This is a genomic window from Pseudomonas sp. BAY1663 (assembly GCF_000582595.1).
Lineage (GTDB): Bacteria > Pseudomonadota > Gammaproteobacteria > Pseudomonadales > Pseudomonadaceae > Stutzerimonas > Stutzerimonas stutzeri_AF.
Genome location: NZ_AZSV01000015.1, coordinates 1 through 57,671 on the forward strand (window position 1 = coordinate 1; position 57,671 = coordinate 57,671).

At 64.5% G+C, this 57,671-nt stretch carries 39 protein-coding genes, 2 tRNA genes and 11 pseudogenes (1 of these 52 running past the window's edge); 30 read left to right on the forward strand and 22 right to left on the reverse strand.

The annotated features are described in order from the left end of the window. Positions 1 to 248 precede the first annotated feature (248 nt). The 4 genes from BAY1663_RS06705 (at position 249) to BAY1663_RS06720 (ending at position 7,205) form a co-directional block, all read left to right on the forward strand. The gene (locus BAY1663_RS06705) at positions 249 to 3,473 is read left to right on the forward strand and encodes a TonB-dependent receptor domain-containing protein (RefSeq protein ID WP_037038847.1); all 3,225 of its coding nucleotides are present in this window, start codon (positions 249 to 251) and stop codon (positions 3,471 to 3,473) included. A 27-nt stretch (positions 3,474 to 3,500) separates the two neighbouring features. Next, positions 3,501 to 4,553, forward strand: a complete 1,053-nt coding sequence (locus tag BAY1663_RS06710) for a Slam-dependent surface lipoprotein (RefSeq protein ID WP_128576122.1) — start codon at positions 3,501 to 3,503, stop codon at positions 4,551 to 4,553. 491 nt (positions 4,554 to 5,044) lie between these two features. Beyond that, on the forward strand, positions 5,045 to 6,187 hold the full coding sequence (locus tag BAY1663_RS06715) for a porin family protein (protein WP_371257590.1): 1,143 nt from the start codon (positions 5,045 to 5,047) through the stop codon (positions 6,185 to 6,187). A gap of 232 nt (positions 6,188 to 6,419) precedes the next feature. Beyond that, on the forward strand, positions 6,420 to 7,205 hold the full coding sequence (locus tag BAY1663_RS06720; RefSeq protein ID WP_051497087.1) for a Crp/Fnr family transcriptional regulator: 786 nt from the start codon (positions 6,420 to 6,422) through the stop codon (positions 7,203 to 7,205). Here BAY1663_RS06720 and BAY1663_RS06725 read toward each other — a convergent pair. Genes BAY1663_RS06725 through BAY1663_RS06740 form a run of 4 tightly spaced genes read right to left on the reverse strand, consistent with a single transcriptional unit; the run spans position 7,172 to position 11,009 of the window. Then, entirely contained in the window at positions 7,172 to 8,488 is a 1,317-nt protein-coding gene (locus BAY1663_RS06725; protein ID WP_051497088.1) for an NnrS family protein, read from the reverse strand. The two genes, BAY1663_RS06720 and BAY1663_RS06725, sit on opposite strands and share 34 nt — an antisense overlap. Further along, entirely contained in the window at positions 8,485 to 9,273 is a 789-nt protein-coding gene (locus BAY1663_RS06730) for an ABC transporter ATP-binding protein (RefSeq protein WP_037038851.1), read from the reverse strand. Before BAY1663_RS06730 ends, BAY1663_RS06725 begins: the two co-directional genes overlap by 4 nt. After that, positions 9,270 to 10,064 carry an ABC transporter permease gene (locus tag BAY1663_RS06735; protein WP_256206577.1) on the reverse strand — a complete coding sequence of 265 codons (795 nt, stop codon included), beginning with the start codon at positions 10,062 to 10,064 and terminating at the stop codon, positions 9,270 to 9,272. Before BAY1663_RS06735 ends, BAY1663_RS06730 begins: the two co-directional genes overlap by 4 nt. Positions 10,065 to 10,076: 12 nt before the next feature. Next, complete coding sequence (locus BAY1663_RS06740) at positions 10,077 to 11,009, reverse strand: ABC transporter substrate-binding protein (protein ID WP_256206578.1); 933 nt, start codon at positions 11,007 to 11,009, stop codon at positions 10,077 to 10,079. A gap of 412 nt (positions 11,010 to 11,421) precedes the next feature. Between BAY1663_RS06740 and carA the strand changes: the two genes are divergently transcribed. From carA to BAY1663_RS06765, 5 genes and pseudogenes are all read left to right on the forward strand, one after another. Continuing rightward, a complete protein-coding gene (gene carA / locus BAY1663_RS06745; protein ID WP_037038856.1) occupies positions 11,422 to 12,570 on the forward strand; it encodes a glutamine-hydrolyzing carbamoyl-phosphate synthase small subunit in 1,149 nt (382 codons plus the stop codon). A 10-nt stretch (positions 12,571 to 12,580) separates the two neighbouring features. Continuing rightward, a complete protein-coding gene (leuE, locus tag BAY1663_RS06750) occupies positions 12,581 to 13,234 on the forward strand; it encodes a leucine efflux protein LeuE (protein WP_102895422.1) in 654 nt (217 codons plus the stop codon). Between the two features lie 22 nt (positions 13,235 to 13,256). Beyond that, positions 13,257 to 16,477, forward strand: a pseudogene (gene carB / locus BAY1663_RS06755) (carbamoyl-phosphate synthase large subunit). Continuing rightward, positions 16,474 to 16,949 (forward strand): annotated as a pseudogene (gene greA / locus BAY1663_RS06760) (transcription elongation factor GreA). Before carB ends, greA begins: the two co-directional pseudogenes overlap by 4 nt. After that, a pseudogene (locus BAY1663_RS06765) lies at positions 16,927 to 17,354 on the forward strand (DUF4149 domain-containing protein). The pseudogenes greA and BAY1663_RS06765 overlap by 23 nt, the downstream one beginning before the upstream one ends. Positions 17,355 to 17,527: 173 nt before the next feature. Here the strand turns inward: BAY1663_RS06765 and yhbY are convergent. Next, positions 17,528 to 17,839 (reverse strand): ribosome assembly RNA-binding protein YhbY, encoded by a 312-nt coding sequence (gene yhbY, locus BAY1663_RS06770; protein ID WP_037038862.1) that lies wholly within the window; start codon positions 17,837 to 17,839, stop codon positions 17,528 to 17,530. 146 nt (positions 17,840 to 17,985) lie between these two features. Between yhbY and BAY1663_RS06775 the strand changes: the two are divergent. The 16 genes and pseudogenes from BAY1663_RS06775 to BAY1663_RS06850 all read left to right on the forward strand — a co-directional run bounded on the left by BAY1663_RS06775 (position 17,986) and on the right by BAY1663_RS06850 (position 33,900). Next, positions 17,986 to 18,554 (forward strand): annotated as a pseudogene (locus tag BAY1663_RS06775) (RlmE family RNA methyltransferase). Between the two features lie 200 nt (positions 18,555 to 18,754). Next, a complete protein-coding gene (ftsH, locus tag BAY1663_RS06780) occupies positions 18,755 to 20,665 on the forward strand; it encodes an ATP-dependent zinc metalloprotease FtsH (RefSeq protein WP_037038864.1) in 1,911 nt (636 codons plus the stop codon). Positions 20,666 to 20,833: 168 nt separating this feature from the next. Further along, positions 20,834 to 21,685, forward strand: coding sequence for a dihydropteroate synthase (gene folP / locus BAY1663_RS06785; RefSeq protein WP_037038867.1), 852 nt, complete (start codon positions 20,834 to 20,836; stop codon positions 21,683 to 21,685). Positions 21,686 to 21,696: 11 nt separating this feature from the next. Beyond that, positions 21,697 to 23,033, forward strand: a pseudogene (gene glmM, locus BAY1663_RS06790) (phosphoglucosamine mutase). 65 nt (positions 23,034 to 23,098) lie between these two features. Continuing rightward, positions 23,099 to 23,853 (forward strand): annotated as a pseudogene (gene tpiA, locus BAY1663_RS06795) (triose-phosphate isomerase). A 4-nt stretch (positions 23,854 to 23,857) separates the two neighbouring features. Next, a complete protein-coding gene (secG, locus tag BAY1663_RS06800; protein WP_037038870.1) occupies positions 23,858 to 24,241 on the forward strand; it encodes a preprotein translocase subunit SecG in 384 nt (127 codons plus the stop codon). Positions 24,242 to 24,249: 8 nt separating this feature from the next. Then, positions 24,250 to 24,335: transfer RNA gene (locus BAY1663_RS06805), tRNA-Leu, on the forward strand. 95 nt (positions 24,336 to 24,430) lie between these two features. Next, positions 24,431 to 24,507 (forward strand) — tRNA-Met (locus BAY1663_RS06810). A 128-nt stretch (positions 24,508 to 24,635) separates the two neighbouring features. Then, the gene (gene rimP, locus BAY1663_RS06815; RefSeq protein WP_037038874.1) at positions 24,636 to 25,094 is read left to right on the forward strand and encodes a ribosome maturation factor RimP; all 459 of its coding nucleotides are present in this window, start codon (positions 24,636 to 24,638) and stop codon (positions 25,092 to 25,094) included. Between the two features lie 46 nt (positions 25,095 to 25,140). Beyond that, entirely contained in the window at positions 25,141 to 26,622 is a 1,482-nt protein-coding gene (nusA, locus tag BAY1663_RS06820; protein ID WP_037038876.1) for a transcription termination factor NusA, read from the forward strand. Positions 26,623 to 26,650: 28 nt separating this feature from the next. Continuing rightward, entirely contained in the window at positions 26,651 to 29,161 is a 2,511-nt protein-coding gene (gene infB / locus BAY1663_RS06825) for a translation initiation factor IF-2 (RefSeq protein ID WP_037038878.1), read from the forward strand. A 127-nt stretch (positions 29,162 to 29,288) separates the two neighbouring features. Next, positions 29,289 to 29,675, forward strand: coding sequence for a 30S ribosome-binding factor RbfA (gene rbfA, locus BAY1663_RS06830; RefSeq protein WP_037038880.1), 387 nt, complete (start codon positions 29,289 to 29,291; stop codon positions 29,673 to 29,675). Between the two features lie 2 nt (positions 29,676 to 29,677). Next, positions 29,678 to 30,595 (forward strand): tRNA pseudouridine(55) synthase TruB, encoded by a 918-nt coding sequence (truB, locus tag BAY1663_RS06835; protein WP_037038882.1) that lies wholly within the window; start codon positions 29,678 to 29,680, stop codon positions 30,593 to 30,595. A 113-nt stretch (positions 30,596 to 30,708) separates the two neighbouring features. Then, on the forward strand, positions 30,709 to 30,978 hold the full coding sequence (gene rpsO, locus BAY1663_RS06840) for a 30S ribosomal protein S15 (RefSeq protein WP_003240577.1): 270 nt from the start codon (positions 30,709 to 30,711) through the stop codon (positions 30,976 to 30,978). Positions 30,979 to 31,150: 172 nt separating this feature from the next. After that, positions 31,151 to 33,256 (forward strand): polyribonucleotide nucleotidyltransferase, encoded by a 2,106-nt coding sequence (gene pnp / locus BAY1663_RS06845; protein WP_037038884.1) that lies wholly within the window; start codon positions 31,151 to 31,153, stop codon positions 33,254 to 33,256. A 272-nt stretch (positions 33,257 to 33,528) separates the two neighbouring features. After that, a complete protein-coding gene (locus tag BAY1663_RS06850) occupies positions 33,529 to 33,900 on the forward strand; it encodes a BON domain-containing protein (RefSeq protein ID WP_037038886.1) in 372 nt (123 codons plus the stop codon). A gap of 112 nt (positions 33,901 to 34,012) precedes the next feature. Here BAY1663_RS06850 and BAY1663_RS06855 read toward each other — a convergent pair whose 3' ends face one another. The 15 genes and pseudogenes from BAY1663_RS06855 to dksA all read right to left on the reverse strand — a co-directional run bounded on the left by BAY1663_RS06855 (position 34,013) and on the right by dksA (position 51,955). After that, complete coding sequence (locus BAY1663_RS06855; RefSeq protein ID WP_037038889.1) at positions 34,013 to 34,321, reverse strand: DUF2845 domain-containing protein; 309 nt, start codon at positions 34,319 to 34,321, stop codon at positions 34,013 to 34,015. A gap of 11 nt (positions 34,322 to 34,332) precedes the next feature. Then, positions 34,333 to 34,629: a DUF2845 domain-containing protein gene (locus BAY1663_RS06860; protein ID WP_037038891.1), complete on the reverse strand. Its 297-nt coding sequence runs from the start codon at positions 34,627 to 34,629 to the stop codon at positions 34,333 to 34,335. Between the two features lie 2 nt (positions 34,630 to 34,631). Continuing rightward, positions 34,632 to 37,517 carry a DUF748 domain-containing protein gene (locus BAY1663_RS06865; RefSeq protein ID WP_037038893.1) on the reverse strand — a complete coding sequence of 962 codons (2,886 nt, stop codon included), beginning with the start codon at positions 37,515 to 37,517 and terminating at the stop codon, positions 34,632 to 34,634. Between the two features lie 124 nt (positions 37,518 to 37,641). Then, positions 37,642 to 38,517 carry an oxygenase MpaB family protein gene (locus BAY1663_RS06870; RefSeq protein WP_037038895.1) on the reverse strand — a complete coding sequence of 292 codons (876 nt, stop codon included), beginning with the start codon at positions 38,515 to 38,517 and terminating at the stop codon, positions 37,642 to 37,644. A gap of 138 nt (positions 38,518 to 38,655) precedes the next feature. Beyond that, a pseudogene (gene pgi, locus BAY1663_RS06875) lies at positions 38,656 to 40,322 on the reverse strand (glucose-6-phosphate isomerase). Positions 40,323 to 40,666: 344 nt separating this feature from the next. Further along, entirely contained in the window at positions 40,667 to 41,047 is a 381-nt protein-coding gene (panD, locus tag BAY1663_RS06880; RefSeq protein ID WP_037038897.1) for an aspartate 1-decarboxylase, read from the reverse strand. 84 nt (positions 41,048 to 41,131) lie between these two features. Next, positions 41,132 to 41,992, reverse strand: coding sequence for a pantoate--beta-alanine ligase (gene panC, locus BAY1663_RS06885; RefSeq protein WP_037038900.1), 861 nt, complete (start codon positions 41,990 to 41,992; stop codon positions 41,132 to 41,134). Next, positions 41,989 to 42,789: a 3-methyl-2-oxobutanoate hydroxymethyltransferase gene (panB, locus tag BAY1663_RS06890; protein WP_037038902.1), complete on the reverse strand. Its 801-nt coding sequence runs from the start codon at positions 42,787 to 42,789 to the stop codon at positions 41,989 to 41,991. Before panB ends, panC begins: the two co-directional genes overlap by 4 nt. Positions 42,790 to 42,930: 141 nt before the next feature. After that, the gene (folK, locus tag BAY1663_RS06895; protein ID WP_037038904.1) at positions 42,931 to 43,458 is read right to left on the reverse strand and encodes a 2-amino-4-hydroxy-6-hydroxymethyldihydropteridine diphosphokinase; all 528 of its coding nucleotides are present in this window, start codon (positions 43,456 to 43,458) and stop codon (positions 42,931 to 42,933) included. Between the two features lies 1 nt (position 43,459). Beyond that, positions 43,460 to 44,772: pseudogene (locus BAY1663_RS06900) on the reverse strand (polynucleotide adenylyltransferase PcnB). A gap of 949 nt (positions 44,773 to 45,721) precedes the next feature. Further along, positions 45,722 to 47,130: pseudogene (locus BAY1663_RS06905) on the reverse strand (sigma-54-dependent transcriptional regulator). A gap of 61 nt (positions 47,131 to 47,191) precedes the next feature. Continuing rightward, positions 47,192 to 50,143: pseudogene (locus tag BAY1663_RS06910) on the reverse strand (ATP-binding protein). After that, positions 50,127 to 50,303 (reverse strand): hypothetical protein, encoded by a 177-nt coding sequence (locus BAY1663_RS06915; protein ID WP_003095129.1) that lies wholly within the window; start codon positions 50,301 to 50,303, stop codon positions 50,127 to 50,129. Before BAY1663_RS06915 ends, BAY1663_RS06910 begins: the two are co-directional and overlap by 17 nt. A 211-nt stretch (positions 50,304 to 50,514) precedes the next feature. Continuing rightward, positions 50,515 to 51,420 (reverse strand): tRNA glutamyl-Q(34) synthetase GluQRS, encoded by a 906-nt coding sequence (gene gluQRS, locus BAY1663_RS06920; protein WP_037038906.1) that lies wholly within the window; start codon positions 51,418 to 51,420, stop codon positions 50,515 to 50,517. An 88-nt stretch (positions 51,421 to 51,508) separates the two neighbouring features. Beyond that, entirely contained in the window at positions 51,509 to 51,955 is a 447-nt protein-coding gene (gene dksA / locus BAY1663_RS06925) for an RNA polymerase-binding protein DksA (protein ID WP_037038908.1), read from the reverse strand. Positions 51,956 to 52,146: 191 nt separating this feature from the next. On the opposite strand from dksA, the gene BAY1663_RS06930 reads away from it, so the two are divergent. The 5 genes from BAY1663_RS06930 (at position 52,147) to BAY1663_RS24425 (ending at position 56,436) form a co-directional block, all read left to right on the forward strand. Next, entirely contained in the window at positions 52,147 to 53,319 is a 1,173-nt protein-coding gene (locus BAY1663_RS06930) for a pyridoxal phosphate-dependent aminotransferase (protein ID WP_037038912.1), read from the forward strand. After that, positions 53,319 to 54,026 carry a DNA/RNA nuclease SfsA gene (sfsA, locus tag BAY1663_RS06935; RefSeq protein WP_037038914.1) on the forward strand — a complete coding sequence of 236 codons (708 nt, stop codon included), beginning with the start codon at positions 53,319 to 53,321 and terminating at the stop codon, positions 54,024 to 54,026. Before BAY1663_RS06930 ends, sfsA begins: the two co-directional genes overlap by 1 nt. A 283-nt stretch (positions 54,027 to 54,309) precedes the next feature. Continuing rightward, positions 54,310 to 55,230, forward strand: a complete 921-nt coding sequence (gene rfbD, locus BAY1663_RS06940; protein WP_037038915.1) for a dTDP-4-dehydrorhamnose reductase — start codon at positions 54,310 to 54,312, stop codon at positions 55,228 to 55,230. Between the two features lie 116 nt (positions 55,231 to 55,346). After that, entirely contained in the window at positions 55,347 to 56,243 is an 897-nt protein-coding gene (locus BAY1663_RS06945) for an AEC family transporter (RefSeq protein ID WP_037038917.1), read from the forward strand. A 25-nt stretch (positions 56,244 to 56,268) separates the two neighbouring features. Beyond that, positions 56,269 to 56,436: a hypothetical protein gene (locus BAY1663_RS24425; protein ID WP_164838435.1), complete on the forward strand. Its 168-nt coding sequence runs from the start codon at positions 56,269 to 56,271 to the stop codon at positions 56,434 to 56,436. A gap of 51 nt (positions 56,437 to 56,487) precedes the next feature. Here BAY1663_RS24425 and BAY1663_RS06950 read toward each other — a convergent pair whose 3' ends face one another. Beyond that, the gene (locus BAY1663_RS06950; protein WP_256046215.1) at positions 56,488 to 57,219 is read right to left on the reverse strand and encodes a VC0807 family protein; all 732 of its coding nucleotides are present in this window, start codon (positions 57,217 to 57,219) and stop codon (positions 56,488 to 56,490) included. Positions 57,220 to 57,330: 111 nt separating this feature from the next. Continuing rightward, positions 57,331 to 57,671 (reverse strand): annotated as a pseudogene (locus BAY1663_RS06955) (YbhN family protein); it runs 579 nt beyond the window's last position.

The following is a 57,671-nucleotide window of genomic DNA, read 5'->3' on the forward strand; positions in this document are numbered from 1 at the left end:
ATCAAAAACCGTAGATTGACAGCCGTTGCCCCGCTCCAATGCTGTCCAGCCTCCAGCCTCCAGCCTCCAGCCTCCAGCCTCCAGCCTCCAGCCTCCAGCCTCCAGCCTCCAGCCTCCAGCCTGACAATCTTGCCGACCTGTTGACAATTGTCATAGGTCTTCCTTGTCCTCCTAGCTAAGAATAATCATTCTCATTTGCCTGGACCGAGGACGCTTCAGGCGTTAGTTATCTCTGGGGAGGGATTGCAATGCCGTTCACGCCAAAGAAGTTGGCGCTGCTGATATCGAGCCTGTACATGTTCAGCCCGCTAGCGCTGATACAAGCGGCGGACGCCGTGGAGCAAGCGGAGTCTGGAGAGGAAGAAGTCGCCGGGGATTACCAGCTCGAATTGCCCTCGACCACGGTCATCGGCAGGCAGGACAAGGACGCCGAGGGGCATGACAAGGTCTATCAGGAGAACGTCACCAGCGTCTACAAGGGCCGCGAGGAACTGCAGCGCTTCGAGGTGACCAACCCCGGCGACGTGTTCAAGGGCATGAACGGCGTCTACAGCATGGACACGCGCAGCAGCCAGGCCATCACCCCGAATATTCGCGGCATCACCGGCGAGGGGCGCACGCCGCTGACCATCGACGGCACCGAGCAATCCACCAACGTCTGGCTGCACTTCGTCGGGGCGGGCAACCGCAGCTATGTCGACCCGGCGCTGTTTCGCAGCATCGAAGTGGAGAAAGGCCCGTCGCTGAGCCGGGGCATCAAGAGCGGCGTGGGCGGGGCGGTGAACATCCGCACCATCGAAGCCAGCGACATCATCCCCGAAGGCGATAGCTGGGGTATCGAAACCAACCTGAAAACCTCGGGCAATACCAGCAAGCCCCGGTTCGATGCCTCTTCTGTGTACGGCCAGGACTATCGCAGCATACCCGGCGCAGAACGGGTGAATCTGGATGGCATCAATATCGATACGCCACCTGCACGCACGAGAAGCGATAGCCAGACGCTTAACTTCGATGATCACTCGGAAATGCTGGCCATTGCCGGGCGCAATGAGTTCGTCGATATTCTGCTGTCGCGCAGCGAGCGTACTTCGGGGAACTACTATGCGGGCAAGCACGATGCCGATAGATATTCGGGGCATCCCCACTTCGCTGAAGATACGACCGACAGGTACATCCCGAACCTGACCAAGGTATATGCCGCAGGCAGCGAGGTGTTCAATACCTCCAGTGAAACCGAAACCACCCTGATAAAGAACAACTGGTACCTGCCCAACGAACAAAAGCTGGGCCTGCAATTCATGCGTACCGATACGACCTTCGGTGAAACCACGCCCGGTCGCTCGATGCTGATGTATGCCTATCGAGAGGGTGCGGAGCAAGCCCAGCCGGATCTCGACTGGGCGAACATGCGCAACTTCGTCTACGAAGATCCGCGCTCGGAATTGAGGCTCGACAGTTACAAGTTGAGTTACGACATAAAGCCCAAGGACTCCAAGTGGCTGAATCTGGAAACCAGCCTGTGGCAGACCAAGGCGAAGGGCACCCGCTATCAAACGGGTATATCGCCCTGGGGACTGGATCTCACGGACGATGAAAGAAGCCAGTTGAGTTTATGGGAGTCGACGCGCGCGGACGCCATTAAATGGCTGGGTGCTGATTGGTGGGCTGAAAACGCGTGGATGTTTCCTGAGCCCGATCACGACGGCACCATCATTCCCCTTGGCCGGCAATGGACCACTCATGACCGCACCGGATTCGATTTCAGCAACCAGATGATCCTGGCCAGCAACCTGCAACTAACCCTCGGCGGCAGTTACCAGCAGGAAAAGCTGGATGAGCGGGTAGAGCAGAGCAATCGAGACACCACCAGCATGCTGCCGGACGGCGTCTATCTGCATACCGGAACCGACCGTCTCGGCCCGCGCTCCGGCGAGCGCAAGGAATACTCGGCCATGCTCAATCTGGCTTGGCAAGCCACCGACTGGCTCACTGTAACGGCAGGCACCCGCTACTTGCATTACACCGGTAAGGATACGGGAACTGCCAAGCGTAGGCGGCAGCAAGATGCGTTTTATAAGGCGACTCAGCGTCAAACTGGCGTGAAGCTGGAGTGGGAGGAGTTATTGACAAATGAGGAATATGAAACGGCTAAGCGTTTAGCTGACGATGTCTATAATGCCGCTGTGGCTGCAGAGCCATACCTTCCAGACTGGCACCTTAATAATGTTGTGACGCCTGAGATCGAAGCATTAATTGCGGCGAGGGCGGCAGCCGATCAATTCTCCGGTGGGCGAACAATTTCTATACGTCATGGAAATAATACTCCGCAACATGGGCAGAAATTTAGTTATTGGGTAAACGAAGTTATTGTTCCAATTAAAAATGGGAAGATGGACTCGTCGAAAAATCCATTTGTAAATGGCGAGATCGATGTCAGTAAGCTCTATGAAACAGTAGAGGATGTCCAGGGCTCTGGTGTGGCGGATCAAAGAGTCAAGGCCGCGAGTCCTTATGGTACGGCGGTTTATGAGGAGATTCATGCAGGCAATGCTTGGGAAATGCCGGAAGAGCAATCGGGCGATGCCTTCAGCCCGGTATTGAGCGCAACCGCCAGAATCACGCCCTTCGGTACCGCTTTTGTTCGTTATGCGCAAACCACTCGTTTCCCGAGCATCAACGAACTGACTTCCAGCGCCGTTCTCGATGGGGCCGGTACCGTTGGCACCCTGGCTTCAGGTGCCAGCAAGCCGGAGCGCAGCACCAACTGGGAGGTGGGTTACGCCCATGACCTGACTCAGTTCTTACCCAGCCTGGGCTTTGCCGACGTGCGTATCAGCTACTACAACACCGAGATCGAGGACTTTATCGATCGTGGTCTGTATTACGACAGCATCCAGTTCGACAAGAAGAAATCCAGCGGTGTGGAGTTGCAGTCTCGCTTCGATACGGGCCGGGTATTTGGCAGCTTGGGTGCCACCTACCGGCTGAACCAGAAACTCTGTGACAAGGACTACGCATCGAGCCTCGATCCCTATTACAACCGTATTCCCACCTGCATGACCGGCGGCTTCCCCGGTACTTACAGCGGTAACAGCCTGCAACCTAAATATTCCATCGACCTGTTGCTGGGTACCCGGCTGTTCAATGAGCGGCTGGAGCTGGGCTGGCGCAGCGTGTACCACGCGGGTGCGGAAAACAGCCAGCTGGACGACCTGCTGGCCTCGGAAGCCGGTCCCTCTGTTACCAGCGCCCTGGCGCGGGATGCCTGGTTCAGGAACGGCAACCAGGATGGCTTCTACTGGCGCTCGGTTCTATTGCATGACCTGTATGCCAACTTCGAGGTGAACAAGCAGGTGGCCTTGAACCTGGGCGTGACCAACCTGACCGATGAGTACTACCTGGACCCGATGGCCAAGACCCTGTTGCCAGGGCCGGGGCGCACGCTCACCGCAGGTTTGAAGGTCAATTTCTAATTCCGGTTTTTTTGTGGTCCGCCATCCTTGGCGACCACCCTGCGGGTCGTCGCTACCGCGACGTCAAAAAACGTTCCCGACGTTTTTTTGCTTGTTTTTCGTAAAAAACAAGCCGTTTTTAATCTCAACCAAGAGGATATGAAAATGAAAAAATCGACATTGGCTTTGGCCATCATGGCGCTGGTGGGTAGTGGTGCTGCATTCGCGGCTTCTCCGAATGTGCAAGGGGGTAGTTCCAACCCTGCTGGGGTGGTTGTCGGCAGCTCGAACCACAGCCTGTTCGGCGGTGGGAATTCCGGCGTGGCACTGGATGGTGCCGGTTCCTACATCGATCTGGCCGGCGGTCCGATCAAGGGTTCGAACACGGCCATTGCTGCGCGTGGCGACGGCACGATCATGAGGCCCGCGGATATTGGCATGCTGCCGCTGCCGATCGATATCGCTCAGGTCTGGAATGCCACCGATTCGAGCAGTGGCGCCAATTTTGCCATCAACAGTATCCGGCAAATCACCCAGATATCCCTGGCCCCGCAGTTCGGTGGTCTGGTGATCGGTCAGGTGGCCAATGCCAGCGGCGCACCCCTGGCGGTGGGCAGTGGCGTGTACTTTGGCGAGTGGGCCCCCCGGGCTGCCGGCACCCCACCGAGCAATAGCACCGACCTGAACATGGGCAGCGCCAGCCGTACTGTCTGGTACGTGGGCGACAATGCTGTAACTTCCGCCAACATGCCTACAGCCATCAGCGCCACATATGGTGTGATCGGTATCAATGGGGTGGGCACTGCCGCAGGCGGTACGCCGGATAGTCCGAACCTCTACAAGGGAACGCTGACGGCTACCTATGGCTCTGGCTCGGGCAGCATTACCGGCACCATTGATCGGGCTGGTCACAGCATCAACTTTGCTGGTACCAGCATTGGTGACAAAGGCACCTTTGCCAACGCTGCAAGTGATCCCACAATCCAAGGCCGCTTCTACAACGGTGCCGAGGCTCTGGCCGGGATTTATACCGGTGGCGCTACACCGCAACAGGATGTCGCCTTCGGCGGCAGCAAGATTAGCGGCACCATCACCCCCTAAGGTTTGACCACTCTCCACTGGCGGCCACCAGTGAAGAGCGTCAAACAGGGCGATGCCGGATGGAGTCTCGTTCGGTATCGCTTGGGAGGGGTACCTGTGGAGGCCGGTTCGCCGGCCTCCATTCTATTGCACGCACATCCTTTGTGGAAATTCCCTATGTCTTGCCGTTTCAGGGCCGTCTGGCTGCTGTCGCTGGCGTGCCTCATCGCGCCCGGCGTCCGGGCCGATGACGACGATACGCGTTTTCTGCAGGACCAGACCCGCCGCAGTATCGAGCAGAAGGCGCACGCCGAGGAGGCGCTGGCGGCACCGCCCGGTACGCTGATGTACGAGGGCCGGCGCTACCAGGTGCCGAGCACCCTGGAGGCACTGACGCCGGCCATCTACGTGGCCATCAATACCAACCAGTGGACCCAGTTGCCGGATTTCATCGCCCGTTACCGTGAACTGCCGGGGCATCGGCCGGCGCTGGCGAACATGGCGGAAAGCTGCTGGCGCGCTTCGAGGGGGACTATCCGCTGGCGTTGCAGCGCATGGAGCTGGCCAGTGAACAGGAGCCGCGGGATGCACGCATCCTGCTGGAGCTGGCGCGCCTGTGGTTCGAGGATTACCAGGAAAAGCGCGCGCGGGAGGGCTTTGCCAGGGCGCTGGAGGCGGGGCTGCCGCCCGAGGTACAGATGCTGATCCAGCAGTATCACCTGGCGATGGAAATCCGTGCCGACTGGCATGGCAGTGCGGCGCTAGGCTGGGGCTACAACGACAATATCAACCAGGCTAATGGCCACTACAGCTGCCTCAGCGAGTTCGCCGGCATCTGTTTCTTCGAGCGCAGGATGCCCGAGGCCATCGATTCCGAAATGGTCAACTACGAGCTGTCGTTGCAGCGCCGCTTCAACCTGTCCGGTAACCACAACCTGCAGCTGCGTCCCCTCAGCTACGGCAACTACTATTCGACGACCGATCCGTCCACGACTTCCCGTATCAAGGACTACAGCAACAACCTGGCGATCCTGCAGGCGGGCTACCAGTACCTGGATGCCCGCGACAATATCTCGCTCGCTCCCTATGTCGAGCACTACTACCGCAACCGTGCCAGCGACTACCTGGCCCATGGCCTGCAACTGGAGTGGAGCCACTCGCTGAACCGCCAGTGGCAGCTGGGCACCAGCCTGGATGCCAAGCGCTACGAATACAGCTCGCAGGGCCTGCTGACCGGTGCCGATTACGATCAGTACCAGTGGAACCTGTTCGCCTCCTTCTCGCCCAGCACCCGCACCAGCCTGTACGGCGGCGTAAGCCTCACCCGCAAGAAGTACGAGGTGGATCAGGCCAGCAGCCGCGACTGGGCCGTGCGCGGCGGGGTCTATCATCTCTTTGCCGGCAGCGCCGGGTTGTTCGTCAACGCGCTGGGCATCTACCGGGAAAGCCGCAACGATGCCTACGATTTCTTCCTCGGCGAACGCCGGTACGACAAGCAGCAGGTGTATATCCTCAGCGCCGGGGTGAACGCCTGGCAGGTCGCCGGGCTGGTTCCGGAGTTGCGCGTGCGGCACAGCATCAACCACAGCAATCTGGATTGGGCGTTCGGCTTCGAGCAGACGGAGGTGAGCCTGATGCTGCGCAAGAGCTTCTGAGGGCTTGCCGAGTCTTCGTGTCGAGGCGTTTGGACCGTCATCGGATCGCTGTGTAGAGGCTTTGCCGTACCGAATGATAATTATCAACTTCAAAGCGACGGAAAATGGAGTAGTATCTCGCCGTTGATAATGTTTCTCATTAACTGGGGCGCTGCCTGGGATCTGGACCGATACCGGCCGATTGGCTTTCGGGAAGGAGTGGCGTGCGTCCCCATCCGGGTGCGAACGAGCCATGAAGGCGCCAGGTCTGATCCATATGCTTGCCAGCTCACCGGTTTTTTCCAAGGTGGGCCGGGAAGCGTTGCAATCCCTGCTCGACGGTGCTTCTCTGCTGCGGCTGGAAAGTGGCCAGCACCTGTTCCGCATGGGCGACAAGGCAGCGTATTTCTTTCTCGTGCAATCGGGCAGCGTGGTGCTGTACCGGCCCAGCTATACGGGGGAGCACAAGATCTTCCGAAATATGGAAGCCGGTGATCTGCTGGCGGAAACCGCGATGTTCGTCGAGCCCTGCCGCTATCCACTGTCGGCGCGCGCCGGTGTTGCCTCCAGTGTCTATCGCCTGCCGCGTGCGCGATTGCTCGAACTATGCCGGACCTCGCCGGATTTCAGCATCGCGATGCTGGAAGGCATGGCCGTAAGGATTTCCCAGTCGCTCAACCGTATCGATCTGTTGACCATCGGCAATTCGGCCCAGCGTCTGGTGGTCTACCTGCTGGATCTGCACATGCAGCAGCGCAGTGCCTGGCTGACGTTGCCGGCCAGTCATGGTGTGTTGGCACGCCAGTTGAACATTACCCCGGAAACCTTTTCGCGCCAGTTGAATACCTTCAGGCGCGCGGGATTCATCGGTGGGCGCAACCCCGACCTGGTACTGTTGAACATCGAGGAGCTCTGCAAGGCGGTCGAACTGCCATCGCCCAGCCTGCTGTTCGAGCAGGCGGAACCTACGACACACCTGGGCAGCAGCCTGTTCGATTGCTGCAACTATGCCCGGCAGGTATTGGGTCGTGCTGGCTGAGTGGATTGCCGTCGGTGATCAGCACGCGCCGCCTTCACCAGATCCGGTGCCCCGCCCCAGGGGCTCGGCGCAGCTTCCTGGCCATCGGTGCGCGGCCCACTCAACGCCGGCCAGGTGTGCCCCAGATAAATGGCGAAAGCGCTGACCCAGAGCAGCCCCGATACCGTCAGCAGCGTGCCATGCCAGGGGGCTGCTGCCCAGACGCCGGCCCAGGTGCGCAGCAGCGCAGCCAGCACCAGCATGGCAGCGGTAAGTGGCAGCCAGGGGCGGTAGTCCAGCCATAGCCCGGCATGGATACGCCCGACCATGACCATGACGGCGAAGATCGACAGGGCCATCGCGCCGGCGGTCAGCAGGTGACGACCGGCCGAGGGCGTCAGTGGCGCGCCCAGCCAGGCGGCGCCCAGCAGGCCGTAGCCCAGGGCGATGAGCCAGTAGCTGGCATAGAGCATCAGGCTCCAGCGGGTGAACAGCGGTCGTCCGACGTGCCAGTCGTTGAGCAGGTTGAACATGGCCGCTGCGGCGGCGAGGGCGGTCCAGCCGGTGACGATGTCGTGGCCGAGGGCAAATTCGGTCGCGCTGCAGACGGCTATGCAGAAGATCGCCAGGTAGCGCCGTGGTGGGCGCGCCAGGTAGGTGGTGGTTGCGGGTGGGGCGCCGGGACGGCCCTGTTCGAGCTGACCATTCACGGCGCTCATGGAGATGCGGCTGGTGGCGATGACGATCAGAATGGCCAGCGCGCCCGTCGCCGCATGTAGCCAGGTCATGGCATTGGCCGAGATGACCAGGGAGATGAAAAATCCGGCCTGCAATGCGCACAGCGCAGCGATGGCCCAGGCGAAGCTGAGGTGGCTGCGTCCCGGATCGCGCCAGAGGCTAGGGCCGATCTGCCTCAGCAGGGCCAGCCAGAATGCCAGGTTGCACAGGGCTGCCGGCCAGGCGCCCAGTGAGGCCGGCCAGTAGGCCGCCAGTGCATAGGCCAGGCGGGCCAGCAACCACAACAGCACGAGACGGGCCAGTGGTCGCCCGCCGATGGCCGGGGTGGCGGTGAATTCGGGAACGGCGGTCAGGGCAAAGCCGGCGACGGCGGCAGCGGCGAAGCCGAACAGCAGTTCATGGGCATGCCAGGCCGTCGGGCCACCGGGCGGGTGCCAGCCGTCGAGCCAACCGTCCAGCAGCAGGACCCAGGTCAGCATGAAGCCGATGGCGCTGGCGGCAGTGAGTACGAAGAAGGGCCGGAAGCCGCAGATGAGAAGGGGAGAGGTGATCCTGGGCCTGTTCATACGCGGCAACCGCTATGACGGGGTTGTTCGTGGCTGGCTGGCGCCAGGGTGCCTTCGGCCAGGCCGAAGCCGATGCGGACTTGCGGGGTTTCCATCAGCTCGCCGGTGGTCTGGTGGATCCAGGCTTCCGTGCGTTCGGCCTGGGGCATGTCCAGGACGAATTCGTGTACCAGGCGACCGGGCGCGGGCACCATCAGCAGGATGCGGTCGGCCAGGCGTACCGCTTCCATCAGGTCGTGGGTGATCAGCAGTACCGCGCTGCCTCGTTGCACCACCTGTTGGCGGAGCAGGGCGTAGAGTTCCAGCTTGAGGCCGACGTCGAGCGCCGAGAAAGGTTCGTCCAGCAACAGCAGGTCGGGCGAGAGGATCAGCGCACGGCCCAGGGATACCCGGCTCTGCATCCCGCCGGACAGTTCATGGGGATATTTGTCGAGGTCCTCGTCCGTCAGCCCAAGGCGCGCGGCCATGCTTGTCGCCTGCCTGTGGCGGGCTGCCCTGGGCACGCCGAGTGCCTTGAGGCCTAGGGCGATGTTTTCTTGGGCGGTCATCCAGGGCATCAGGCTGGGATCCTGGAAGACGTAGCCGATGCCGCGAAAATCGCACTGCATGACGATTTCCGAAGGTGCCAGCAGGCCCGCGATTATCTGCAGCAACGTGCTCTTGCCACAGCCGGAAGGCCCGACCAGAGCCAGGGTTTCGCCGGCGTACAGATCGAGGCCGACGTCGGCCAGCACTTCGGTCAGCCCGTAGCGATGGTAAAGGTGGCGGATATGCAGGGCATTCATGTGGTCGGCTCCGAGCGCCAGCGCTCGACCCGGCGCTTGAGAGGTTCCAGGAACAGGTATTCGGTGGCCAGCAGCAGCCCGAGGACGGCGGCCACCCAGGCCAGCGAGGTGGCGGTGTCCAGCTGCGCGCGGGAAGTTGCCAGGGCTGCGCCGACGCCGTCCGTGGTACTCAGCAGTTCGGCCATCACCACCACTTTCCATGAGGTGCCCAATGCGGTTATCCACGCCGGGAACAAGTAGGACATGACATGGGGGAAATACAGGTCCGTCAGCAGCATGTGCCAGGGCAGGTGATAGGCGAGCGCAACTTTCTTCAGTTGATTGTCCAGGGTGCGCGTGCCCTGCATGGCGCCGGCGAAGACGATGGGGAAGCAGGCGATGAATACGGTGAACACGGGCGTGGCGTCGCCCATGCCGAACCAGAGCATGGCCAGTACCAGCCAGGCGATGGGTGGCATGCCCAGCAGTAATGTGACCAGCGGCCGGGACAGCATGGCGGCGGTGAGCGAGCGCCCCGCCAGCAGACCGAGTGCGCTGCCGGCCAGTAGCGCGGCGCCCAGACCGTACAGCGTTCGTCGGGTGGAAATGGCCAGTTGCGGCAGGGCCAGGCCGCTGTCGAACAGCTCCGCGAGACGTTCCAGGGTCGCCACGGGGCCAGGTAACACCAGGGCGCCATGGACGCGCCCGGTGAATTCCCAGGCGGCACAGAACAGCAACAGGCTGGCCAGGGCGCCCCAGCCGCTCCACAGGTAGCTCAGCGTGGCGAGCAGGCCATCGCGTAATGTTCTCAAAAAATACTTCATTTATTTCTGGGCGGATGCCTCACCGTAGAAGCCATCATCAGGCAGCTTGCCGCCCAGGTTGGCGGGCTGCCGTTGCAACAGGAGCCGGAAAAAGGTTTCCAGTTCGGGGCGGGCCTGGGCGGCACTGGCGTAGTGAGGGGATTGGAACTGTAGCGAGTCGGCGACGGCCTGGGCGTCGAGCAGGTCGATGCGGCGAGCGACCATCTCGCCGCAAGGCAGGGGATGTTCGTTGCACCAGCGGCTCGATTGCGCGTAGGCCTGTTCGACGCGGGCGCTCAACTCGACATCGAGGCGCGCCGCGCCGAGTGCGGCAAGGCCGGCCTGGGGAATGCGGGCTTCGATGCCCAGCAGTTCTCCCCATTGCTCCTGCAGGTCGACGCTGCGATACAGCTCGGGCGCCACCAGCGAAACGGGGAAGGACCGGGTCTTGCGAAGCACCATAGATACGGCGGGCTCAGCGAGCAGGGCGTGGTCGACTCGGCGCGTGATCAGCAGTTGCACGGCATCCAGGGGCGTGGCGGTGTAGCGCGGCTGAAAGTCACGTTGCGGGTCCAGCCCCTGTTCTTCGGCGATGAAGTCGAAGATGATGTCCGGCATGTCGTTGCGGAAGGGGATGGCCACTTCCTTTCCCTTGAAGTCGGCCAGGGTCTGCAGGCCAGGCGTGCGCGAGACCATCCACAACGCCCCCCAGGTGGAAACGTTGAGCAGGGTAAGTGGGACACCCCGGTTGTACAGGTTGGCGGCCACGTTGGTCGGCACTGCGATGAAGTCGACCTGTCTCTGTATGACCCGCGCGCGCAACTGGTCGGGGTTGTTCCACAGGATGAATTCGGTGGATCGGGCCAGGTCGTTCAGCGCACCGCTTTCCAGCATGTGGATAAGTGGATTGGTCACGGAGGCTGCGGGGCCGGAGAACACCAGGCGTTCGCGCATGGCCGGCGTGGCCTCAGCCAGTACCTGCGGTACGATCGATGAAGCGCATACGGCGAATAGAAGTGCAAAAGGTCGCAGGCGGGAGAAGGCGCCTGGCATTACCTGGTGGTCCGGTTGGCTGGCATGGAGGCTTCCTGGCGTTCGAGGTAAAGCGAGGAGTCTATCCGTCACTCGCAGGGGATGAGAATGATAATTGTCAACCGGCCATGCAGAATGTTGCTCTCGCTTTTTAGGTCGCTGCGGTGGGATATCGTCTGGATAGAAAGGCCGAGTTTCTGTATAGTGTTCCGTTTAGTGTGTCCACTAAAAGTTGCGCAGAAATGAATCAAACAAAAAAGCGGGATGACCTTCACACGTCATCCCGCTTTTTTACAATCTGCGTCTGCTCCAGCCTTGATCTACGGGAGGTCTCTTGACTAAGCCAGCCACCACGCCAGCCATCCTGGCCCTTGCCGATGGCAGCATCTTTCGCGGCGAATCCATCGGCGCCGATGGCCAGACCATCGGCGAGGTGGTGTTCAACACCGCCATGACCGGCTATCAGGAAATCCTCACCGATCCTTCCTATGCCAAGCAGATCGTCACGCTCACCTATCCGCACATCGGCAATACCGGTACCACGCCGGAAGACGCCGAGGCCCGCCAGGTATGGGCCGCCGGCCTGGTCATCCGCGACCTGCCGCTGCTGGCCAGCAACTGGCGCAACAAGCAGTCGCTGCCCGATTACCTGAAGGCCAGCGGCACCGTCGCCATCGCCGGTATCGATACCCGCCGCCTGACGCGCATCCTGCGCGAGAAGGGCGCGCAGGACGGTTGCATCCTGGCGGGGGCGGACGCGACCGAGGAGAAGGCGCTGGAACTGGCGCGCAGCTTCCCGGGGCTCAAGGGCATGGACCTGGCCAAGGAGGTCAGTACCCAGGAACGCTACGAGTGGCGCTCCAGCGTCTGGAACCTGAAGAGCGACAGCCATCCGGAAATCCCCGCCGCCGAGCTGCCCTACCATGTGGTGGCCTTCGACTACGGCGTGAAGCTGAACATCCTGCGCATGCTCGTCGCGCGCGGCTGCCGCGTCACCGTGCTGCCGGCCCAGACGCCCGCCAGCGAGGCGCTGGCGCTGAACCCGGACGGCGTGTTCCTGGCCAACGGTCCGGGCGATCCCGAGCCGTGCGACTACGCGATCAAGGCGATCCAGGATGTGCTCGAAACCGACATCCCGGTGTTCGGCATCTGCCTGGGTCACCAGTTGCTGGCACTGGCTTCCGGCGCCAAGACGGTGAAGATGCCCAACGGCCACCACGGCGCCAACCATCCGGTGCAGGACCTGGATACCGGTGTGGTGATGATCACCAGCCAGAACCATGGTTTCGCCGTGGACGAGGCGAGCCTGCCGGCCAACCTGCGCGCCACCCACAAGTCGCTGTTCGACGGCACCCTGCAGGGCATCGAGCGCACCGACAAGGTCGCCTTCAGCTTCCAGGGCCATCCGGAAGCCAGCCCGGGACCGCACGACGTGGCGCCGCTGTTCGATCGCTTCATCGCGGCGATGGCCGCGCGGCGCTGAGGTCGACATGCTGCCGAGCCTGGGAATCACCGATCTCTGGACCTATGTGCTGGGGACGCTGTTCGTCGTCCTGCTGCCGGGGCCCAATTCGCTGTTCGTGCTCGCCACCTCGGCGCAGCATGGCGTGGCGAGCGGCTACAAGGCGGCGAGTGCGGTATTCCTGGGCGATGCGATCCTGATGGCCCTGTCGGCACTGGGAATCGCCTCGCTGCTGCAGGCGGTGCCGATGGTCTTCGTGGTGCTCAAGTATCTCGGCGCGGCCTACCTGTGCTACCTCGGCATCGGCATGTTGCGCGGTGCCTGGCGCAAGCTGCATGCGCCGGAGGCCGCCGCGCAGGCGCTGGAAGCGCACGCGACGGTGAGCAACCCGTTCGGCCGGGCCTTGTTCCTCAGTCTGTCCAACCCGAAGGCGATCCTCTTTTTCATCTCCTTCTTCATCCAGTTCGTCGATCCGGGGTACGCCTATCCCGGGTTGTCGTTCCTGGTGCTGGGAGCCATCCTCGAAGCGATCAGCTTCCTGTACCTGAGTTTCCTGATTTTTTGCGGCGTGCGCCTGGCCGACTGGTTTCGCCGGCGCCAACGCCTGGCGGTCGGAGCCACCTCCGGCGTAGGCGCCATGTTTGTCGGTTTCGGCATCAAGCTGGCCGGCGCGACCCTGACCTGAATTTGTTAAGCACGAGAGTCCCATGCCCAAGCGTACAGACATAAAGAGCATCCTGATCCTCGGTGCCGGCCCCATCGTCATCGGCCAGGCCTGCGAGTTCGACTATTCCGGCGCGCAGGCGTGCAAGGCGCTGAAGGAAGAAGGCTTCCGCGTCATCCTGGTGAACTCCAACCCGGCCACCATCATGACCGACCCGGCCATGGCCGACGCCACCTACATCGAGCCGATCAAGTGGGCCACGGTGGCCAAGATCATCGAGAAGGAGCGCCCTGATGCGCTGCTGCCGACCATGGGCGGCCAGACCGCGCTGAACTGCGCGCTGGACCTGGAAAAGCACGGCGTGCTGGAGAAGTTCGGCGTCGAGATGATCGGTGCCAACGCTGATACCATCGACAAGGCCGAGGACCGCTCGCGCTTCGACAAGGCGATGAAGAACATCGGCCTGGCCTGCCCGGTTTCCGGCATCGCGCACAGCATGGATGAAGCCTACGGCGTGCTCGACAAGGTCGGCTTCCCCTGCATCATCCGGCCGTCCTTCACCATGGGCGGCACCGGCGGCGGCATCGCTACAACCGCGAAGAGTTCGAGGAAATCTGCACCCGTGGCCTCGACCTGTCGCCGACCAGCGAGCTGTTGATCGACGAGTCGCTGATCGGCTGGAAGGAATACGAGATGGAGGTGGTCCGCGACAAGAAGGACAACTGCATCATCGTCTGCTCCATCGAGAACTTCGACCCGATGGGCGTGCACACCGGCGACTCCATCACCGTCGCGCCGGCGCAGACCCTGACCGACAAGGAATACCAGATCATGCGCAACGCCTCGCTGGCGGTGCTGCGCGAGATCGGCGTGGAGACCGGCGGCTCCAACGTGCAGTTCGGCATCTGCCCGAACACCGGGCGCATGGTGGTGATCGAGATGAACCCGCGCGTGTCGCGTTCCTCGGCACTGGCCTCCAAGGCCACCGGCTTCCCGATCGCCAAGATCGCCGCCAAGCTGGCCGTCGGCTACACTCTCGACGAACTGCAGAACGACATCACTGGCGGCCGTACCCCGGCCTCGTTCGAGCCGGCCATCGACTACGTGGTGACCAAGGTACCGCGCTTCGCCTTCGAGAAATTCCCCAAGGCCGACGCCCGCCTGACCACCCAGATGAAGTCGGTCGGTGAGGTCATGGCCATCGGCCGGACCTTCCAGGAGTCGATGCAGAAGGCCCTGCGTGGCCTGGAAGTCGGCGCCACCGGTTTCGATCCGAAGCTGAACCTGGCCGATGCCGAGGCCGAGAGCACGCTCAAGCGCGAGCTGACCGTGCCGGGCGCCGACCGCATCTGGTTCGTGGCCGATGCCTTCCGTGCCGGCAAGAGCGTCGAAGACGTGTTCGCCCTGACCAGGATCGATCCCTGGTTCCTGGTGCAGATCGAGGATCTGGTCAAGGACGAGGAACAGGTCAAGACCCTCGGCCTGTCCAGCATCGACCGCGACCTGATGTACAAGCTCAAGCGCAAGGGCTTCTCCGACGCGCGTCTGGCCAAGCTGCTCGGCGTCACCGAGAAGAACCTGCGCAGCCACCGCCACAAGCTCAAGGTGCTGCCGGTGTACAAGCGCGTCGACACCTGCGCCGCCGAGTTCGCCACCGACACCGCCTACATGTACTCGACCTACGAGGAAGAGTGCGAGGCCAACCCGAGCGCTCGCGACAAGATCATGATCCTCGGCGGCGGCCCCAACCGCATCGGCCAGGGCATCGAGTTCGACTACTGCTGCGTACATGCCGCGCTGGCCATGCGTGAAGACGGTTACGAGACCATCATGGTCAACTGCAACCCGGAGACCGTCTCCACCGATTACGATACCTCCGACCGCCTGTACTTCGAGCCGGTGACCCTGGAGGACGTGCTGGAGATCGTCCGCGTCGAGCAGCCCAAGGGCGTCATCGTGCAGTACGGCGGGCAGACCCCGCTGAAGATCTGTCGCGCCCTGGAAGAGGCCGGCGTGCCGATCATCGGCACTTCGCCGGACGCCATCGACCGCGCCGAAGACCGCGAGCGTTTCCAGCAGATGGTGCAGCGCCTGAACCTGCGCCAGCCGCAGAACGCCACTGCGCGCAGCGAGGAGGAGGCCATCGCCGCGTCCAAGGCCATCGGCTATCCGCTGGTGGTGCGTCCGTCCTACGTGCTCGGCGGGCGGGCGATGGAGATCGTCTACGAGGAAGAGGAGCTCAAGCGCTACATGCGCGAAGCGGTGCAGGTGTCCAACGACAGCCCGGTGCTGCTCGACCACTTCCTCAACTGCGCCATCGAGGTGGACGTGGACGCCGTCTGTGACGGCGAGACCGTGGTGATCGGCGGCATCATGCAGCACATTGAACAGGCCGGCGTGCACTCCGGCGACTCGGCCTGCTCGCTGCCGGCCTACTCGCTGCCGCAGCCCATCCAGGACGAGATCCGCGAGCAGGTGCGCAAGATGGCCCTGGAGCTCGATGTGGTCGGCCTGATGAACGTGCAGATGGCCGTGCAGGGCGAAGATATCTACGTGCTCGAGGTCAATCCGCGCGCCTCGCGTACCGTGCCGTTCGTTTCCAAGTGCATCGGCGAGTCGCTGGCCAAGGTCGCCGCGCGGGTCATGGCGGGCAAGAGCCTGGCCGAAGTCGGTTTCACCCGCGAGATCATCCCGGGCTATTTCAGCGTCAAGGAAGCGGTGTTCCCGTTCGCCAAGTTCCCCGGCGTCGACACCATCCTCGGCCCGGAGATGAAATCCACCGGCGAGGTGATGGGCGTCGGCGACAGCTTCGCCGAGGCCTTCGCCAAGGCCCAGCTGGGTGCCAGCGAAATCCTGCCGACCTCCGGTTGCGCCTTCCTCAGCGTGCGCGAGGACGACAAGCCCTACGTCGAGCAGGTCGCCCGCGATCTGGTTGGCCTCGGCTTCGAGGTCGTGGCCACCGCCGGCACCGCACGGATCATCGAGGCCGCCGGGCTGCCGGTGCGCCGTGTGAACAAGGTGACCGAAGGCCGTCCGCACGTGGTCGACATGATCAAGAATGACGAAGTCACCCTGATCATCAATACTACCGAGGGTCGTCAGTCCATCGCTGATTCGTACTCCATCCGTCGCAACGCCCTGCAGCACAAGATCTGCATCACCACCACCATCGCCGGTGGCCAGGCAATCTGTGAGGCGCTCAAGTTCGGTCCCGAGAAGACCGTGCGCCGCTTGCAGGATCTCCATGCAGGAATCAACGCATGACAAAATTCCCCATGACCGTCCAGGGCGCGCGCGCCCTGGAAGAAGAACTCAAGCACCTGAAAACCGTGCTGCGTCCGCAGATCACCCAGGCCATCGCCGAGGCGCGCGAGCTGGGCGATCTCAAGGAGAACGCCGAGTACCATGCCGCCCGTGAACAGCAAGGCATGGTCGAGGCGCGCATTCGCGACATCGAGGGCCGCCTGCAGAACGCCCAGGTCATCGATATCGCCAGCATCCCGCACACCGGCAAGGTGATCTTCGGCACCACCGTGGATATCGCCAACGTCGAGACCGACGAGCAGGTGACCTACCAGATCGTCGGCGACGACGAGGCCGACATCAAGCAGGGCAAGCTGTCGGTGAGCTCGCCCATCGCCCGCGCCTGGTGGGCAAGGAAGAAGGCGACGTGGTCGCGGTCAAGACGCCCAGCGGCGTCATCGAGTACGAGATTGTCGAGGTCCGTCATATCTGACAGCCCGCCCCCGCGGGCTGGCAACATAAGCTGGCAGCTGGCCCAGACGTTCTGGGTCGGCGGGCTCTGGTTGCTGCAGTTCGTCGTTCTGCCGGCGTTGGACAAGATCGGCCTGGCGCCTCTGCTGATCGAGGAGATCGGCAGCAGCTGCGCCCGTTGCTGGTGGGCTTCGCGGCTTTCTGCGCGGTGCTGCAGCTGATCGTGCTGGTGCTGGCCGAAGGCTTTCGCAGCCTGTGGCGGGACATGCGTGGCCAGTTGCTGATCGCGGTCCTGCTGCTGGGCATCAGTCATGTTGCGAGCGCCGGCGGCGGAGCACTCTACTGGCCCAACTTCAGTTACCTGGCCATGGCCCTGTGTGGCCTGGTGTTGGTGTTGCAACCGTTGCCGGGGCAGGCGCGTCGATAGTTGTGGGTGGACGAAGACCCGGATGGGATCTTGTGGCCGAGGACGCTTTTTGTAGGAGCCAGCTTGCTGGCGATCCGGCGTGACTATCGCTGCTGCCGCCGGGCTCCCACCGCGGCTGGCATGGGGTGGGCGCCAAGTGTTCGGGCTGGCTTCGGGCGAAACCCCACCGGCTGTCAGGCCTGGAAGCGATGGATGTTGGAAAGCTGCTTGTTGACCTTCGGGTTGCGGCGGTAGACCAGGGCCATCTTGCCGATCGTCTGGACCAGCTCGCAATTGCCGATCGCGCAGAGCTCCTCCATCAGGGCACGGCGATCCTCGCGTTCGGTGATGCGGAACTGGACCTTGATCAGCTCGTGATCGTTCAGGGCGCGTTCGAGCTCGGCCTGGACCCCTTCGGTCAACCCGTTTTCGGCTACGATGAGTACCGGTTTCAGGTGATGGCCGATGGATTTGTAGTGTTTCTTCTGCTCGTTGGTGAGCGGCATATTTCGACCCTTGCGTCAGAACCCTTGAAAAACGGCCGCTAGTGTAACCGAGAGGTACCGGGCCGCACAGATGAGGTATCAGCTTGGCACGCTCCAAGACCAGCCCGCGTTGGCTGAAAGAACATTTCGACGATCCCTATGTGAAGATGGCGCAACGCGATGGCTATCGTTCGCGCGCCAGCTACAAGCTGTTGGAGATCCAGGAAAAGGATCGCATCCTGCGCCCGGGCATGACCGTGGTCGACCTGGGTGCGGCGCCGGGCGGTTGGTCGCAGGTCACCAGCCGGGTCATCGGTGACAAGGGGCGGTTGATCGCTTCCGACATCCTGCCGATGGACAGCATTGCCGACGTGACCTTCATCCAGGGCGATTTCACCGAGGACGAGGTGTTCGGGCAGATATTGGAGGCGATCGGCGAGCATCCGGTCGACCTTGTGATTTCCGACATGGCCCCCAATATGAGTGGAGTGCGGGCCGCGGACCAGCCGCGGGCGATGTTCCTCTGCGAGCTGGCGCTGGACCTGGCCGCGCGCGTGCTGCGCCCGGGCGGGGATTTCCTGATCAAGATCTTTCAGGGCGAGGGTTTCGATGCTACCTGAAAGAGGTACGGCAGAACTTCGAGAAGGTGCAGATGCGCAAGCCGCTGTCTTCTCGCGATCGTTCCCGTGAGCAGTACCTGCTGGCGCGCGGCTTCAAGGGTGGCCAGGCCGACTAGCGGCCGCGGTGCCGAATGCCGGCCGCTGTGGTTCATGGAACAGGGCCTCGGTCGAACGAACGGCTAGACTGTTTCATGGGGTTACAGACCGGCTGCCAGTTCCGCTGCGTTGTGTAGTAAGTTAGGCCGAGCAACCAACCGGCCGTCATGCGGGCCCGCAGACAACGGGTTTGCTCCAGAGGGTAGTGAATTTGAACGACATGGCAAAAAACCTGATCCTGTGGCTGATCATCGCCGCCGTCCTGGTCACGGTGATGAACAACTTCTCCAGCCCGAGCGAGCCGCAGACGCTGAACTACTCGGACTTCCTCGAGCAGGTCAAGGAAGGGCGCGTGGAGCGCGTGACCGTCGATGGTTTTGTCATCATCGGCAAGCGCAGCGACGGCGATACCTTCAAGACCATTCGCCCGGCGATCCAGGACAACGGCCTGATCGGTGACCTGCTCAACAACAACGTGCTGATCGAAGGCAAGCAGCCGGAGCAGCAGAGCATCTGGACCCAGTTGCTGGTGGCCAGCTTCCCGATCCTGGTGATCATCGCCGTGTTCATGTTCTTCATGCGGCAGATGCAGGGCGGTGCGGGCGGCAAGGGCGGGCCGATGAGCTTCGGCAAGAGCAAGGCGCGCCTGCTATCGGAAGATCAGGTCAAGACCACCTTCGCCGACGTCGCCGGCTGCGACGAGGCCAAGGAAGAAGTGCACGAGCTGGTCGAGTTCCTGCGCGATCCCGGCAAGTTCCAGCGCCTGGGTGGCCGCATTCCGCGCGGCGTGCTGATGGTCGGCCCGCCCGGTACCGGTAAGACGCTGCTGGCCAAGGCCATCGCCGGCGAGGCCAAGGTGCCGTTCTTCACCATTTCCGGTTCCGACTTCGTCGAGATGTTCGTCGGCGTTGGCGCCAGCCGCGTGCGCGACATGTTCGAGCAGGCGAAGAAGCATGCGCCGTGCATCATCTTCATCGACGAGATCGACGCCGTCGGTCGTCATCGTGGCGCCGGCCTGGGTGGCGGGCACGACGAGCGTGAGCAGACCCTCAACCAGCTGCTGGTGGAGATGGACGGCTTCGAGATGAACGATGGCATCATCGTCATCGCCGCGACCAACCGTCCCGACGTGCTCGATCCGGCGCTGCTGCGCCCGGGCCGCTTCGACCGCCAGGTAGTGGTCGGCCTGCCGGATATCCGCGGCCGCGAACAGATTCTCAAGGTGCACATGCGCAAGGTGCCGGTCAGCGAGAACGTCGAGCCGGCGGTCATCGCCCGCGGTACGCCGGGCTTTTCCGGCGCCGACCTGGCCAACTTGGTCAACGAGGCCTCGTTGTTCGCCGCGCGGGCCAACAAGCGCATCGTCGAGATGCGCGAGTTCGAGCTGGCCAAGGACAAGATCATGATGGGCGCCGAGCGCAAGTCCATGGTCATGTCCGAGAAGGAGAAGCTCAACACCGCCTATCACGAGGCTGGCCACGCGATCGTCGGGCGTGTGGTGCCCGAGCATGATCCGGTCTACAAGGTTTCCATCATTCCCCGTGGTCGGGCGCTGGGCGTCACCATGTTCCTCCCCGAGGAGGATCGCTACAGCCTGTCCAAGCGGGCCCTGATCAGCCAGATCTGCTCGCTGTTCGGCGGGCGGATCGCCGAGGAGATGACCCTCGGTTTCGAAGGGGTCACCACCGGCGCGTCCAACGACATCATGCGCGCGACGCAGCTGGCGCGAAACATGGTCACCAAGTGGGGGCTCTCGGAGAAGCTCGGGCCGCTGATGTATGCGGAGGAGGAAGGCGAGGTGTTCCTCGGTCGCAGTGCCGGCAGCCAGCACGCCAATGTCTCCGGCGAAACCGCCAAGATGATCGATGAAGAGGTGCGCAGCATCATCGACCACTGCTACGGCACGGCCAAGCAGATCCTTTCGGACAATCGCGACAAGCTGGACATGATGGCCGAGGCGTTGATGAAGTACGAAACCATCGACGCGGCGCAGATCGACGACATCATGGCCGGGCGCCAGCCGCGTGAGCCTCGCGACTGGGAGGGCGGCTCCGGTGCCTCCGGAACGCCGGTGGTCCCGGATGACAGCCGTCCGGAAACGCCGATCGGCGGGCCCGCGGGCGAACACTGAGCGCCGGAGACCCGACGGTTCCGCTGGTCGCGATGAAAAGGGCTGTATCCGGAAGGGGCGCATAGGCGCCCCTTCTGGTGTAAATTGTCCTCCGATTCGTCCATGGTGACGCAGTTGGCCTGAAGCACCTGCGCAGGGCGCCCGGCCTGAAAGCTCAAGGCTCATAGAATGACTGATTCGTTTTCCCCGGCCCGGCTGTCCTGTGGCAACCGGGTTCTCGATCTATCCCGTCCGCACGTGATGGGGATTCTCAATGTCACCCCCGACTCCTTTTCCGATGGTGGCCGCTTCGCCGAGCGCGACGCCGCCCTGCGCCATGCCGGGGCGATGGTCGCCGCCGGGGCGACGCTGGTCGACGTGGGTGGCGAGTCCACCCGGCCCGGCGCCCGCTCGGTGTCGCCCACCGAGGAGCTGGAGCGGGTCGCGCCGATCGTCGAGGCGATTGCCCGCGAGCTGGATGTGGTCATCTCGGTGGATACCTCGACGCCCGCGGTCATCCGCGAATGCGCCCGGCTCGGCGCGGGGCTGATCAACGACGTCCGCTCGCTGCGGCGCGACGGTGCGCTGGACGCGGCGGCCGACAGCGGCCTGCCGGTGTGTCTGATGCACATGCTTGGCGAACCCGGCGACATGCAGGACGATCCGCGCTACGCCGACGTGACCGCCGAGGTCGGCGAATTCCTCGCCGGGCGGATGGCGGCCTGCGCGGCGGCGGGCATTCCTGCCGAGCGCATCGTCCTCGATCCCGGTTTCGGCTTCGCCAAGGCGCTGGAACACAATCTCAGTCTGTTCAAGCATATGCAGCAGTTGCAGCGCTTCGGTCGGCCGTTGCTGGTCGGCGTGTCGCGCAAGAGCATGATCGGCGGGGTGCTGGGGCGTGGTATCGACGAACGCCTGTACGGCAGCCTCGCGCTGGCGGCGCTGGCGGTGGGCAAGGGCGCGCAGATCGTGCGGGTGCACGACGTCGCCGAGACGGTCGATGTGGTTCGAATGATCGCTGCCGTGCAGGCAGCGGAATAGGGAAGTCCTCAATGAGTAGAAAATATTTCGGCACCGACGGCATTCGCGGACATGTCGGTCACTACCCCATCACCCCTGATTTCATGCTCAAACTGGGCTGGGCGGCGGGCATGGCCTTTCGCAAGCAGGGCAAATGCCGGATCCTGATCGGCAAGGACACGCGCATCTCGGGCTACATGTTCGAATCGGCCTGCAGGCCGGTCTGTCGGCGGCCGGCGCCGATGTGCTGCTATTGGGGCCGATGCCCACGCCGGCGGTCGCCTACCTGACCCGCACCTTCCATGCCGAGGCGGGCATCGTCATCAGCGCCTCGCACAATCCGCATCACGACAACGGCATCAAGTTCTTCTCCGGTAGCGGCACCAAGCTCCCCGACGAGGTCGAGCTGATGATCGAGGAGCTGCTCGATGCGCCGATGAGCGTGGTGGAGTCGGCGCAGTTGGGCAAGGCCTCGCGCATCAACGACGCCGCCGGACGCTATATCGAGTTCTGCAAGAGCAGCGTACCGACCAGTACCGATTTTTCCGGGCTGAAGCTGGTGATCGACTGTGCCCACGGCGCCACCTACAAGGTCGCGCCCAACGTGTTCCGTGAACTGGGCGCCGAGGTGGTGGTCATCGGTGCGCAGCCGGACGGGCTGAACATCAATGCCGACGTCGGCTCCACCCACGTTGGCCAGTTGCAAAAGGCCGTCGTCGAGCATGGCGCGGACATGGGCATCGCCTTCGATGGCGACGGCGACCGGGTGATGATGGTCGATCACACCGGGGCGGTCGTCGATGGCGACGAGCTGCTGTACATCATCGCCACCGACCTGCAGGAGCGAGACCGGCTTTCGGGCGGGGTGGTCGGCACCCTGATGAGCAATCTCGGCCTGGAGCTGGCGCTCAAGGCGCGCGAGATCCCCTTCGTCCGTGCCAAGGTCGGCGACCGCTATGTGATCGCCGAAATGCTCGAGCGTGGCTGGCCGCTGGGCGGGGAGAACTCCGGGCATATCGTCTGTGCGCAGCACACCACCACCGGCGATGCGATCATCGCTGCGCTGCAGGTGGTGCTGGCCCTGCGTCGTCGTGGACAGACATTGGCCCAGGAGCGGCTGGCCTGGCACAAGTGCCCGCAGGTGCTGATCAACGTGCGCTTCGCCGGCGATCGCGATCCCATCTCCCATCCGGACGTGCAGGCCGCCTGCGACAGCGTTACCGGGCGAATGGGCGGTCGCGGCCGCGTGCTGCTGCGCAAGTCGGGAACCGAACCGTTGGTGCGGGTGATGGTCGAGGGCGACGACGAAAAACAGGTGCGCAACCTGGCGGAGGAACTGGCCAAGGTCGTCGCTGAAGTTTGTGCGTGATCGCGCTTGCCAGGGCGTTGGCTGTTGAGTAACATCTGCGCCCACTTTGACCGATGAGGTAAAGCATGCGTCGCCCCATGGTAGCTGGTAACTGGAAGATGAACGGTACCCGCGCTAGCGTCGCAGAGCTGATCGAATCTCTCCGGATGCAGCAATTGCCTGCAGCGGTCGAGATTGCGGTGTTTCCCTCCTGTGTGCATATCAGTCAGGTCCTGGATGGTGTCGATGGCGTCGAAATCGCCGTAGGCGCCCAGGACAGCGCTGCGCAAACAGGCTTCGGGGCCTGACCGGTGAGGTATCGCCCGCGCAGTTGGTCGAAGCCGGTTGCGAGTGGGTTCTGGTTGGTCATTCCGAGCGTCGCCTGGTATTGGGCGAAAGCGACGAGGTGGTCAGCCGAAAGTTTTCAGCGGCACAGGCGAGTGGTTTGAAGCCTGTGTTGTGCCTGGGTGAGACGCTCGAAGAGCGCCAGGCGGGCAAGACGCTCGAGGTAGTCGGTCGGCAGCTGGCACGCGTGCTCGACGAGCAGGGCATCGCAGCCTTCGAGTCGGCGGTCATTGCGTACGAGCCGGTCTGGGCAATTGGCTCCGGGCTGACCGCGACGCCTGAGCAGGCCCAGGAGGTACATGCTGCCATTCGTGAGCAGCTGTCGCGCCGGGATCGCCGTGTCGCCGAAGGCGCAAGGCTCCTGTATGGCGGCAGTGTCAAGGCGGAGAATGCCGCCGAGCTGTTCGCGATGGCGGATATTGATGGGGGGCTGATTGGTGGTGCCTCTCTGAAAGCGGATGAATTCGGTGCGATCTGTCGCGCCGCGGGGAACTGAACAGATGTTGCAGACTGTTGTAATCGTGGTGCATCTGCTGGTTGCTCTGGGTGTGGTTGCACTGGTGCTGCTGCAGCAGGGCAAGGGTGCGGATGCCGGTGCGTCTTTCGGCTCGGGTGCTTCGGCAACCGTTTTCGGAAGCCAAGGTTCCGCTACCTTTTTGAGCCGAGTTACTGCTATACTTGCCGGCGTTTTTTTCGTGACCAGTCTGGGTCTGGCGTTTTTCGCCAAACAGCAGGCTGATCAACTGTCCCAGGCGGGGCTGCCGGATCCGGCGGTGCTGGAAGTTCCGGTCAGCAAGCCGGCCGTCGAGGATGTTCCTGTGCTTGAGGAGCGCAAGCCAGCGGATGCCGCGGGCGAGCTTCCCCAGGTAGAGGAAGGGCAATAAGGGTTTTTGCCGAGGTGGTGGAATTGGTAGACACGCTACCTTGAGGTGGTAGTGGCCATAGGCTGTAGGGGTTCGAGTCCCCTCCTCGGTACCAAACAAGCAGGCCCGCCTAGTGCGGGCTTTCTTGTGTTTCAAGGGTTCAGGTTGACCTGTATGTGGTGCGAGCCGTATAATTCGTGCCCAGTTTGACGCGGGGTGGAGCAGTCTGGTAGCTCGTCGGGCTCATAACCCGAAGGTCGTTGGTTCAAATCCAGCCCCCGCAACCAGTCGATAAAGAGCCCCTGTACAGGGGCTTTTTATTAGCTTGAGGCCAGGTCGCCGGCATTTACAGGCGGTCAAAAGGGATGGGCGTTTCGCCCATTTTTCATTTGTGAAGCATGCGCGAGGGACTTCGATGTCGAGCAAGCTAGAACAGTTGCAGGCCTTGTTGGCCCCGGTGGTCGAGGCGCTTGGCTATCAGTGCTGGGGCATTGAATTCATTTCCCAGGGGCGGCATTCGCTGCTGCGGGTCTATATCGATCATGCCGACGGCATTCTCATTGATGACTGCGAGAAGGTAAGCCGTCAGCTGAGTGGTGTGCTCGATGTGGAAGATCCGATCAGCGTGGACTACACCCTTGAGGTTTCTTCTCCGGGCATGGAGCGGCCGCTGTTCACCATCGAGCAGTACCGGGCGCATGTCGGTGAGCAGGTAAAAATAAAGCTGCGCTCGCCCTTCGAGGGCAGGCGCAATTTCCAGGGTCTTCTCCGCGGGGTGGAAGAGCAGGACGTGGTCGTGCAGGTCGATGATCACGAATACCTGCTGCCGATCGATTCGATCGACAAGGCCAACATAGTTCCCCGTTTTGACTGAGAGCGGATCCCGCGGACCCAATGGATTGCGAAAGGCGAGGCGTACGATGAGCAAAGAAGTACTGCTGGTTGTGGAGTCGGTGTCCAATGAAAAGGGCGTACCGGCGAGTGTGATTTTCGAGGCGCTGGAGCTGGCTTTGGCCACGGCTACCAAGAAGCGCTATGAAGACGAAGTCGATCTGCGTGTGGAAATCAATCGCCACAACGGCAGCTATGAAAGCTTCCGTCGCTGGACCGTCGTCGATGACGAGGACTTCGAGGATCCGGCCATTCAATTGACCCTCGATCAGGCGCAGGAACGCAAGCCCGACGCCAAGATCGGCGACGTGATCGAAGAGAAGATCGAATCCATCGAATTCGGTCGCATCGCGGCGCAGACCGCCAAGCAGGTCATCGTGCAGAAGGTGCGCGAGGCCGAGCGTGCGCAGGTGGTCGAGGCCTACCGCGATCGCCTGGGCGAAATCATCTCCGGCACGGTGAAGAAGGTGACCCGCGACAGCGTCATCGTCGACCTGGGCAACAACGCCGAGGCGCTGCTGGCGCGCGAGGACATCATCGCCCGCGAGACCTTCCGCGTCGGCGCCCGCGTTCGTGCGCTGCTCAAGGAGATCCGCACCGAGAACCGCGGCCCGCAGCTGATCCTGTCGCGTACCGCGCCGCAGATGCTGATCGAGCTGTTCCGCATCGAAGTGCCGGAGATCGCCGAAGGCCTGATCGAAGTCATGGGCGCCTCGCGTGACCCCGGTTCGCGGGCGAAGATCGCCGTTCGTTCCAAGGACAAGCGCATCGATCCGCAGGGCGCCTGCATCGGCATGCGCGGTTCGCGGGTCCAGGCCGTTTCCGGCGAGATCGGCGGCGAACGGGTCGACATCGTGCTGTGGGACGAGAACCCGGCGCAATTCGTCATCAATGCCATGGCCCCGGCGGAAGTCGCGGCGATCATCGTCGATGAAGATGCCCATGCCATGGACATCGCGGTTGCCGAAGACAATCTGGCCCAGGCTATCGGCCGCGGCGGCCAGAACGTGCGCCTGGCCAGCCAGCTGACCGGTTGGACGCTCAACGTGATGACCGAGGCCGACATCCAGGCCAAGCAGCAAGAAGAGACCGGCGACATCCTGCGCAGCTTCATCGACGAGCTGGATGTCGATGAAGAGCTGGCGCAGGTGCTGGTGGAAGAGGGCTTCACCTCCCTCGAAGAGATCGCCTATGTCCCCATGGAGGAAATGCTCGGCATCGAAGGCTTCGACGAGGACATCGTCAACGAGCTGCGCACGCGGGCCAAGGATCGCCTGCTGACCAAGGCCATCGCCAACGAGGAGAAGCTCGCCGACGCTCAGCCGGCCGAAGACCTGCTGGCCCTCGACGGCATGGACAACGAACTGGCGGTCGAGTTGGCCGTGCGGGGAGTCATCACCCGTGAAGACCTGGCCGAGCAGTCCATAGACGACCTGCTCGACATAGACGGCATCGATGAAGAACGTGCCGGCAAGCTGATCATGGCCGCCCGAGCCCACTGGTTCGAGTAAGCAATTAGCGGCCTGAGGAGAGAAATGCATGACGCAAGTCACGGTGAAAGAACTGGCCCAGGTGGTCGACACACCGGTCGAGCGACTGCTTCAGCAGATGCGTGAGGCAGGACTGTCGCACACCAGCGCCGAGCAAGTAGTGACCGATAACGAGAAACAGGCCCTGCTGGCCCATCTGAAGAGCAGCCATGGGGCGAAAGTGGACGAACCGCGCAAGATCACCTTGCAGCGCAAGACCACGACCAAGCTGAAGGTCGGTGGCAGCAAGACCATCAGCGTCGAAGTGCGCAAGAAGAAGACCTTCGTCAAGCGCAGCGCCGAGGAGATCGAGGCCGAGAAGCGTCGCGAGCTGGAAGAACAGCGCGCCGCCGAGGAAGCCGCTCGCCTGAAGGCCGAGGAAGAAGCCCGCCAGCGCGCCGAGGAAGAGGCCCGCCGTCAGGCCGAGCTGGCCAAGGCGCAGGCCGAGGCCGTTGCGCCTGCTGCTCCGGCGGCGGTCGAGCCCGCTGCCGCTACCGAGCTGGCGCCGGCCGCAGTCGAGCCTGCCGCTCCTGCACCGGAACGCAAGAAGGAAGAGCCGCGCCGCGTCGAGAAGCCGCGCAGCGACGATGACGAGCGCCGTGATCGCAAGCATGCCCAGCACCGTCCTTCGCTCAAGACCAAGGCGCCGCTCACGCGTACCGTGCGCAGCGGCGACGACGATGCGGATGGTTTCCGTCGCGGTGGTCGTGGCAAGTCCAAACTCAAGAAACGTAACCAGCATGGGTTCCAGAGCCCGACAGGACCGGTCGTGCGCGAAGTGTCGATTGGCGAGACCATCACTGTGGCCGAACTGGCCCAGCAGATGTCGGTGAAGGCTGCCGAAGTCATCAAGTTCATGTTCAAGATGGGTTCGCCGGTCACCATCAACCAGGTGCTCGATCAGGAGACCGCACAGCTGGTGGCCGAAGAGCTCGGCCACAAGGTCAAGCTGGTCAGCGACAATGCGCTGGAAGAACAGCTGGCCGAGCTGCTGAAGTTCGAAGGCGAGGAAGTGACCCGGGCGCCAGTGGTGACCGTGATGGGTCACGTCGACCACGGCAAGACCTCGCTGCTGGACTACATCCGTCGTGCCAAGGTGGCGGTCGGCGAAGCCGGCGGCATCACCCAGCACATCGGTGCCTACCACGTGGAAACCGATCGCGGCATGGTCACCTTCCTCGATACCCCGGGCCACGCGGCGTTCACCGCCATGCGTGCCCGCGGTGCCAAGGCGACCGACATCGTGATCCTGGTCGTGGCGGCCGACGACGGCGTGATGCCGCAGACCCAGGAAGCCGTCCAGCACGCCAAGGCGGCCGGTGTTCCAATCGTCGTCGCGGTGAACAAGATCGACAAGCCGGAAGCCAATCCGGACAACATCAAGAACGGCCTGGCCGCGCTCGATGTGATCCCCGAGGAGTGGGGCGGCGACACGCCGTTCATTCCGGTTTCCGCCAAGGTCGGTACCGGTGTCGACGAACTGCTCGAAGCCGTACTGCTGCAGGCCGAGATCCTCGAACTCAAGGCCACGCCGTCGGCGCCGGGTCGCGGTGTGGTGGTCGAGTCGCGCCTGGACAAGGGCCGTGGCCCGGTGGCCACCGTGCTGGTCCAGGACGGTACGCTGCGCCAGGGCGACATGGTGCTGTGCGGCGTCAACTTCGGCCGCGTGCGCGCCATGCTCGACGAGAATGGCAAGCCGGTGAAGGAAGCCGGTCCGGCGATTCCGGTCGAGATTCTCGGTCTGGACGGTACGCCGGAAGCCGGTGACGACCTCACCGTGGTCGCCGACGAGAAGAAGGCCCGCGAAGTCGCGTTGTTCCGTCAGGGCAAGTTCCGCGAAGTGAAGCTGGCCCGTGCTCATGCCGGCAAGCTCGAGAACATTTTCGAGACCATGGGCCAGGACGAGAAGAAGACGCTCAACATCGTCCTCAAGGCCGACGTGCGCGGCTCGCTCGAGGCACTGCAGGGCTCGCTCAACGGCCTGGGCAACGACGAGGTGCAGGTGCGCGTGGTCGGTGGCGGCGTCGGTGGTATCACCGAGTCCGATGCCAACCTGGCGCTGGCCTCCAACGCGGTGCTGTTCGGCTTCAACGTGCGCGCCGACGCCGGTGCGCGCAAGATCGTCGAGGCCGAGGGCCTGGACATGCGCTACTACAACGTCATCTACGACATCATCGAAGACGTCAAGAAGGCGCTCACCGGCATGCTCGGCAGCGACGTGCGCGAGAACATCCTTGGCATCGCCGAGGTCCGCGACGTGTTCCGTTCGCCGAAGTTCGGTGCGGTCGCCGGTTGCATGGTCACCGAGGGTATGGTGCACCGCAATCGTCCGATCCGCGTGCTGCGCGACGACGTGGTCATCTTCGAGGGCGAGCTGGAATCGCTGCGCCGCTTCAAGGATGACGTCTCGGAAGTCCGCGCCGGCATGGAATGCGGTATCGGCGTGAAGAGCTACAACGACGTCAAGGTCGGCGACAAGATCGAAGTGTTCGAGAAGGTCGAAGTGGCGCGTTCGCTCTGACGAGCAGCGGTAAGCCTCAAGCGGCAAGCTTCAAGAGGTGGCCTGGCCCACCGATTGAGCTTGCCGTTTGGCTTTTCGGTATTTTTTCCGCTTGAAGCTTAGCGCTTGAAGCTTGAGGCAGCTTTATATGGCCAAAGAATACAGCCGTACCCAGCGTATCGGCGACCAGATGCAACGCGAGCTGGCCCTGCTCATCCAGCGCGAGATCAAGGATCCGCGCCTGGGCCTGGTGACCATCACCGGCGTCGAGGTCAGCCGCGATCTGTCCCACGCGAAGATCTACATCACCATCATGGGCCGTGACGACGAGGAGGCGGTCAAGGGCAACCTGCGCATCCTCAACGAGGCCGCCGGCTTCCTGCGCATGCAATTGGGCAAGGCCATGAAGCTGCGCAGCGTTCCGCAACTGCATTTCAACTACGACGCGAGCATCCGCCGCGGCGTCGAGCTGAGTTCGCTGATCGAGCGGGCGGTCGCCGAAGACCGCAAGCACAGCGACGAGCGAGGAGAGTGAGCGTGGCACAGGTCAAGCGTGTGCGCCGCAACGTCAGCGGCATCATCCTGCTCGACAAGCCGCGCGGGTTCACCTCCAACGCCGCGCTGCAGAAGGTTCGCTGGCTGCTCAACGCGGAAAAGGCCGGGCATACCGGCAGCCTTGATCCGCTGGCGACCGGCGTGCTGCCGCTGTGCTTCGGCGAGGCCACCAAGTTCTCCCAGTACCTGCTCGATGCCGACAAGGCCTACGAGACGGTCATGCAGCTGGGGGTGACCACCACCACCGCCGATGCCGAGGGCGAAGTCCTCGAGCGCAAGCCGGTAGCGGTTACCCGCGAGCAACTGGAGGCCCTGCTGCCGCGCTTCCGTGGCGATATCCAGCAGGTGCCGCCGATGTACTCGGCGCTCAAGCGCGATGGCCAGCCGCTGTACAAGCTGGCGCGTGCCGGAGAGGTGGTGGAGCGCGAGCCGCGTTCTGTTAATATTGCGCGCCTGGAGCTGCTCGCACTCGACGGTGACCGGGCACGGCTGGCCGTGGCCTGCAGCAAAGGCACCTATATCCGCACCCTGGTCGAGGATCTCGGTCAGCTGCTGGGTTGCGGTGCGCATGTCGCCGAGCTGCGGCGTACCCAGGCCGGTCCGTTCGAGCTGTCCCAGACGGTCGCACTGGAGACGCTGGAACGGTTGCACGCCGAAGGCGGTGCCGAGGCCCTGGATGCCTTGCTGCAGCCGGTGGATAGCGGGTTGGAGCACTGGCCGCTGTTGCAGCTGTCCGAGCACAGCGCCTATTACTGGCTGCACGGGCAGCCGGTACGGGCACCGGAAGCGCCGAAGTACGGCATGGTCCGCGTGCAGGACCACAATGGCCGCTTCATTGGTATCGGTGAAGTGAGCGAAGACGGGCGCATCGCGCCGCGTCGACTGATTCGGTCGGAATGACCGTTGCGCATCGCGTTCTGCGCGGTGCGTCGAGGGTGGCTGTCAGCAGGCACGGTCATTTCTCTTTACTAAACACGGGATGATTCCCGGCCTGTTCACTCAAGGAGCCCATCATGGCACTGAGCGTTGAAGAAAAAGCCCAGATCGTTAACGAGTACAAGCAAGCTGAAGGCGACACCGGTTCCCCGGAAGTGCAGGTAGCCCTGCTGACCGCCAACATCAACAAGCTGCAAGGCCACTTCAAGGCCAACGGCAAGGACCACCACTCGCGTCGTGGTCTGATCCGCATGGTCAACCAGCGCCGCAAGCTGCTGGATTACCTGAAGGGTAAGGACACCACTCGTTACAGCGCCCTGATCGGCCGTCTGGGTCTGCGTCGCTAAGACGCAACCGAGCTGGAAGCCAGAAGCTGGAAGCTCGAAGTTGAAAGCCAGGGGCCTGCCCCCCGCTTCCAGCTTCGGGCTTCCAGCTTTTAGCTATCCATAGGGAATGAATCGGGTCCGACTCCCGCCATTCCACCGATTTCCCCAAAGGCAACAAAGAGAAGGAAAAACCGTGAATCCGGTAATCAAGAAATTCCAGTTCGGTCAGTCGACCGTAACCCTCGAGACGGGCCGCATCGCCCGCCAGGCATCCGGCGCAGTGCTGGTGACCGTCGATGACGACGTCAGCGTACTGGTGACCGTGGTCGGCGCCAAGACCGCCGACCCGAGCAAGGGCTTCTTCCCGCTGTCCGTGCACTACCAGGAGAAGACCTACGCCGCCGGCAAGATCCCCGGTGGCTTCTTCAAGCGCGAAGGCCGTCCTTCCGAGAAGGAAACCCTGACTTCGCGCCTGATCGACCGGCCGATCCGCCCGCTGTTCCCGGAAGGCTTCATGAACGAAGTGCAGGTCGTCTGCACCGTCGTCTCCACCAGCAAGAAGACCGACCCGGACATCGCTGCGATGATCGGCACCTCGGCGGCGCTGGCCATCTCCGGCATCCCCTTCGACGGCCCGATCGGTGCCGCCCGCGTGGCCTTCCACGAGAGCACCGGCTACCTGCTGAACCCGACCTACGAGCAGCTCAAGGCCTCCAGCCTGGACATGGTCGTGGCCGGTACCGAAGAAGCGGTGCTGATGGTCGAATCCGAAGCCCAGGAGCTGACCGAAGACCAGATGCTCGGCGCCGTGCTGTTCGCCCACCAGGAATTCCAGACCGTGATCCAGGCGGTCAAGGAACTGGCCGCCGAAGCCGGCAAGCCGGCCTGGGACTGGCAGCCCGCTCCGGCCAACAGCGTGCTGCTGGACGCCATCCGCAACGAGTTCGGTGCGGAAATCTCCAAGGCCTACACCATCACCCTCAAGCAGGACCGCTACAACCGTCTCGGCGAGCTGCGTGATCAGGCCGTGGCCAAGCTCTCCGGCGAAGAAGGCCAGCCGAGCGCCGGCGAAGTGAAGGACGCTTTCGGCGAGATCGAATACCGCACCGTGCGCGAGAACATCGTCAACGGCCAGCCGCGTATCGACGGCCGCGACACCCGCACCGTGCGTCCGCTGAGCATCGAGGTCGGCGTGCTGCCCAAGACCCACGGCTCGGCGCTGTTCACCCGTGGCGAAACCCAGGCGCTGGTGGTGGCCACTCTCGGCACCGCGCGCGACGCCCAGCTGCTCGACACCCTGGAAGGCGAGAAGAAGGACGCCTTCATGCTGCACTACAACTTCCCGCCGTTCTCGGTCGGTGAGTGTGGCCGCATGGGCGGTGCCGGTCGCCGCGAGATCGGCCACGGCCGCCTGGCCCGTCGTGGCGTCGCCGCGATGCTGCCGCGCGAGGACGAGTTCCCCTACACCATCCGCGTGGTGTCCGAGATCACCGAATCCAACGGCTCCAGCTCCATGGCCTCGGTCTGCGGCGCCTCGCTGGCGCTGATGGATGCCGGTGTGCCGATGAAGGCGCCGGTCGCCGGTATCGCCATGGGCCTGGTCAAGGAAGGCGACAAGTTCGCCGTGCTGACCGATATCCTCGGCGACGAAGACCACCTGGGCGACATGGACTTCAAGGTCGCCGGTACCGCCAAGGGCGTCACCGCGCTGCAGATGGACATCAAGATCCAGGGCATCACCGAAGAGATCATGGAAATCGCCCTGGGCCAGGCCTTGGAAGCGCGCCTGAATATCCTCGGCCAGATGAACCAGGTCATCGCCCAGTCGCGCAGCGAACTGTCGGCCAACGCGCCGACCATGCTGGCGATGAAGATCGACCAGGACAAGATCCGCGACGTGATCGGCAAGGGCGGCGCCACCATCCGCGCCATCTGCGAAGAGACCAAGGCCTCGATCGACATCGAGGACGACGGTTCGATCAAGATCTTCGGCGAGACCAAGGAAGCGGCCGAGGCGGCCAAGCAGCGCGTGCTGGGCATCACCGCCGAGGCGGAAATCGGCAAGATCTATGTTGGCAAGGTCGAGCGCATCGTCGACTTCGGCGCCTTCGTCAACATCCTGCCGGGCAAGGATGGCCTGGTGCACATCTCGCAGATCAGCGACCAGCGCATCGAGAAGGTCACCGACGTGCTCAAGGAAGGTCAGGAAGTGAAGGTGCTGGTGTTGGACGTGGACAACCGCGGCCGCATCAAGCTGTCCATCAAGGACGTGGCGGCGGCGGAAGCTTCCGGCGTCTGAACCGGCATTCCTTGCTGACGAAAAGGGCCTTCGGGCCCTTTTTGTTTGCCTGCGATTCCTGATATCGCACCGTCGGGAGATTGCAAGATGCACGCGCCAGGATTGCCAAGCTTGCATTGTGCAAGTGATCGGGCTTCGATGCTTGTTATTAACTAATTGATTTTATTGGCGAAATTTTTATTTCGAGATTGGCACGCCGCTTGCGCTAAATATTCGTGAGTTCTGAGGCCGGAGTCATGCCGCAGAAAACCATGAGAACAGGAGTGACATCTATGAAGACTATTCAGACTCTGACTGCCACCGCCATCGCCGCTGCCCTCAGCCTGCCGCTCGCCGGTACCGTGCTGGCCGACACTTCGCCCGCCATCGACGAAGCCTCCAATGTCATGTTGGCCGCCAACGACACCATGAACGATGCCGGTGATGCGGTTTCCGATACCTGGATCACGACCAAGGTGAAGTCGGCTCTGCTGGCCGAGGATGCGACTCCGGGTATGGATATCGAAGTGGAAACCAAGGATGGCGTCGTCTCGCTGTCCGGTACCGTCGCTACCGAAGCGGAAAAGGAAGCCGCTATCACCAAGGCCCAGGGCATCAAGGGCGTGCGTGATGTGTCCGCCGACGGCCTGAAGGCCGCCGAGTAAGGGTTGGGCCCGCTGCCAAGGGCGGCGGCAAGGCCGATGAAAAAGCCCCGCTTCGGCGGGGCTTTTTCATGGCTCCGTTACGGGGGCTGGCTCGATGTGCGAGCACCGACACTCAGTTGCCTCGCCGGCTGCGTATGCCGCGCAACCGGCTGCCCTCGAAGCGCAGGAAATGGAGCATGCCGTGATTCGGTCCGTAGATCCACTCCTCGACCGCCACTTCCTGCCGGTAGCCGTAATCGTCGATAACCTCCTTGTAGCCCACCAGCGAGCTGCTGGCCGGTTCGCCGCACTTGCTGCGAACCTCGGTCGTCGTCGCCTCCAGGCTGACCAGGCGACTGTTGCAGCGATAGGTGGAAGACGCCTGCGCCTGGAAGCCGAGCAACATCAGGCAGAGCAGGCTGGTGAATGCGCGGCGCTCCATCGATTTGCTCCTCAGTTGGCCCTGCGGGTCTCGATGCGCACCAGGCGATTGCCCTCGAAGGTCAGGATGCTGAGCATGCCGTTGCTGGGGCCGTAGACCCACTCTTCCAGCTTGAACTCATGACGGTCGTCGCGGCTGAGGCTGTAGCCGACCAGGTCCCGGTGCGTGGGTGGGCCGCACTTGCGCTCGACTTCGAAGGCGCGGTCGCCGGTGCTCACCAGCTGGCTGCCACAGCGCAAGGTGTCGGCCTGGACGCCCGCGGCGGTGGACAGCAGCAGGCAGGCGACGAGCCGTTTGTTCGATTGCATCATTAGCTCCCCAGATGCAGCATGGTCGCGACCTTGCCGTCGGGCTCCGCCTCGGCCGTTCCGGTATCGAGCAAATAGATGCGCTCGGCATCGAGGCCGGCCTGCACCAGATGGTCCTTGATCGCCGCGGCGCGTTGCTGGCTGAGCTGGCGCAGCAACGCGGTATTGCCGGCCCAGGAGTCGACAACCGCCTGGCGCAGTCGCTGGGTACGCTCCTCGGGCTCGAGTTCCCGCCATTCGGCCGGAGGCTGTTGCTTGAGCCGGCTGCGATAGATGCCTTCGAGCAAGGGGGCCTCGTCGTCCTCGTCGATCTGGATCTGGCTGGCGTCCGCCGGCACCTTGTCGCCGCGGCGCTGCAGGATGCGGTACCAGGTCTCGCGATATTCCTGCTGCAGGCGCCGCTCGGCCAACAGCGGGCCGTCGGCTGCGCTGGCGCTCATGCCCTCGACCTCCAGCTGCAGCGCCGGGCGCTGTTGGAGGGCGGAGACCAGGGTGTCCAGGGCCTGGCGCGCTTCGCCGTCCAGCTCGCTGCTCGCCGGGGCGAAGCGTACCTGGCTGAGATCGACCTGGTCGCCGCCGACCAGCCCGGCGATGAACTTGAACGGTGCCTGTGCCGCGCGCAGGACCAGATTGCGCAGCGTCTGCCAGATGATCGGCATGACGCTGAACTGTGGATCGTTGAGATTGCCCTGCACCGGCAGTTCGATGGAAATGGTGCCCTTGGTATCCTTCAGCAGGGCCACCGCCAGGCGCACCGGCAGGTCCACCGCGTCGGGGCTGTCGACCTTCTCGCCGAGCTGCAGCTGTTCCACCACTACCTTGTTCTCGGCGTTCAGCTGGCCCTGCTGGATGCGGTAATGCAGGTCCAGGTCGAGGCGGCCCTTGCGGATGCGGTAGCCGGCGAATTTGCCGGAGTAGGGGGTGAGGGTGGTCAGTTCGACCTGGCGAAAACGGGTGGCGATGTCCAGGCTCTGCAGCGGGTCGAAGGGGGTCAGGCTGCCCTTGATGCTTACCGGGGCGTACTGGTCCACCTTGCCGGCGATATCCACCGAGGCGGCCTTCTGCTCGCGGTTGTCCAGCGTGCCGATGCTGCCGTTGAGCGACTGGATGGCGGTGGCGAACGGCGGGCGCAGGCTGAAGTCGGCGAAGTTCGCCGAGCCGTCGGCAATGGCGATGCCGCCGATACGCAGCGCCAACGGTTGCGCCTGCGTCGCCGCGGGTTCTTCCGTCGGCTCGCCGCGGTCGACCATGAGGTCGTTGATGTTGGTGCTCAGGTCCGGGTTGATGATGAAGCGTGCGTAGGGCTGGTTCAGGTCGATGCGCTCGATTTCCAGGCGGCTGGGGTGCTGGTAGTCCAGGCCGCTCAGTTGCAGCCGCTGCCATTTGACGAAATCGCGGTTGTTGAGGGTATCCAGGGTGTGCAGCTGGGTTGCCTCGGCCTGGCCGCGGACGCTGAACGCCAGCGGTTCGGTGCCCTGCAGCTCGACGTCGAGTTCGCTCGAGAGCATGCCGCTACGCAGTTCGAGGCGGACCAGCGGGCTGATATAGGCCTGGGCGATCCGCAGGTCGATGTCGCGGGTGGTGACGGCGAGCTTGCCGCTCATCGGGCTCAGTTGCAATTGTCCGGTAGCCTGGAGCGCCCCTTGCCTGCCCACGCCGCTTTCCAGCTTGAGTTTGAAAGGGCTGGTGCCCAGGCTGTCGAAGTCCGCCACGTCCAGGTTCAGCGGGCCCAGCTCCAGCGCCACTTCGTCCTGCGGCACCCGGTCGGCGAGGTGCACGTGGTAATCGCGCAGCTGCGCATCATGCAGGAGTACCTGCCAGGGTTTGCCCGGTTCGTCTTGCTCGGCGGCTGGCGAGCCTTCGGTGGGGGCCTCCGGTGTGCTACTGGCGGTGGCGAACAGCTTCTGCCAATCCAGCTCGCCATCGGCTTCGCGCGCGGCCCAGGTTTCGAGATTGCGGCTGCGCAGCGTGCCGATGCTGACCTGCTGCGCGACCAGGTCCACGCTGGTCTCACCCAGCACGAGCTGCTCCAGGCGAACCAGCGGGCGGCCCTGCGGATTGTCGACGGCCAGCGCTGCCAGCGTCAGCGTGGCGTTGTGCAGATCGAGTGCCAGCCCTTGGCTGAGGTCCAGCCGGTAGTCCGTGCTCAGGTCGAGGCTGCCGTCCTCCAGCATCAGCGGCGCGGCGTCGCGGATATAGGGGCGGAAATCCGTGAGGGCCAGCTTGCTGACCTTCAACCGGCCGTGGGAGGCCAGCGGCTGCAGGCTGAACTGGCCCTGCCAGTCGACGCGGCCGCCGCCCGGGCCGCTGGCGGCGAGGCTCGCATCGGCGCTGTCGTCGGCCCGGCTGGTGAGGTTGTGCAGTTCGAAATCCAGCGCATCGTAGACCAGGTCGATCGGCTCGCTCGGGCGGCGGTCCTGGAAGTGCAGGTAGCCGCGGGCCAGTTGCAGGCGGTCGATACGCAGCGGGAACAGGCCGCTTTCTTCCTCAGGCTCCGGCGCTTCGGTTTCCGGCAGCTCGAACAGTCGGCTGAGGTTGAGCACGCCATCATCGGCGAAGCGCACTTCGCTGCGCGGCGCCGTCAGCTCGACGGAGGCCAGGTGCAGGGTGCGCTGCCACAGACTGTCCCATTGCAGGTTCAGATAGAGCTGTTCGAAGGCCAGTTGGCGATCGTCGGCCTCGCCGATGCGCAGCTCGAACAGGTCCAGTTCGAGGCTGAAGGGGTTGAATTCGATGCGCTCCAGGCTCGCCGGCACGGTCGCGTAGGCGGCCAGCTGCTGGTTGGCGATGCGCTGCAGGGCACCGGGCAGGATCAGGAAGCCGAGCAGGCAATAGAAGATCAGCGCGAGCGCGACGCCGCTAAGCGCTCGCTTCATTCCGTTGGGCATGACCGAACAGGTTCCTTGCGATGGATTGCCTTGGAGTATGGCATGCCGATGGGGTTCCTCGAATCCGTTGCCGTCGGCAATGCGTTCGAGCCCGCAGAATTGGTCGCCGGCACTGAAGTGCGGGCTAGCGGGGCGGCAGGCCCATGCGCCGGCGGGCGCGGTGCACCGAACCATTGCGCACGGCCCAGCGCAGCAGCGGCGCGGTACATCGCACGCCGGTGCGGATCAACTGGCGCCGCTGTGCCGTCAGCGGCAGGCCGAACAGTTCGCTGGCCCAATCGGGCAGCAGCTCGACCCCGGCGTGCAGCATCAGCATGCCGAAGGGACTGGCCAGGGCGCTGGGTGCGGGGGCCGCGCGTAGAATCCGGAGGATTTCCCGCGAGCGTTCGTCACAGCGCAGCTGCGGGCGGATGCGTTCCAGGTAGTCGTCCACCTGCGCGCGCGAGCGTGGCACGTCGCGGGCGCCGAGACGCTCGGCGATCAGCGCGACTTCCGCGTAGTAGCGATCCTGCGCGTGGTCCGGCAGGGTCGGGTCGAGATAGCGCAGGTGCGACTTGAGGAAGCTGCTCACTTCGGCGACATGCACCCAGGTCAGCAGGTCCGGATCGGATGCCGCGTAGGGCCTGCCGTCCGGCGCATGTCCGGTGACCTGCAGGTGAATCGCCCGGACCCGTTCGATCAGCCTCTCGGCATCGGCCCGGCTGCCGAAGGTGGTTGCGGAAATGAACTGCCCGGTGCGGCGCAGGCGGCCGAGCAGATCCTCGCGGAAGTTCGAGTGGTCCCAGACGCCGGCCAGCGCCAGGGGATGCAGCGCCTGCAGCAGCAGCGCGGAGATGCCACCGACGAGCATCGAGGTGAAATCACCATGGACCCGCCAGCACACCGATTCGGGGCCGAACAGGCCGGGATCGCCCGGCGGGTTCTCGTAGTCGATGCCGCCGAGCGCGAGCCCGGTGAGGCTGAGGACCTGGGTTTCGATACGGCGGCGGAGAAATTCCATGGCGCGTCTGGTCGATGAGTGGACGGCCATGCTAGCGCGTCGCGGGCGGGATGCGGGACTGGAGGGCGCAATGTAGGCGCCGGCTTGCCGGCGATCGCTGGCGCCGCCCGGCCATCGTGGCCGGGCGGGCAGGGGAGCTCAGCCGCGATGGCGGCCGCGGAAGAAGTCGATCAGGCCCTGGGTCGAGGCATCTTCGGCCGGCGGACTGTCGTAGCTGGTCAGACGGCCATAGACGCCCTTGCCGAGCTCCTTGCCCAGCTCCACGCCCCACTGGTCGAAGGAGTTGATGCCCCAGATCACGCCCTGCACGAAGACCTTGTGCTCGTACAGCGCGATCAAGGCGCCGAGGCGGCCGGGGCTGATGCTCTCGGTGACCAGGGTGTTGCTCGGACGGTTGCCGGGGATCACCTTGTGCGGCGCCAGGCGCTGGACTTCCGCTTCCGCCAGGCCCTTGGCGCGCAGCTCGGCCTCGGCCTCCTCGCGGGTCTTGCCGAGCATCAGTGCCTGGCTCTGCGACAGGCAGTTGGCGTACAGCCACTCCTGGTGGTCGGCGACCGGGTTGTGGCTGACCACCGGGACGATGAAGTCCGCCGGGATCAGCGGCGTGCCTGGTGCAGCAACTGGTGGTAGGCGTGCTGGCCGTTGCAGCCGACGCCGCCCCAGATCACCGGGCCGGTGCCGCAGGACACCGGTGTACCGTCCTGGCGCACGCTCTTGCCGTTGGATTCCATATCCATCTGCTGCAGGTGTTTGACGAAGTTGCGCAGGTAGTGGTCGTAGGGCAGGAAGGCGTAGCTCTGCGCGCCCCAGAAGTTGTGGTACCAGACGCCGAGCATCGCCAGCAGCACCGGCATGTTGGTTTCGAACGGCTCGTGGAGGAAATGCTGGTCCATGCTGTAGGCGCCGGACAGCAGGTCCTTGAAGTTGTGCATGCCGATCGCCAGGGCGATGGGCAGGCCGATGGCCGACCACAGCGAGTAGCGTCCGCCGACCCAGTCCCACATGGGGAAGATGTTCTTTTCGCGGATGCCGAAATCCAGCGCCGCCTGCTTGTTGCTGGTCACGGCGATGAAGTGGCGGTAGAGCTTCTCCTCGGTGCCGCCGCGGGCCAGGTACCAGGTGCGCGCGGCCTGGGCGTTCTTCAGTGTCTCGAGGGTGCCGAAGGATTTGCTGGAAACGATGAACAGGGTGGTTTCGGCATTGAGGTTGGCGGTCACCTCGCGGAACTCGCTGCCGTCGATATTGGCCAGGTAGTGGCAGCGCACGCCGCACTGCTGGGTGAAGGGCAGCAGCGCCTCGGAGACCAGCTGCGGGCCGAGGAAGGAGCCGCCGATGCCGATGTTCACCACGTCGGTGATCGGCTTGTCGTTGTAGCCGCGCCACAGGTGGTTGTGGATGCGCCCGACGATGTCGGTCATCTGCGCCAGGGCGCCATGCACCTCGCGCATCAGGTTCTCGCCGTCGACGATCAGGTTGTCGCCCATCGGCCGGCGCAGCGCGGTGTGCAGGGCCGGGCGGTTTTCCGAGGCATTGACCCGCTCGCCGTTGAACATGGCGTGGGCGGCCTGCTCGACGCCGGCTTCGCGGGCCAGATTGACCAGCAGCGCACGGGTTTCGGGGGTGATCAGGTTTTTCGAATAATCGAGGAACAGGCCGCAGCAGGAAACCGACAGCTCTTCGAAACGCGCGGGGTCGGCCTGGAAGGCCTCGCGCATGTTGAAGTTCTGCATGGCCAGGCGGTGTTCTTCCAGGGCCTTCCAGGATGGCAGGCCGGTGACATCGAGGGGGTGCTGGTAGTAGCTCATGGTGATGCGGCTTCCTTTGCTGGCGGGCCACTGAAAACTGCACGGTTGGCGGCACCGGTGTGTGCGCTATGGCCGCGGCAGGATTCACTGACTCGCATGATCGTGCGGGCACGCCGGCACTCGTCCTGAATGCTGGGGATGCTGACCGAACCCGGCTTCCACCGAGCTGGCGATGGCACATCCTATGCCATCACAGACTGCTCTGACAGGGGAACCCCCGCTGCGTTCCGAAGGACTCCAGGCGAATCGTCCCGTCGCGCCGAGTAGTCCTGCGGGGCGTCGGGGCACAAAAAAGCCCGAAGCGCGCTGGGTGCTTCGGGCTTCGTGAGCGCCGTCGAGGGGCGTCAGGCGACCTGGACGGGAATCGCGTTGCTGGTGTGGCTGAGCTCGCCATCGGCGCCCATGTAGAGCACGTGCGGCTTGAAGCTGGCCAGCTCGGCCTCGCTGTAGTGGGCGTAGGCGCAGATGATCAGGCGATGACCGACGGCGGCCTTGTGCGCGGCGGCACCGTTGACGGAAATGATCTTCGAGCCTTCCTCGCCGCGAATGGCATAGGTGGTGAAGCGTTCGCCGTTGTCGACGTTGTAGATCTGGATCTGTTCGTACTCGCGGATGCCGGCCAGGTCCAGCCAGTCGCCGTCGATGGCGCAGGAGCCTTCATAGTCGAGCACCGAGTGGGTCACCTGGGCGCGGTGCAGTTTGGCCTTGAGCATGATGGCGTGCATGGCTGGGGTCCTCCGGGGGCGCAAGCGGCGCAGAGTGTGCCTCAAGCCTCGAGTGCGATCAAGGCTGTGGACGGATGGGGTCGGTCAGGCGGATGCGCCGGTGTCGACCAGCAGGTTGTCGATCAGCCGCGTCTTGCCGAGATAGGCGGCGACGAGGATGACCAGCTCGCGCGAGGTCGCGCTGACCGGTTGCAGGTCGCTGGCGTTGCGGATTTCCAGGTAGTCCGGACGCAGCCCGGCGGCCTGCAGCTGCTCCAGGCCCTCGGCGATCAGCGCGGAGTAATCGCGCCGGCCGCCGCGGATCGCCTCGTCCAGCTGGCGCAGCGTGCGATACAGCGCCGGCGCGGCGGCACGCTCGGCATCGCCGAGGTAGCCATTGCGCGAGGACAGCGCCAGGCCGTCCTCGGCGCGCACGATGGGCTCGGAGATGATCTGTACCGGCATGTTCAGGTCGCGGACCATGGTGCGGATCACCGCCAGTTGCTGGAAATCCTTCTGGCCGAACACGGCCAGGTCCGGCATGACCATGTTGAACAGCTTGGTGACCACCGTGGAGACGCCGTCGAAATGGCCCGGGCGGCTGCCGCCGCAGAGCCCTTCGGACACGCCCGGCACACGGACGAGAGTCTGCTGTGCCTGGCCGTGTGGGTACATCTCCTCCACGCTGGGCGCGAACAGCAGGTGGCAGCCGGCTTCGAACAGCTTGTCCTGGTCCGCCGCGAGGGTGCGCGGGTAGCTGTCCAGGTCCTCGTTGGGGCCGAACTGCAGCGGGTTGACGAAGATGCTGGCGACCACGAAGTCGGCGCGCTGGCCGGCCTTCTTCACCAGCGCGATGTGGCCGGCGTGCAGGTTGCCCATGGTCGGCACGAAGCCGATCCGCTTGCCTTCGCTGCGCGCACGGGCTACTGCGGCGCGCAGGTCGGCAATGGTCTTGACGATGTTCATGCGGAAAAACCGTGTTCGGCTGCGGGGAATTCGGCGGCCTTGACCGCTTTTGCATAGGCGGCGATGGCGGAGGGAATGTCGCCGTGCTCGCGCATGAAGTTCTTGACGAACTTCGGCACACGGCCGCTGAGCGACAGCCCGAGCATGTCGTGCAGCACTAGGACCTGGCCATCGGTGCCGCTGCCGGCGCCGATGCCGATCACCGGGATGGCGACCGCCTGGGTGATGCGCGCGGCCAACTCGCTGGGCACGCATTCGAGCAGCAGCATGGCGGCGCCTGCCGCCTCCAGCGCCTGGGCGTCGGCGAGCATCTGCTGCGCCTGAGCCTCTTCGCGGCCCTGGACCTTGTAGCCGCCGAAGATGTTCACCGCTTGCGGCGTCAGCCCCATGTGCGCGCAGACCGGGATGCCGCGCTCGGCCAGCAGCGTGATGGACTCGGCCAGCCAGGCCGCGCCTTCGAGCTTGATCATGTGTGCGCCGGCCTGCATCAGCAGCGCCGAGTTGTTCAGGGTCTGCTCGGTGGTGGCGTTGGCCATGAACGGCAGGTCGGCGACGATCATCGCCCCGCGGTTGCCGCGCTTGACGCTGGCGGTGTGGTAGACCATGTCGGCGATGGTGACCGGCAGGGTGCTGTCGTGCCCTTGCAGGACCATGCCGAGCGAGTCGCCGATCAGCAGCATCTCGACGCCGGCGTCGCAGGCTGTCTTGGCGAAGGTGGCGTCATAGCAGGTGAGCATGACGATCTTCTCGCCCTTCTGCTTGAGCCCTTGCAGCGTGGTCAGGGTTACGTCTGGCATGAATGCCGTCCTCTTCGAGCTTTCGCAGAGCGATCAGGATTGCCGGCCGACACCAGGATGGGGCGGCTCGCCCCAATACGATGCGTGCCGGCAGAGGGCGCTTATAGTCCGGTTGGTGGAAGGTGAAGTCAATCGCGAGTGTTACCTGCTCGTTACGTTCGTTACCGCTGGGGTGACAGCGGCCCCACTCAGGCGCTCGAGCCCGCTGAAGGGGCAGGCGGCGAGCAGTTCGGCGAGGCTGCGGCCGTCGGCCAGGCGCAGCTCCGGCGGCGCGATCTCGGCCAGCGGATAGAGCACGAAGGCCCGCGCCTGCATGTGATAGTGCGGCACCTGCAGGCGTGGCTGGTCGATCAGCCGCTCGCCGAACAGCAGGATATCCAGATCGAGGGTGCGTGGGCCCCAGCGCTCGGCCTTGCGCTCGCGGCCCTGGGCCAGCTCGATGCGTTGCAGGGCATCGAGCAGCGCCAGCGGCGCGAGGTCCGTGTCCAGTGCGGCGACGGCATTGACGTAGCGCGGCTGGTCGGCGGGCCCGAGCGGGTCGCTGGCGTACAGCGAGGAAACGGTGACCAGGCGGCTCTGCGGTAGCTCGGCCAGCGCCTGCAGGGCGCCGCGCAATTGCCGCAGCGGGTCGGCCAGGTTGCTGCCCAGGCCGATATAGACGCGCTCCATGTCACTCGGCCGCTTTCGGCGCGCTGCGCCGGCGACTGCCTCCGCGCCGGCGCTTGCGCGGCGCGCCGTCGGCTCCGTCCTTGCTGCCGAGGTTGCGGATCATGTTGCGCCGTTCGCTGTCGCTGGCTTCCTGGTAGTCGGTCCACCAGTCGCCCAGGCCGTGGGTCTTCTCGCCGGCGCTTTCGCGCAGCAGCAGGAAGTCGTAGCCGGCGCGGAAGCGCGGGTTCTCCAGCAACTGGTCGGCGCGGCGGCCTGGCGGCGTGGCAGGCGTTCCTGCATGTCCCAGATCTCGCGCATGGGGATGGTGAAGCGCTTGGGGATCGCGGTGCGCTGGCACTGTTCCCAGATGATGTCGTGCGCCGCTTCCTGCATTGCCGGGATCGGCGGCATGCCGCGGTCCTGCAGCTCCAGCACACGGGCCGGCAGGGCGGGCCAGAGCAATGCGGCGAAGAGGAAAGCCGGGGTCACCGGCTTGCCCTGGGCGATGCGCTGGTCGGTGTTGGCCAGCGCGTTGCGGATCAGCGTGCCGGCGTATTGCGGGTTGCGCTCCAGCGCGGCGGCGCTGGCCGGGAACAGTGGGGCGAACAGGTCGTATTCGAGCAGCAGTTCGAAGGTGCGCTCGGCCTTGCCGCCGAGGAACAGCTTGAGCGTTTCGTCGAACAGCCGTGCGGAGGGGATGCCGTTGAGCAGTTCGGCCAGCTCGGCGATGGGTTCGGCGCTGTGGCGCTCGATCTCGAAGTCGAGCTTGGCGGCGAAACGCACGGCGCGCAGCATGCGCACCGGGTCTTCCTGGTAGCGCTGCTCGGGATCGCCGATCAGGCGGATCAGGCGGTTGCGGATGTCGTGCACGCCATGGGTATGGTCGAGGATGCGTTCGCTGGTCGGGTCGTAGTACAGCGCGTTGATGGTGAAGTCTCGGCGCTGGGCGTCGTCGTCCAGGGTGCCGTAGACGTTGTCGCGCAGAATCCGCCCGCTCTCGTTGCGCGAGGCCAGGTGACTGGCGTCCTCGTCGTCTTCTTCCGGGTGGTTGGCGCGGAAGGTGGCGACCTCGATGATTTCCCGGCCGAAGTGTACGTGCACCAGCTTGAAGCGCCGACCGATCACCCGCGCGTTGCGGAATTCGGCGCGCACCTGCTCGGGAGTGGCGCTGGTGGCGACGTCGTAGTCCTTGGGGTTCAGCTCGAGCAGCAGGTCGCGCACGCAGCCGCCGACCACGTAGGCCTCGTAGCCCGCCTGCTGCAGGCGCTCGACGACGCTGACCGCATGCCGGCTGATCTCGTTGCGGTGCAGGGAGTGCTGCCGGCTGGAGAGTATTTCCGGTGTGCGGCGGGGGTGCGGGATGCGGCGCAGAGGCAGACGAAAAGACTGGAACAGCTTTTTCAGCATTGGGGGGCACTGTGTGGCGGAATGACGGGGCGGTGTCGCGAATGCCGCGAAACCTGCGGGGATTCTAGCACCGGGAGCGCTGGATGGTGAACGAAGCGTGGGAAGGTGTCAAAAAGCACGATGCATGCCTGGCCAGGCGGATGCCTCGCGGGGTATCTGGACGGCGGTGTCTGCGTTAAGTGTTGGGGTGCGCGTAGGGTGGGTAGGAGCCAGCTTGCTGGCGATACGCCGTATGCACCGCCACTGGTCGCCAGCAAGTCGGCTCCTACGCGTGTGATCGGTAGAGCAGGTGGGTGAGTGCAAGAAGGGCAGATGCCAATCGTCTGCCTGCGGCTGCCTGGGTCAAGCGCTGAAAGCACTGAGGGGAGCCGAAGCTCCCCTCTGAATGATGTCGCGTGCTTTTGTTGTTATTGGTATCCAGGCGGTGCTGTTCTTGTTGTTCGCCTGTTCCCTTCAGCTACCGCCGTCGGGAGCGCTCCTACACCGGGAGCCAAGAGCAAACGGATTTCTTTGGTCGCTGACGTTGCGGTGATCTTTCGATCCAACCAGTACGGGCCCTGCTCGATGCAGTTTTTATTGTTCTCGGCCTGGTCTTGGGGCGAACCCCTTTGCACGTCCTCTCCAAAAGAATCAGTTAGCTGCGCCTCCGCCTTCTTGTCGTTGTTCTGCTGGAGTCGTTACGTCTTGTTCTTATTGTGGGGCTGCTTGTTATTGTTGTTGTTCCGAATAAGTAAGCAGGTGCCGTGCCAGTTTTATAAAATCCTTTTATTTCAATGCTTTGATGGTTTTCGGGTGTGCGCTTGAGAAGAAAAAACCGGGCCATCGTTACCGATGATCCCGGTTTTTGTTACGGCGTATGTGCAGGCGGTAACAGTCTTCAGCCCGCCGTGGTGCTGGATTTGCGCCGCGGGATGCCCAGGCGCTGGCGGCGCTCCCACAGGCATTTGCGGCTGATGCCGAGCTTGCGCGCCAGTTCGGTCTCGGTCATGTGGTCCTGGTGCTCGAGCACGAAATGCTGGAAGTAGTCCTCCAGTGAAAGGTCTTCGGTCGGCTCGTTGCTGGTGGCTGCGCCATGCAGCGTGCCGAGGGGCTCGTCGAATTCCTCGTCCAGGCCGTCCAGCTCGATGTCGATGCCCAGCAGGTCGGCATCGATTTCCTGGCTCTCGCTGAGGATCGCCGCGCGTTCGATGGCGTTCTCCAGTTCGCGGACGTTGCCCGGCCAGTGGTAGTGACGGATGGCCTGTTCGGCATCACGGGAGAAGTGCAACTCGCCACTGTTCATCCGCTCGCCCTGGCGGGCGAGGAAAGCCTTGGCGATTTCCACCACGTCGTTGCCGCGCTCGCGCAGCGGCGGCAACCTGAGCGCGATGACGTGCAGGCGGTAGTAGAGATCCTCGCGGAACTGGCCGGTCTTGGCCAGGGTTTTCAGGTCGCGGTGGGTGGCGGCGATCAGGCGCACGTCGACCTTCTGCGACTGCACCGAGCCGACCCGGCGGATTTCGCCTTCCTGCAATACGCGCAGCAGGCGCGCCTGGGCTTCGAGCGGCAGCTCGCCGATCTCGTCGAGGAACAGCGTGCCGCCATCGGCCGCTTCGACCAGGCCGGCGCGGCCGGCGCTGGCGCCGGTGAAGGCGCCTTCTCGTGGCCGAACAGTTCGGATTCGATCAGGGTTTCCGGGATCGCCGCGCAGTTCACCGAGATCATCGGCGCCTTGGCGCGGCGCGACAGGTTGTGCAGCGCGCGGGCGACCAGTTCCTTGCCGGTGCCCGACTCGCCCTGGATCAGCACGTTGGAGTCGGTGGGCGCCACCTTGCGGATCTTGCCGAACAGGTCCTGCATCGGTGGGCAGTGGCCGATGATGCCGATGTCGCCCTGTTCCGCGCCCGTGGCCGCCTGGCCGGTGCTGCGGGCCGGCTGCTGCGGTGCTTCGGCCTGCTGGCGGTCGCTGAGGATGCGGGCCACGGTCTGCAGCATTTCGTCGTGGTCGAACGGTTTGGCGATGTAGTCCACCGCGCCCATCTTCATCGAGTCCACCGCCGAGCGCAGGCTGGCGTAGCTGGTCATGATCAGCACCGGCGTACCCTCGGCGAGCTTGATCAGTTCGGTGCCCGGGGCGCCCGGGAGCCGCAGGTCGCTGACGATGAGATCGAAACCCGGAATGCTGAAGCGTTCCTGCGCTTCCTGCACCGAACCGGCTTCGCTGACCTCGTACTGGTTGCGTTCGAGGAGGCGCCGCAGGGCGGAGCGGATGATGGTTTCGTCTTCGACGATCAGAATGTGTGACATCAGTACTCTCTCGACGGTCTGGAGGCAGAACCGGCCAGGGGCCGGTACGGCATTCGCCTCTTCAACTTACGGCATGTGACGCTTCGACATGCCGCGGCAGGGTGATGCGAAAACGGGTGCCGCGTTGTGTTTCCGGGTCGACCGGGCTGTCGATATCGATCTGGCCATAATGCTCTTCAACGATCGAATAGACCAGCGCGAGGCCCAGGCCGGTGCCTTCGCCGGGGTCCTTGGTGGTGAAGAACGGCTCGAACAGCCGGCCCTGGACCTCCTTGGGAATACCGCTGCCCTCGTCCTCGACGATCAGATAGACGGTCTGCTCGGCGATTTCGCTGCGGATGCGGATCACCCCGCCCGGCGGCGAGGCGTCGCGGGCATTGGATAGCAGGTTGATCAGTACCTGCGCCAGCCGTTGCGGATCGCCTTCGGCCAGATGCTGCGGATCGCACTGGTTGAGGAAGCGCACCTCGGTGCGGTTGCGGTTGAGCGAGAGCAGGGCGATGGCCTCCTGGGTGACCTGCGCCAGGCTCACCGGGTACAGGCGCTGCTGGCGTTCGCCGGCATGGGCGAAGTTCATCAGCGACTGGACGATACGCGACACACGCTTGGTCTGCTCGATGAGCTGGGCGCTGATCTCGCCGATCTCCTCGTCCGACTCGCGCTCGTCGCGCAGGTTCTGCGCCAGGCAGGCGATGCCGGTGATCGGGTTGCCGATCTCGTGGGCGACGCCGGCGGCCAGGCGGCCGATGCTGGCCAGGCGCTCGGAGTGCACCAGGCGGTCTTCCAGCTCCTGTGTTTCGGTGAGGTCCTCGACCAGCAGCACCAGGCCGCTGTTGCCCGGCGCCAGCGGCTCGGCGATCGCTGCCTTGTGCAGGTTGAGGCAGCGGCGGTGGCCATGGAGCGTCAGGCGCTGCTTGTGCAGGTGCTCGTCGGGCTGCTGGATGAAGTCCATCAACAGGCTCTTCCATGGCTCGGCGATGGTCGACAGGCGCGAACCGACCACCTGCAGTGCGGGGATTTCGGTGAGCTCCTCGAGCGCGCGGTTCCACATGAGGATTTCCTGGTCCTTGGCCAGCGAGCAGACGCCCATGGGCAGCTCCTGCAGGGTCTGGCGGTGGTAGCGGCGCAGCGCATCGAGTTCGGCGGCCAGGCCGGTCAGGCGCGAGTGGTACTCCTCCAGGCGGCTCTCGATGAAGTGGATGTCCTCGGTGATGTAGCCCTCGGCGCCGTTCTTGTAGGGAAGGAAGTTCTCGACGATGTCCTGGGCCACGCTGGGCCCCATCAGCCGGAGAGGTTGGCCTCGATGCGGTCGCGCAGGCGGCGCAGGGCGTAGGGGCGGTGTTCGTCGAACGGCAGCTGCAGGTCGCGCAGGGCCTGCTCCACTTCGCGCTGGGCGGTCTTGGCGCCCAACGGCTTGGCCAGCTGGGTGGCGAATTCCTGCGGCGAGGCGGCCATCAGTTCGCGGCGCTGCGGGCGACGCACGTTCTCCACGGCGCAGGCTTCGGCGGCGCTCTGCTCCTCGGGGCTGGTCTCGGTGAACAGCGAGAACAGCGAGAAGGCCAGCACGTTGACCGCCAGCGAGGCGATCGCCGCCAGGTGCCAGCTGGTGTCGTCGAGCACGTAGACGACGTTGAACAGCGGGATGTAGAAACCGTCCAGGTTGCCCACCAGCGGCAGCAGCATGGTCATCACCCAGACGCCGATGCCGGCCAGCAGCCCGGCGATGTAGCCGCGGCGGTTGGCGGTCGGCCAGTACAATACCGAGAGCACGCCGGGCAGGAACTGCAGGGTGGCGACGAAGGCGACGATGCCCAGGTTGGACAGGTCCTGCTCGGCGCCGAGCAGCAGGTAGAAGCCGTAGCCGGCCATGATGATGGCGAGGATCAGACTGCGCCGCGTCCACTTCAGCCAGCGGTAGATGTTGCCCTCGCTGGACGGCTGGTAGAGCGGCAGCACCAGATGGTTGAGCGCCATGCCGGACAGCGCCAGGGTGCTGACGATGATCAGCCGCTGGAGGCCGAGAGGCCGCCGACGAAGGCCAGCAGCGCCAGGGGTTCGCTCTGCGCGGTGAGCCCGAGGCCGAGGGTGAAGTATTCCGGATTGGTGCTGACGCCGAGCTTGAGCCCGGCCCAGAGGATCAGCGGCACGGCCAGGCTCATCAGCAGCAGGTACAGCGGCAGGCCCCAGCTGGCGCTGACCAGGCCGCGCGGGTTGAGGTTCTCGGTGAAGGTCATGTGATACATGTGCGGCATGACGATCGCCGAGGCGAAGAACACCAGCAGCAGGGTGCGCCACGGGCCTTCCTGCAGCGGCGTGTGCAGGGCCTGCAGCGCCGACTGGTTCTGTAGCAGCCAGATCTCCAGCTGGTGCGGGCCGCCGAACACCACGTACAGCGCATAGAGGCCGATGGCGCCGAAGGTCGCCAGCTTGACGATCGACTCGAAGGCGATGGCGAACACCAGCCCTCGTGCTTCTCGCGGGTGGCGATGTGGCGGGAGCCGAAGAGGATGGTGAACAGCATGATCATCAGGCAGTAGCCCAGCGCCACGCGCTCCTGCAGCGGCTCCAGGGTGAGGATGCCGATGGCGTCGGCCACCGCCTGGATCTGCAGGGCCAGCAGCGGCAGCATGCCGATCAGCATGACCACGGTGGTCAGCGCGCCGCTCCAGGTGCTGCGGAAGCGGAAGGCCACCAGGTCGGCCAGCGACGACAGCTGGTAGGTGCGGGTGATGCGCAGGATCGGGTAGAGCAGCACCGGCGCCAGCAGGAAGGCGCCGCAGACGCCGAGGTAGGTGGCGAGGAAGCCGTAGCCGTACTGGTAGGCCAGGCCCACCGTGCCGTAGAAGGCCCAGGCGCTGGCGTAGACGCCGAGCGACAGGGTGTAGGTCAGCGGGTGGCGGATGATCCAGCGCGGGATCAGCCCGCGCTCGCTGACCCAGGCGACGCCGAACAGCATGAACAGGTAGGCGGCGCTGATCAGGATCAGGTGGCTGAGGCTAAAGCTCGTCTGCATCGCGCTGGCTCTGGAGGATGAAGGTCACCACGATCAGGATCAGCCACAGCAGGTAGGGCCGGTACCAGGCCCCGTTGGGGTCGATCCACCAGTCCATGATGGCCGGGGAGAACAGATAGATCCCCACCACCAGGAGCAGCACCAGTCGGTAGATGTACATGCCGGATCTCGTATCGGAAGTGAGGCGATGGTAAAGGAAGCGGCTTGAAGCTTGAAGCCGAAAGCCTGGAGCTCCAGCGCTCGCGGCGAATTGTGAGGGATTTTCTAATCCCTTGGGTGGGACTTTCACGCCGTGATGTAGGAGCAGGCATGGCCTGCTCCTACAAGGCGTGTGTGCGACTGAATCCTGCTTCGCTTCCAGCTTCCAATCTTCAGCGCAACTGTGCCTCGGCCAGCGTCGGCGTGCGTGGAATGAGCGCGGCATCCCAGTGCGTGACGGCCCACTGGAGGATTTCGGCGGGCAGTGCGCCAGCCAGCTCGGCGGTTGGCCGCTGACCGAGCGCGCGCAGGGCGCGCAGCAGCAGCGGGCTGGCCTCGTGGGCTGGCAGCGGTGGCGAGCGATAGCGCTTGCCCAGCTTGTGGCCGTCCGGCTGGATGATCAGCGGCAGGTGCAGGTAGCGCGGCCGTGGCAGGCCGAGCAGTTCCTGCAGGTAGAGCTGGCGCGGGGTGGAGTCGAGCAGGTCGGCGCCGCGCACCACGTCGGTGACGCCCTGCCAGGCGTCGTCGAGGACCACCGCCAGCTGGTAGGCGATCAGCCCGTCGCGGCGGCGGATGACGAAGTCGCCGACTTCGCGGCCCAGGTGCTGGCGGAACTCGCCCTGCACGCGGTCGACGAAACCGTATTCGCGCTCCGGCACGCGCAGGCGGATCGCGGCATTGTCGAGGCTGTGCCGGGCATCGCGGCAGAAACCGGGGTAGGGGCCGGGATGACCCTCGAGCTGTTTGCGCGAACAGGTGCAGGCATAGGCCAGGCCCTCGTCCAGCAGCCGCGTGATGGCCGCATCGTAGACGGCATGGCGTTCGCTCTGGCGGAGCATCTCGCCATCCCAGTCGAAGCCGTAGCGTTGCAGCGTCTCGAAGATCGCCCGCTGCGCGCCGGGTACTTCCCGCGGCGGGTCGAGGTCCTCCATGCGCAGCAGCCAGCGGCCACCGGCGGCGCGGGCATCGAGATAGGAGGCGAGGGCGGCGACCAGCGAGCCGAAGTGCAGGTAGCCGCTGGGGGTGGGGGCGAAGCGGCCGACATAACGCTCGGGCCGGGGTGAAGGCGAAGAAGGCATGCGGCGGCTCGGTCAGGGCTGGCGAGGCGCGATAGGGCTGGCACGGAAGCCGGAAACGAAGCGGGGCGCCGCAGCGCCCCGTCCGGGATCAGGAACCGATCTGTTTTTCCTTGATCTCCGCCAGCGTCTTGCAGTCGATGCACAGCGTGGCGGTGGGACGTGCTTCCAGGCGGCGGATGCCGATCTCGACACCGCAGGAATCGCACCAGCCGTATTCGTTGTCTTCGATCAGCTGCAGCGTCTCGTCGATCTTCTTGATCAGCTTGCGCTCGCGGTCACGGGCACGCAGTTCCAGGCTGAACTCTTCTTCCTGGCTGGCGCGGTCGGCCGGATCGGGGAAGTTGGCCGCTTCGTCCTGCATGTGGTGCACGGTACGGTCGACTTCCTCCATCAACTCCTGCTTCCACTTGTTCAGGATGCCGGTGAAGTGGGCGCGCATCTTGTCGCTCATGTATTCCTCGCCCGGGCTTTCCTTGTAGGGCTCGAAGGCGCGAATCAGTTGCTTGCTCGATGGTGTTTCTTTGGTAATGGGCATGGATGAACGCCTCTCGCTATGTCCATTGCGCAGGATGATTTGTCCCTTGCCGACCCGTGCCGGCCCTGCGGCTGCAAGCGGGCGAACTTACCAGATCGGATCGGGGTGCGCTACTCCCGAATCCAACTGTAGCTGCCGCGGTCTGGGGACCTTGGGTAGAATTCACGTTTTGTCCTCAACAGGAAGGTCAGATGACCTCGTCGTACAGCGCGCGTAGCCGCGCAATCGAACCTTTTCATGTCATGGCGCTGTTGGAACGGGCCAGCCAGTTGCAAGTTCAAGGCCATGACGTCATTCATCTGGAAATCGGCGAACCGGACTTCACCACGGCCGCGCCCATCGTCGCCGCCGGGCAGGCGGCACTGGCGGCCGGCCATACCCGCTACACGCCCGCCCGCGGCCTGCCGCAGCTGCGCGAGGCGATCGCCGGTTTCTATGGACAGCGCTATCGGCTGTCTATTGACCCCGAGCGCATCCTGATTACTCCCGGCGGCTCCGGCGCGCTGCTGCTTGCCTCCAGCCTGCTGGTGGACCCGGGCAAGCACTGGCTGCTGGCGGACCCCGGCTACCCCTGCAACCGCCATTTCCTGCGCCTGGTCGAAGGCGCCGCGCAATTGGTGCCGGTCGGCCCCGAGGTGCGCTACCAACTGACTCCCGAACTGATCGAGCGCCACTGGGACAAGCACAGCGTCGGTGCGCTGGTCGCCTCGCCGGCCAATCCGACCGGCACGCTGCTCGAGCGCGATGAGCTGGCCGGGCTCTCGGCCGCGCTGAAGCGGCGCGGCGGGCACCTGGTGGTGGACGAGATCTACCACGGCCTGACCTACGGCACCGACGCGGCCAGCGTGCTGGAGGTGGATGACGAGGCCTTCGTGCTCAACAGCTTCTCCAAGTATTTCGGCATGACCGGCTGGCGCCTCGGCTGGCTGGTGGCGCCGCCGAACGCGGTGCCGGAGCTGGAAAAGCTGGCGCAGAATCTCTATATCAGCGCGCCGAGCATGGCCCAGCACGCGGCGCTGGCCTGCTTCGAGCCGGCGACCCTGGAGATTCTCGAGGCCCGCCGTGCCGAGTTCGCCCGTCGCCGCGACTTCCTGCTGCCGGCCTTGCGCGAGCTGGGTTTCAGCATTGCGGTCGAACCGCAGGGGGCGTTCTACCTGTATGCCGACATCGCCACCTTCGGCGGCGATGCCTATGCGTTCTGCCGGCACATGCTGGAGACCGAGTTCGTCGCGATCACCCCGGGGCTGGATTTCGGCCGCCACCAGGCCGGGCACCACGTGCGTTTCGCCTACACCCAGGATCTGCCGCGCCTGGAGCAGGCCGTCGAGCGCATCGCCCGCGGCCTGCAGCGCTGGCAGCCCTGATGCGCTTCGCCAAGCCGCTGGAGCGGGGGCGCCTGGTGCGGCGCTACAAGCGCTTTCTCGCCGATATCGTCACTGAGCAAGGCGAGGAGCTGTGCATCCATTGCCCCAACACCGGCTCGATGCTCAACTGCATGGGCGAGGGCGCGCAGGTCTGGTTCCAGCGCAGCAACGATCCCAAGCGCAAGTTGCCCGGAACCTGGGAGCTGGTGGAGACGCCGCAGGGACGGTTGGCCTGCGTGAACACCGCGCGCGCCAACCCGTTGGTGGAGGAGGCGCTGCTGAGCGGCTCGATAGCCGAGCTGGCCGGTTTCACCACGCTCAAGCGCGAAGTGGCCTATGGCCTGGAGAACAGCCGGGTGGATTTTCGCCTCGACTATGCCGGCGGTGCGGCCCTCGTCGAGGTCAAGAGCGTCACCCTCGGCTTCGCCGACAGCGCGGTGGCGGCCTTCCCCGATGCGGTGACCGCACGGGGCGCGCGGCATCTGCGCGAGCTGGCGGCGCTGGCGCGTAGCGGTACGCGCGCGGTGCAGCTGTATTGCGTGAATCTTTCCGGTATCGAGGCGGTGCGCCCGGCCAGCGAGATCGACCCGCTCTACGCCGCGGCATTGCGCGATGCGCGGGCGGCTGGCGTGGAACTGCTGGCCTATGCCGCCGAGTTGTCGCCGGAGGAAATCCGGCTGAACCGCCCGCTGCCGGTGCTCCTCTGAGCGACGCGTATCTCACTCGGGGGAAAAAAATTCGCCGGATGCGTCGGTTTTGGGGAACAAAGTGCGATCTGTCTGGCCTCAACGTGGCTGGAAAAAACATCCCCGAGCGTGCCGGCGGGCTCTGTTCCGCCGCTTGGCGCGGTGTCGACGAGTGAACCGGCGGGGTTCGGTGACGTGCCCTGCGGTGCGGCGAGCGGTTGCTGATGCAGCTCCCGGATACCTGCTGGCAGACTAATTCCGGGCAATCGCCTCACGTGCGGAGCCCTCGATGAGGCTACAAAGAATGCGAATCCTCGTAAGCGGTGCGGGCGGTCAGGTCGGCCGCGAAGTGGTCGAGCGGGCTGCCGACTTCGGCCTGGACGCGCTGGCGGCGACCCGTGAACAGCTGGATATCTCCAACTGCGAGCAGGTCGCCGAAATCATGCGCCAGCGGCCGGGGCTGATCATCAATGCCGCCGCCTATACCCATGTCGACAATGCCGAGACCCACGCCGCGCAGGCCTATGCGGTCAACCGCGATGGCGCGCGCAACCTGGCCGAGGCGGCGGCACACGCTGGCATCCCGTTGCTGCACATCTCTACCGATTACGTGTTCTCCGGGGAGGCCGGCGTACCCTATCGCGAGACCGACGCCACCGGCCCGACCGGCGTCTACGGCGCCAGCAAGCTGGCCGGTGAGGACGCGATCCGTGCCTGCCTGGAAGCGCACCTGATCCTGCGTACCAGCTGGGTGTATGGCGTGTACGGGCATAACTTCGTCAAGACCATGCTGCGTCTGGGGCGCCAGCGCGATGCGCTCGGCGTGGTGAGCGACCAGTTCGGCTGCCCGACCCAGGCCGGGAGCATCGCCACGGTACTGCTGACACTGGCCAGCCGCTATGCCCGCGACGGGCGCCTCGATTGGGGGCTGTATCACTACAGCGGTAGCCCGTCGTGTTCCTGGTACGACTTCGCGGTGGAGATCTTCCGCCAGGGCGAGGCCATGGGGCTGCTGAACAGGCAACCGCAGGTCTCGCCGATCCTGACCTCGCAGTATCCGACGCCGGCCCGGCGCCCGGCCTGGTCGGTGCTCGACGGCAGCCGTTTCGAGACGACGTTCGGCCTGGCGCCACGGCCTTGGCGGGACGATCTCGCCGAGGTGCTCGCCGCGCTCGGTGGGCAGGCGTCGCCCCAGGCCGCACCGGGACGGTTCTTCCGCGCCTGAGGCCGGCGGCGGCTGTCCGGGGCCGCCGTGCGCAGCCCGGTTTGCCGGTGTATCCTTGCGCCCCCGCGCGCACCGTGCGGGTAGGCGCGGGGTCGGCATTCGGGAGGGCAGGCGGCATGGTGGTGGTTCAGGCGATCCTGCCGATCTTCGGTCTGATCATGCTCGGCTATCTGCTCGGCTGGCGGCAATGGCTGACCGGCGAAGGCACGGTCGGCCTGGCCAACGTGACCTTCAAGCTGTTCATGCCGGCGGTGCTGTTCACCGGTATCGCCCGCGCCGAGCTGAGCGACGGCATGTCGCCGATGCTCCTGCTGGCCTACTTCGGGCCGGTGCTGCTGGTCTTCGTGCTGGTCAACCTGGTCGCTCAGCGCCTGCGTGGCCGGGTAACGCCGCTGGGCCTGGCCGCCGCCTATTCGAACAACGTGCTGGTCGGCATTCCGCTGGTGGCGACGCTGCTGGGGGCGCAGAGCCTGGTCTACGTGTTCGCCATCCTGGTCTTCCACAGCCTGGTGCTGTTCTCGCTGCAGAGTTTCTATGCGGCCTTCGGCGCTGCCGACAAGGTCAGCGTGCCGGCGTTGCTGAAGAACCTGGCCAACCCGCTGATCGTCGGCCTGCTGCTCGGTGCGCTGCTCAACCTGTCCGGCGTCCAGCTGCCGGAGCCGTTCTGGCGCCTGGCCGGTTGGCTGGCACAGGCGGCGCTGCCCTGCGCATTGCTGCTGCTGGGCGTCAGCCTGTCGCGCTATCGGCTGCGGCCCGGAGGCGTGGTGCTGGCGCTGACCGTGGTCAAGCTCGGGCTGTTTCCGCTGCTGGTATGGTGGTTCAGCGGCTGGTTGCCGGGGCTCAGCCACGCGGCCCGTAGCGTGCTGGTGCTGCTCGCGGCCTGCCCCAGCGGGGTGAACGTGTTGGCGTTCGTCAGGCATCCCGACGATACCCGGCCGGTCAGTTCGACGGTATTTCTCTCCACGGTGCTGGCCGCTGTCAGCTTGCCGCTGTGGATGCTGTTGATCGGCTGATGTGCCTGGCGGATGTGCCTGGCGGATGCGCCGTCCGGGCGGGACGAACGCCGCCGGGAGGAGGCTGTCACAAAATCACAGCCTTGGGAAAACGGGAGAGAGCAGCATGCTGAAATTCATCGGTGGAACCGCAGGCGTCATCTTCATCATCGGCCTGATCGTGGTGATCGGCATTTTCAAGCTGCTGTTCTGAGCGGGCAGGGCACAGCATCCGGGCGGCCGGCGGCCACCCGATTTCCAGCCGTCATTCCCCGGTTTTGCGCTCGTGCGCGGGGGTCGCCATGATGTCCTCCAGGCGCAGGCCGGTCAGGCCGTGGATGGTGCGCCAGAGGTAGAAGAAGATCGCCATCATCATCAGCATGCTGGGGATGGCGATCATCGGATAGCTGAGCAGGTTCATGCGGCCCAGTTCGGCATTGAAGGCCTCGCTGCCGGCGGGGCTGTTGACGATCCACTTGGCCAGCACGTAGTTCATGAACGAGGAGAAGAAGAAGGTGCCGCTGAGCAGGTAGGTCGCCCGCGACAGGCGTGTCTCGAAATGCTCGACCTGGCCGTTGCGCTCCAGCTGCTCGTGGATCTTGTCGACGTTGAGCACCTTCGGGTTGTAGAGCAGGGTACGGATCAGCGGGTAGCGGGTGCGCGTCGAGGCGAGCACGGCGATGCCGATGATCCCCGGTACCGCCGCTTCCTTGATCGCCAGCCACTGGGTATCCAGATGCAACAGGCCGATGCCGCCGGTGAGCAGGACGCTGATCAGCCCGAGCAGGGCGATCCAGTTGAACTTGCGGTACTTGGCCAGTTCCCACAGGCCCCAGCCCAGCGGGAAGGCCAGGGCCAGCAGCAGGGCGCCGTCGGCCCCCAGGCGCTGCTCGCCACTGAGCTTCATCAGGATCAGCGAGGGAATCAGGATACTTACGGCAAGATCGATCAGCGGGCGTGGTTTGTGTTCGGCGTGGGTATGGGCAGCTTCGGTCATGTCATCGGTTTGGCTTTGAGAGGGCTGCATGATCGCCCGTGTGCGGCATCTTCGCCATAGGCAGTTCGTCGGGATGAGCGCTCGGCGGGCTTCCGGCCGGTTGGCGCGGCCTCAACTGCGCCTGGCCGCCCACTGACCATACTCGAATACCGCGACCACCAGCATCGCCAGCGCAAAGGGCAGCAGTAGGTAAAGGCCGCGGAACACGATCAGCGCGGCCAGCACATCGACGGTCGGCACCTCCGGCAGGGCGGCGAGGAAGGTCACCTCCAGCACGCCCAAGCCACCGGGGGCATGCGAGAGCAGCGCCAGCGTGAAGGAGACGAGGAACACGCCGAGCACCGTCAGGTAGCCGGGATGGTGCCCGGCCGGCAAGGCGAAATGGATGATCGCCGCGGCGCAGAGCAATTCCAGCGGGCCGGCGAGCAGCTGCCGGGCGACGATCGCCAGAC

What these genes read in the sequence shown, in the direction of transcription:
- BAY1663_RS06705 (WP_037038847.1), top strand. Translation starts at nt 249, where the DNA reads ATGCCGTTCACGCCAAAGAAGTTGGCGCTGCTGATATCGAGCCTGTAC.
- BAY1663_RS06720 (WP_051497087.1), top strand. Translation starts at nt 6,420, where the DNA reads ATGAAGGCGCCAGGTCTGATCCATATGCTTGCCAGCTCACCGGTTTTT.
- BAY1663_RS06725 (WP_051497088.1), bottom strand. Translation starts at nt 8,488, where the DNA reads ATGAACAGGCCCAGGATCACCTCTCCCCTTCTCATCTGCGGCTTCCGG.
- BAY1663_RS06730 (WP_037038851.1), bottom strand. Translation starts at nt 9,273, where the DNA reads ATGAATGCCCTGCATATCCGCCACCTTTACCATCGCTACGGGCTGACC.
- BAY1663_RS06740 (WP_256206578.1), bottom strand. Translation starts at nt 11,009, where the DNA reads ATGCGCGAACGCCTGGTGTTCTCCGGCCCCGCAGCCTCCGTGACCAAT.
- yhbY (WP_037038862.1), bottom strand. Translation starts at nt 17,839, where the DNA reads ATGCCGCTCACCAACGAGCAGAAGAAACACTACAAATCCATCGGCCAT.
- ftsH (WP_037038864.1), top strand. Translation starts at nt 18,755, where the DNA reads ATGGCAAAAAACCTGATCCTGTGGCTGATCATCGCCGCCGTCCTGGTC.
- folP (WP_037038867.1), top strand. Translation starts at nt 20,834, where the DNA reads ATGACTGATTCGTTTTCCCCGGCCCGGCTGTCCTGTGGCAACCGGGTT.
- secG (WP_037038870.1), top strand. Translation starts at nt 23,858, where the DNA reads ATGTTGCAGACTGTTGTAATCGTGGTGCATCTGCTGGTTGCTCTGGGT.
- rimP (WP_037038874.1), top strand. Translation starts at nt 24,636, where the DNA reads ATGTCGAGCAAGCTAGAACAGTTGCAGGCCTTGTTGGCCCCGGTGGTC.
- nusA (WP_037038876.1), top strand. Translation starts at nt 25,141, where the DNA reads ATGAGCAAAGAAGTACTGCTGGTTGTGGAGTCGGTGTCCAATGAAAAG.
- infB (WP_037038878.1), top strand. Translation starts at nt 26,651, where the DNA reads ATGACGCAAGTCACGGTGAAAGAACTGGCCCAGGTGGTCGACACACCG.
- rbfA (WP_037038880.1), top strand. Translation starts at nt 29,289, where the DNA reads ATGGCCAAAGAATACAGCCGTACCCAGCGTATCGGCGACCAGATGCAA.
- rpsO (WP_003240577.1), top strand. Translation starts at nt 30,709, where the DNA reads ATGGCACTGAGCGTTGAAGAAAAAGCCCAGATCGTTAACGAGTACAAG.
- BAY1663_RS06850 (WP_037038886.1), top strand. Translation starts at nt 33,529, where the DNA reads ATGAAGACTATTCAGACTCTGACTGCCACCGCCATCGCCGCTGCCCTC.
- BAY1663_RS06855 (WP_037038889.1), bottom strand. Translation starts at nt 34,321, where the DNA reads ATGGAGCGCCGCGCATTCACCAGCCTGCTCTGCCTGATGTTGCTCGGC.
- BAY1663_RS06860 (WP_037038891.1), bottom strand. Translation starts at nt 34,629, where the DNA reads ATGCAATCGAACAAACGGCTCGTCGCCTGCCTGCTGCTGTCCACCGCC.
- BAY1663_RS06865 (WP_037038893.1), bottom strand. Translation starts at nt 37,517, where the DNA reads ATGCCCAACGGAATGAAGCGAGCGCTTAGCGGCGTCGCGCTCGCGCTG.
- BAY1663_RS06870 (WP_037038895.1), bottom strand. Translation starts at nt 38,517, where the DNA reads ATGGAATTTCTCCGCCGCCGTATCGAAACCCAGGTCCTCAGCCTCACC.
- panD (WP_037038897.1), bottom strand. Translation starts at nt 41,047, where the DNA reads ATGCACGCCATCATGCTCAAGGCCAAACTGCACCGCGCCCAGGTGACC.
- panC (WP_037038900.1), bottom strand. Translation starts at nt 41,992, where the DNA reads ATGAACATCGTCAAGACCATTGCCGACCTGCGCGCCGCAGTAGCCCGT.
- panB (WP_037038902.1), bottom strand. Translation starts at nt 42,789, where the DNA reads ATGCCAGACGTAACCCTGACCACGCTGCAAGGGCTCAAGCAGAAGGGC.
- folK (WP_037038904.1), bottom strand. Translation starts at nt 43,458, where the DNA reads ATGGAGCGCGTCTATATCGGCCTGGGCAGCAACCTGGCCGACCCGCTG.
- BAY1663_RS06915 (WP_003095129.1), bottom strand. Translation starts at nt 50,303, where the DNA reads ATGTACATCTACCGACTGGTGCTGCTCCTGGTGGTGGGGATCTATCTG.
- gluQRS (WP_037038906.1), bottom strand. Translation starts at nt 51,420, where the DNA reads ATGCCTTCTTCGCCTTCACCCCGGCCCGAGCGTTATGTCGGCCGCTTC.
- dksA (WP_037038908.1), bottom strand. Translation starts at nt 51,955, where the DNA reads ATGCCCATTACCAAAGAAACACCATCGAGCAAGCAACTGATTCGCGCC.
- BAY1663_RS06930 (WP_037038912.1), top strand. Translation starts at nt 52,147, where the DNA reads ATGACCTCGTCGTACAGCGCGCGTAGCCGCGCAATCGAACCTTTTCAT.
- sfsA (WP_037038914.1), top strand. Translation starts at nt 53,319, where the DNA reads ATGCGCTTCGCCAAGCCGCTGGAGCGGGGGCGCCTGGTGCGGCGCTAC.
- rfbD (WP_037038915.1), top strand. Translation starts at nt 54,310, where the DNA reads ATGCGAATCCTCGTAAGCGGTGCGGGCGGTCAGGTCGGCCGCGAAGTG.
- BAY1663_RS06945 (WP_037038917.1), top strand. Translation starts at nt 55,347, where the DNA reads ATGGTGGTGGTTCAGGCGATCCTGCCGATCTTCGGTCTGATCATGCTC.
- BAY1663_RS24425 (WP_164838435.1), top strand. Translation starts at nt 56,269, where the DNA reads ATGCGCCGTCCGGGCGGGACGAACGCCGCCGGGAGGAGGCTGTCACAA.
- BAY1663_RS06950 (WP_256046215.1), bottom strand. Translation starts at nt 57,219, where the DNA reads ATGACCGAAGCTGCCCATACCCACGCCGAACACAAACCACGCCCGCTG.